The sequence below is a fragment of the Shewanella sp. Isolate13 genome (assembly GCF_022398325.1).
Classification (GTDB): Bacteria; Pseudomonadota; Gammaproteobacteria; order Enterobacterales; family Shewanellaceae; genus Shewanella.
This window is the reverse complement of record NZ_JAKEVD010000002.1, coordinates 115344-173014: the sequence shown is the minus strand read 5'-3', so window position 1 is coordinate 173014 and position 57671 is coordinate 115344. Positions and strand designations below refer to the sequence as shown.

Here is a 57671-nt window from a genome sequence, read left to right as displayed (position 1 = left end):
TACACCTGCCTGCAGCGGTCGCTAATCAAAAAATTGAAGTTCAGCACTATGAGGCCCAGACCTTAGTTAAAAGCGGTCAAATCCTCTCTCTCGACGTTACCCTTAGCAGCATCCAAGCCATGTGTAATGGCAAGCTCATTGACGCTCACTTATATCAGCAGCAGAGCCAATGGCGCTATGAGGTGCAAATACGTACCTCAAAGGGGCAACTTGTTGATCTCGTGCTCGATGCCAGCACAGGCCAACTGGCAAAACCCGTGCAGCTTCCAGCGAGTTGTAACGCCGAAAAAGTTTAATACTGATTGGTATTATATTGACTTACGAATCAAATCTGTTGCACTGAAGTGGCACTTTTGGGTTAACATGAACCAACTCTGTAAAACGCCTGTCACCCTGCAAGGCACCATTGAGAGCACTCTATGAAATTACTTCTTGTTGAAGATAACACCCTGCTAGTCGAAGAGTTAGTTAAACAGCTTAAGCAAGCTGGCTATGTTACTGATACCACCGATAAAGTCAGTGAAGCTGATTACTTAATCAAAGAAACCAACTATGACTGCGTCATTCTCGATATAGGCCTACCCGATGGTAACGGCTTAGAGCTACTAGAAAGCTGGCGTGAACAAGGTATACACACACCAGTCATCATGTTGACGGCGAGAAGCCAGTGGCATGAGAAAGTCGAAGGCTTTAACTCTGGTGCCGATGATTATCTCGGTAAGCCATTCCACACTCAGGAGCTGCTGGTTCGAATTCAGGCACTCATTCAACGGGCACACGGTAAGGCTAACACGCCGAATAAACAGTTGACCTATGCAGGTGTCGCCTTAGATGAAGGGCAACAGTCGGTGACTGTCGGTGAGCAAACCTTCGAACTGACCGCTATGGAATTTAGATTGCTCAAGATCTTCCTGATGTCACCAAAAAAGCTTTTATCCAAAGCTCAACTCACCGATAAGCTATATCAGTTTGACGATGAGAAAGAGAGTAATGTGGTTGAAGTTTATGTGACGCACCTGCGTAAGAAACTTGGCAAGACCGCCATTGAGACTCGCCGTGGCCAAGGGTATATCTTTCACGGTCTAGCTCAATGATCTCAATCCGTACCAAACTAAGCCTGTGGTTAACGGGCTTAGTGGTAATCGCCACCGCCGTGGGGATTATCTTTTTCGAGTCAATGCTGCGCCAAGCCTTCCACGACTCGATTATCGCCAGATTACAAGAAGACTTACAGCAGGTCCTCCTCGCCACCCACATCGAAGATGGCACCTTTAGCATCGATGAAACTCAGCTTTCTAGCTTCTACCGCCCAGTTTATTCAGGACGCTATTACCAACTCGACCTTCCTGAGCAAGAGTTAAGATCGCGATCGCTGTGGGATCAGCGCCTCGAAGTCGTCGACCTTGAAAAAGGTGAAACCCGAGCCTGGCAGACCAAAGGGCCGCAGAATCACGATATTCAGCTACTCTCTATCGGATTAAAGTCCGACACCTCAGGACTCAGCGCAACCCTTACCGTTGCGCAAGATCTCAGTATCGGTCGTAAGGTCTTCTCTGAGGTCTATGGCACTAAGCTCATCGTAAATTTGGCCATGTTACTGGCAATGATCACCGGTATTTTTTTGGTGCTGCGTCAGTCATTCAAGCCCGTGCACCAGATGAAAGATACTCTGGCAAAATTACGCGAGGGTGAGATCTCATCCTTTGACCTTAACTCTATCCCGCTTGAGTTGCAGCCGTTAGCCAAAAACTACAATGAGCTACTCGCCTATTCCAGTAAGCAGATAGAGCGTAGCCGTAATAATCTCGGTAACTTGAGTCACGGTCTAAAGACACCGCTAGCGGTGATGCAGCAGCAGGTCGAAGCCCTATATCTGAAAGAACCGGAGTCGGCCGAGGCATTACAGAAACAGCTCGATCTCGTGCACAAGATGATTGAAAGAAAACTCGCGGCCGCAAGGATAACTGGTGATATGCTTCCGGCGGCGCAGATGCAACTGCCAAAGGATATCGAAGATTTGGCCCAGACCTTAAATAAGGTTCATCGCACCAAGTCGATTCACTGCCGATTCGATATTCCAAGCAGTATCACCCGACTTCCTATGCACCGTGAAGACGGCATGGAGCTACTCGGTAATTTACTCGATAACGCTTTTAAATGGGCTAGGTCTGAAATTAGAGTCTGTATTAGCAACCATGAGCAACAGCTTAAGCTGAGCATCGAAGATGATGGCCCTGGGGTTGAAACCGAACAGTTGGCTCAACTGACTCATAGGGGTAAACGCCTAGATGAAGCGACCATGGGTCACGGCTTAGGTTTATCGATCGTGAAAGATATTGCCGAGCAATATAAGATTGAACTCAAGTTTGAACACAGTCAGAGCCTACCGGGTCTGAAAGTAACCCTGTTGTTCTGAGCTCACTCATGATCACTCAATAAAAAGCCGGACTCGAGTCCGGCTTTTTTGCATCTAAGTGTAAAAGTTAGCCCTTAACATTAGTGCTTTCGAAAATTTTGTCCGCAGAAGCTGCCACAAAGCCTGTATAAAGTTTTCCGTCCGCTTGGGGATAGCGCAAGGCGAATTCATAAAAACAGCTAGGAATGCTAATCACGGCGTCTGAGAAGCTAACAGGGACCTTATCTGCCATCGTCGATGATTGCTCGAGTAATACCTCTGGAGTTCCCTTCACTTCCCCACCCGAAGCATTCAATACAAAACCTGCAGCCTTTAAGGCATCGTTCACCTCAAAGATGGTGTCGTAACCCGGTAGATGATTAATCGATACCGTGAAGTGATTCGCTCGATAACCAAAAGCCGCCACCCAAGCAGCGTACTCACTCTCAGCCAATAGTGCCTCATAAGTCTTAGTGTCTAGCTCCCAATGGCGACCTGAGTACAAAAAATTGTCGGCCGTGGTCGCTGCCACATCCATCTGCTCAATTAAGCCATTAACGGTAGATTGCAGCTCTTCACTGAACTCTTCCACTAACAATTCAGAGATAAACACCTTTGGTTGAGTCGTATCAGGGTGTTCAAAATGCTTAGCGTTAAGCTTCTTAGCCTCAAATTTGTAATCACCGCAGGCAACATAACCGATAGATTCAAAGTGCGCAGCCAATACTTCAAGATTAACTTTAGCAATATTAAAGGTACGCAGCGCAATGTGATCGTTAATGATAGGCTCACCTTTAGACAGCAATTGATGAACTTTAGCTGCCGAAGGTGTCATCTCGATATAATCTTGCCAAAGCGCTTCAAACAGCGCATTTACATTCGTGTGCATTGTTAACTCCTTTAGGCCAGCGTGTTTATTATTTTATTAAAGTCACGCGGCTGTACACGTTTTAGGGATACGATTTACTTATAAACAAAAGGGAAGCGCCCCGAGCGCTTCCCTTTAATTTTTGTGCTTGAGATTAAATACTCAAACCTGGGCTCAATGTTGCTGGTAGGCTGACCGCATCGGCTTCAACCGAAGCAACTGGGTAGGCACAGTAATCGGCGGCGTAGAACGCGCTCGCTCTGTGGTTACCCGATGCGCCAACACCACCAAATGGCGCGGCACCCGATGCGCCTGTGATCTGCTTATTCCAGTTGACGATCCCCGCACGAATACGCGCAAGGAAATAGTCATAATCTTCACGACTATCGGCCAAAATACCCGCTGACAGACCATATCGGGTCGCGTTAGCTAGCCTGATCGCTTCATCGAAGTCACTGTAACGCACCACTTGCAGCAATGGACCAAAGTACTCCTCATCAGGCAGTTCGATGACGTCTGTCACATCGATAAGACCTGGAGAAACTAAGCCTGTGCCCGCTTCAAGGTGAGTGAGCTCAACTAATGAGGTACCACCTAGGTTCACAAGGTTACGCTGGGCTTCAACCATACCTTTAGCCGCAGCCTCTGAGATCATCGAGCCCATAAATGGCTGAGGCTGAGCGTTCCAAGGGCCAACCTTAATCTGCTTAACCGCTGCCACGAGTTGCTCTAGCAGTGCATCACCTGCCGCACCTTTTTCTACATAGAGTCGACGGGCACAGGTACAGCGCTGGCCAGCTGAAATATATGCTGACTGGATGATGTCGTGAACCGCTGCCTTAGTGTCGGCTACATCCTTGATGATCAGCGGGTTGTTACCGCCCATCTCCAACGCCAAAATCTTACCCGGATCGCCTGCATACTGTTGATGCAAAATATGACCCGTGCGTGAACTACCAGTAAAGAATAGGCCGTCAATCTGTGGATGAGCCGCAAGCGCCTTACCGGTTTCGACTTCGCCTTGAACTAGGTTAATCACACCTTTAGGAAGACCCGCCTTTTCCCATAGCTTAAGCATCAGCTCAGCAACTTTTGGCGTCAGCTCAGATGGCTTAAACACCACAGTGTTACCCGCAAGTAGTGCCGGCACTATGTGACCATTTGGCAAGTGCCCAGGGAAGTTATATGGGCCAAACACGGCAACAACGCCATGTGGCTTATGGCGCAGTACTGCGCGCCCAGCCGGCGTGTCGTTCTCTGTGGTACCTGTACGCTTGTTATAGGCAGCAACAGACAGGCCAATCTTACCTATCATGGCGCCTGCTTCGGTGGCGGTTTCCCACTGAGGCTTACCGGTTTCTTGCGCTATCACTTCCGCCATCTCGGCCTTGTTAGCCTCAAGCTGATCGCGGTAGGCTTCTACAATCGCTAGACGCGCGTCAAAGCCCATCATAAACCAGTCAAACTGGGCATTACGGGCGGCATCGACTGCGGCACCGACCTGCTCTGGCGTCGCGGTGTTGCTGTTCCAAATAACTTCTTGGTTGGCAGGGTTAATCGATGTCACCTCGTGACCTAAACCCGCAACCCACTTACCTTCAATAAATTGTGTCATGTTCTGTTCCTACATTGGCAATACGCGGATCTGCTCACCCTCTGAGACCAGTAGGCCTGCAGCCGTTTCGGCATCTAAGATCACGTTATCACTGTCTTCGGCTACAGCGAGATTAGCTGCTGCAGCGCGGTAATTGGCTAATTGAGTATTTGACGCGATATAGCTTGTAGCATCGCTGGGGGTCTCACCTATGCTGACAGTCAGCAAGCGACTCTCTCTTACGGAGCGAATATCATGCAACTGACACTCAACCGTAGGGCCGGCATCGAAAATATCGACATAACCACGGCATCTAAAGCCCTCCGCTTGTAAGAGGTTTAGGGCTGGACGGGTATTGGTATGAACCTCACCAATCACTTTTTGCGCCTCTTTAGGCAGGAGGCACACATAGACGGCATTCTTTGGCATCATTTCCGCCATAAATGCTTTTTGGCTCAAGCCTGAAAGGTAATCGGCCTGTACAAAATCGATACCGATGAAATGCTCTTGTAGCCAGCCATAGAAGGGAGAGTTACCCTCGGCATCGCTTTCACCACGCATCTCGGCAATCACGGTCTCGCCGAAGCGTTCTGCGTGTTGCGCTAGAAATAGGAATCGGCTTCTTGAAAGCATGCGACCGTTATTGTTTTTACGATAACTACTGCGCAAAAATAGGGTACAAAGCTCAGCTGCACCGGTGTAATCGTGGCAAAGGGTTAAGGTTTCTACCTCATTACGCACACCAATCTGCTCAGAGTAATACACCTCTGTACCCAGTCGATAGTGGTAAAAAGCATCTTCCATCCCCACTGCGGCTTCGAGTCCACAAGTGCCAACGACTTCGCCAGTCTCGGTGTCTTCAAGCACCATCAGATAACCTTCATCGAAAGGCTTATCGATCTGCTTAGTAAATGACGCTTCTACTCGAGCAATCTTGCTCCTTAGCAGATCGGCATTCACGGGTAGAGATGTGAATCCGTGTCCCGACTCCTCTGCAATTTGATACAGAGCATCGAAGTCAGTCGATCGAATTGGACGTATAACTAACATCTAGGAGTCTCCTCGCTGTCGCTCGCCGTTAATTGCCTGCCTTATCACTATATGACAAGCCCTGCTCAATAAACGTTCAAGCTATCCTACAGACAAAAAAAGGAGCGCTATTAGCAATAGCGCCCCGTTTGCCCTTTAGGCTTCGACAACTTTAGCGACTGCACGTTCGAAACGCGCTAGACCTTCGGCGATGTCAGCTTCAGGGATCACCAATGAAGGTGTAAAGCGTACAACGTTGGCACCAGCCACTAGGCTCATTACGCCTTCGTTGATCCCGGCAACCAAGAACTCTTTTGCACGACCCTGATATTTCTCGTTCATCACGGCACCAATCAATAAGCCCTGACCACGGATCTCAGTAAATACATCGTACTTGTTGTTGATCTTGGTTAGCCCCTCACGCAGCAACTGCTCACGTTGCTTAACGCCATTCAACACTTCAGGTGTATTCACAACATCTAGCACGGCATTACCGACCGCACATGCCAGTGGGTTACCACCGTAAGTTGAGCCATGAGTACCAATCTTTAGATGATCGGCAATCTCTTTTGTCGTTAGCATAGCCGCAATCGGGAAGCCGCCACCTAACGCTTTTGCCGTTGTCAGTACATCTGGTACTACATCACCACGCATGTATGCATACAGTTCACCCAGACGACCGACACCAGTTTGCACTTCATCGAAAACCAATAGGGCATTGTGCTTATCACATAGGGCACGAACCGCTTTTAGAAACTCAGGATCGGCATCGATAATGCCACCTTCCCCTTGAAGCGGCTCCATCATGATGGCGCATGTCTTATCAGATATAACCGCTTCTAGTGCGGCGATATCATTAAATGGTACGTGAGTGATGCTCTGAGGTTTTGGGCCGAATCCATCAGAGTACGCCGCTTGACCACCGACGCTCACGGTAAAGAAAGTACGGCCATGGAAGGCCTTATCGAATGCGATAATTTGATCTTTTTCAGCGCCAAACTTGTCCATTGCATAGCGACGAACCAACTTAAGGGCAGCCTCGTTCGCTTCGGCGCCCGAGTTAGCAAAGTAAACGCGATCGGCAAATGTGGCTTCAACAAGCTTAGTCGCCAGCTCCAGCGCGGGCTCGTTAGTCATGACATTCGACAGGTGCCAAAGCTTCTCGCCTTGAGTCTTTAGCGCGCTAACTAAAGCCGGATGACAATGACCTAAACAGTTAACCGCAATACCACCAGCAAAGTCGATATACTCTTTACCTTCTTGATCCCAAACTCGGCTACCTTCGCCACGAACAGGAATCACTGCAGAAGGCGCATAGTTAGGCACCATAACTTCGTCAAATTGGGCACGTGTAAGATTCATATTTGAGCTCATTCCTTCTCATCCTTCATAATTATCGACCTTTTAACTGGCCGTATTCCGCCCTGTGTCTTTATCTTGTGTAGGTGACACGGCGATTGTTTGTATAACTAGGAGGACATTATTAGCTAAAATGTGATCAAAATACCAGTTTTTAACAAGGTTCATGTGAGCAACATGGGTAAACACTGCATAAAGATTTGAGTTTTAGAATTAACAAAGCAGATATAGCGGGGCTTTAAGCATAAATAGTCATAAAAAAGTTACCTAGACCGCAATAACGCTAGTTATTCATAGATAGTGAATAACTAATATGTATTTTACTGCCAATTTAGTGACCTTTCCTGCGAATTATCATGGCTAGATTAAAGCGCTAAATGAAGCAAAAGCTGAGCATAATTACTGCATAACTCGGCTTAAAACCGTATAAAAATAACCAAGCTTAATGGTTGGTTATTAACATAAAAATATCAGATAGCAATACTTTACAGGTTAGAACAGTACCAATTTGCGAAAGTTTTGTGCATTTAGCCTCACCTGCTCTTGCTCGGTAACTCGATAATAGTCGAACATTAGTCTGCGTTCAGCAGCCGAGATATTGCCAGCCTCGTGTAGAAGGTAAACTTTAGCGAAACAACTGGCTCGCTCGATTAAGGCTGAGTCTTGATCCAACTCCGCATACTTCATGCTTGTATCGATAGCCTTATAGGTTTGTGTCAAACGGCTGTTGTCGAAATTAAGTAACCTAAGAAGCTGCCAGTTGAGCGAACGACTATGGCTCAACACCTGCTGATAGACATCATTTGCAGGAAACTCCGTTGCCATCACTGCGTCATATAGCTCTTTATCGCGACTCGCACTCGCCTCTCTGAGCCATTCTCCCCAAATATCATCGAAGGTATTCGCACACTGATTGATGACACAGGTAGCGCCTAATTGACTCATCAGACTGCAGCTATAAATAAAGGCTTTATCTTTTTCGTGAAGTTCGGCTAAGGCTAAGGCCGCTATCGAGGAGACGACACTGTAACGCCACAGCTTTCTGGTTAACCACAACATTTGTGGCTGACCGCTTGGCATCATGCGGCGAAGACAAAAATAGGGGATTAACATCTGTAAGTTTTCGATGCCAATATAGTTGAGCACCAGCTTAATATCGGTAACCTGAACATCAGAAGATTTTGGCCTACGGTGCCTAAAACTCGAGCCATTGACGATATTAGCTAGATCGCGCTCGAGCCAAGGTAAGGCGGCGACCAAGGGTCTGACTCGCGCTAAGTCGACATGTTTAGAATAGAGAAGCTCCAGCAGTAGAATCTGTTTCTCATCGAGCCGAGACTTAGCCAACACCTGCTCCGGCGATGAGAGTTGCTGTTCAATACTGGAGTTAACACTGGTGAGCAGTTGCTTCGACACGGCATCAAATACTAATTTGGCTTGATTTTGCTTCGCTAAACGAGCACGAATCGCCTCACGTTCAATTTCGAGCTTATTGGCATCATCTTCCATTTCAGCATCAAACTCATCGGCCATGGCAATTGACTTACCCTTACCAACGATCAGCTGTTTTTGCAGTCGATGCTCTATCTCTGTTACTTGTGCTGGCTTAACGCCTCCTGCGACCGAAATTGCCACTTAGCCACTATCTCCATCTATTAATACGCAACCAGTTTAACCACTTATCTATAATTATGCTAAAACTGATCTTAAAACTAACAAAAAGGACTCCACAGAGGAGTCCTTTTTAAATGCCATAATCAATAAGAGACTAACTATTTAAGCTCTTGCTCAAATAACTTATGAATGCGGCGGTATTCATCTAACCAGCTCGATGGCTGACGGAAGCCATGGGGCTCTACCGGATAAATAGCCGTTTCAAACATCGGCTTTTCAAGTTCTATCAAGCGTTGCACTAAGCGCACGCTATCTTGGAAGAACACGTTATCGTCAAGCACACCACTCATGATAAGCAGCGGCTTTTGCAGGCCTTGAGCATGCTCAATGGGCGAGCTACGCTCATAAGCGATTGGGTCGATATCTGGCGTATTCAAGATATTAGAGGTGTATGGCGCATTATAGTGAGCCCAATCCGTTACTGGGCGCAATGCCGCGCCAGCTTGGAACAGCTCAGGTTCGTTAAACAATGCCATAAAGGTTAGGAAGCCACCGTAAGAGCCACCGTAGGTCCCCACCTTACCGGCATCAACATTGACGTTAGTCGCCATCCAGTTTACGCCATCCTTGAGATCTTCTACTTCAGGCGTGCCCATTTGACGGTACACAGCGGTGCGCCAGTCACGGCCGTAGCCTTTAGAACCACGGTAATCCATATCCATCACCACATAGCCTTGTTGGGCCAGTAAGTTATGGAACATAAATTCTCTGAAGTAACCCGAGAATCCGTAATGGGCATTCTGCAGGTAGCCCGCACCATGGTTAAAGATCACTGCTGGATACTTGTCCGCACTGTTTTTGTCATAGCCTTGCGGCAGGTACACTCGGGCGTAAACCTCACCCGCACCGTGGGTCGATGGCACAGCCACAACCTCTGGAGCCTGCCATGGGTAGTCCTTAAAGGCGTCGCTGGTGTAATTAGTCAGCTGCTTAAGCTCGCCGCCAATTGGCTGCACAAACAGCTCTGCAGGCTGAATACGCGTCGATGCATCTAGCAGCAGCGCAGTGCCATCAGGACTTAAGGTATAGTCAAGCTGGCCTTGCCACTGAGTGAGCTGCTCATCTTTACCGGTTGCTATCTCAACGCGGTAGACGTTATCGATACCAGGGTGCGTCTTGTTAGCCTTGTAGTAAATAAACTGTGCTTTAGGGCCTAAGGTAATATCGCTAACCACGTAATTCCCCTTAGTTAGTGCCTTAGCTTTCTCGCCTTGCTGTTTCAGGTAAATATGTGAAAAACCCGTCTCTTCCGATAGGTAATATAGGCTGTCGCTATTTGGCAACCAACCATACTGGTTAAAGTTATAGTTCACCCAAGCATCATCATGTAAGCGGTGCTGAGTGGTTAAACTGCCTTTATCTAAGTTAACTGTGGCTATCCAACGATCTTTGTTATCCACGGCCTCTAGCATGACAGCGACCTTATCGCCTGAGTCTGTCCACTGAACCGCACTCTGTGACCAACCCCAGTCTTGCATTAACTGCAAGTTACGCGGTGCCTTTTCACTCTTGTAGCTCTCGCCTTTAGCTTTAGCGTTCTCACTCTTAACTGCAGCGAGTACATCCTCATCAAAACCTGTTAGGCCCTCGATGGTGATATCTTTCTTACTATGAGTCTCAAGATCCAGCAGCACTAAACGCTCACCCGGATTTTTATCTTCTGCAACGCGAGCGCGAGCTGGCACCGCATCGACATAACCGTCTTTACCAAGGTAATTCGGCATGATGTCGTGATCGCTGCGCCAGCTATATTCTTTATCCTTAAGCGCAACGATCACGTAGCGGCCATCGGGAGACAGGCTTAAGTCGGTAACGACCTCTTTATCGCCTAGATACCATGTCTTAGCGGACATTGTCGGATCGGCCTTGGCAAGCTCAGCCTTATAGTCTTGTTTAGACTTAGCATTTTCTTGCTGCATAGCCACATATTGAATAAGTCGATGTTGCTGCTTGGCGATATAACTCGATGGCTCTTGAACCCCTTTAGGTTCTGCCGCCATCTTGATGTTGGCGATCTCTTCGACTAAACCTGAGCCTTGGTGAATTTTAAAAATGTTATCGCCTTGCCAGTAGGCGATATCACCATTATTTAGAAAGCGCACACCATCGACTGCTGTGTTTTGGCGCGTTAACTGCTGCACTTTAGCTGTAGCAAGATCTTTAACGAACAGGTTACCTTGGTAGATATAAGCCTTGCGCGTCTTTTCATTGTTCAATACACCACGGCGCTGATCCGCAGTATGTAGCTGATTTAACGCTAACTCACTTGCGGCTGTCCCCCTGATATCTTGTTGGTAATAGGTTTTGGTCGGTGCGCCGTGGGCTTGTCTAGCGAAGTAAACGGACTGACCGTCATCACTCCAATAGGCACCTTTAGCGAACAGGCCCATCCAATCTGGATTAGCCATAACTTGCTTTAGGGTTAACGCTTGCTCGACTTGAGGGGGAGCCGATAAGTCTACTTGAGATATTGTTTGGTTCGTTGTTTGAGTTTGCTCTGGAGAAACTGTGGTTGCACCGCAACCCGCTAACACTGCCAGTGAAAGTGCACTCAAGCCGACATGACGAATGACGCTTTTCATATCCATCCCTATTATTATTGGTATTTTTGCGGACTTTTATACCACACTTTGGCAACGGACTTATCTGAAAAAGCGGTAAAATTTGTAACAGATGGTGGCGATTTAGCTGACTTTTATTATGTTTGCTAACAGTTCATCGGCTTGTTGTATCAGGATAGGGGCTCGGGTTGAGTATGAAACTGCACGCCATAGGTTTGCTTAATTGATATAGTCAGATCTTCTTTTTCAGCATGTAACAGTTCACTATTATTTAGCTGATTTTAATGAAGTTTTCCAACAGCTCGTGGCCTTGTTCCGTCAATATTGATTCAGGGTGAAACTGCACACCATAAATTTTCTTGGCAGGCATACTCATCGCCATGATCTCTCGGCCATGAACGGGATCGTCAAACCAAGCATCCATGACAAAACCTGTAGGAATCGCATCCACCAGCAAAGAGTGATAACGAGTAACGGTCAGCGGATTATTTAAGCCACGAAATAAACCACTATCAGTGTGGCTGATAGCACTGGTTTTACCATGCATGACTCGCTTGGCTCTAACCACATTAGCACCAAATACCTGCGCTATCGCCTGATGCCCAAGGCAAACCCCAAGGATCGGCAGCTTGCCAGCGAAGTGCTCAATAATCGACAGCGACAGCCCAGCCTCATTTGGCGTGCAGGGGCCAGGTGAGATCACCAAGTGGTTTGGCGCTAGAGACTCGATATCTTGAAGAGTGACCTCATCGTTGCGCTTAACCACAATCTCTTGCCCAAGCTGCTGGAAGTACTGCACCAGATTAAAAGTAAATGAGTCGTAATTGTCGATCATTAAGATCATAAAAGATCCAAGAACCTATATCGCTGTGTTTTACTGCTTCAAGCTTAGCCTGTGTTTCAGCTAAGTTTGATCACTAAAACCAAATGTGGATGATTTGGGCGCTGATGCTACCACAGCCATCACCTTGGATCACCTGAGTTTCTCTTCTAGCGGCACGATTGACTCTAAACGTTGCCCAAAAGCTGCGGCGAGGGTTTCAAATCCTGGAGTCTGTGCCAGCTTTCGATAACTGGCCTGCGCTTCTGGCCACTGCAACTCTAACCAGTAGCTTTGGCCAATTAACATCAGCGCCTGCCCCTGCAACTGGTTGCGTCGCTGACGAGCATGCTTAATCTCAGCCGCGGTGCCCAAAGGTAAGACTTGCTGACCCACATTACTCCAAGCTTTACGGGCATTGTCGCCTCGATTTAATGCCGCAAACAACTGGCCTTGTAGCAGATAGAAGTCATCAACCAAACCATTACCTTTAACGCTATCGATATTAACCCCTTCTAAAAAAGCTAACGCCTTATCATATCGTCCCGACAGCCAGGCATATTGGGCGCAGGCTAAAGCTTGTGAATCAAAGGCTTTTTTATCTGCGACTTGGTGAGCTGCATCATTATCGCTTAGTGAGGTACAGCTCGCCGCGAGATTATAGGCTTTAATCTGGCCAAATAGAGCGATGCTATCTAGTGGTCTGCCCTTGCTTTCATTTGCCCCTATCAACTGCGCCGCAATATCACTTGCCACCGCCGCCTCAAGCTTATGACCGAGTCCGAGTTCACTGCGAGTTAATACTTGCCAAGCTGTGCGGTTACCAGGGGCGAAAGCCAGCCACTGCAATGAACTACTTTTAGCCTCTTGCCACTGCTCCAACGCCAATTGGCTGTAACTAATAAGCGGCCACCAATGGAGCTTCACATCTGAGGATAACAAGAGATCGATCGCCGCTTGATATTGGGCCAACTGGTAATAGGCGTAGCCTTGCATGTAGCGCACCTGCGCCTCGATGGGCTTATCTAGCGTCGACAACTCCAGCCTTGATAGTGTCGCAATAGCAGCCTCATATCGCTCAACTTGAAGCAGTGATTGACCCAAGTTAATGACTATTTGACTCTGATTTGGATAAAGCTGATAGCCTCGCTCCCAGCAACTTAGCGACTTAGCTTCCGCGCCTGTATCGCTAAGGGTTTTACACACATACTGAAATACGATTTGGTGTGGCGCAGCCTGCTCAAGCAGTGGCAACATCAGCTTTAGCGCCGCACCAAAATCACTCTTCTCTAGTAGTGGGCTCGCTTTATTGAGCAGGTTTGACTCGTATCGATTTAAATCTCGCCCATGGCTATCAGTTAAATCTCGCCCATGGCTCAGAGCTGAGATAAGAGGTGAGATAAGCAAAAGCAGGACTGTCGATAATCTGAGAAAATTCATCGTTAACTCACCTTAAAGTTAATCGGTACATCAACAAACACCTTCACCGCTTCACCCGATAAAACAGCAGGCTTAAAACGCCATTTTCGCGCCGCCTCTATCGCCGATTGGTCAAACACTTGCTTAGGTTCAGCTTCTAACACCTGTGCCTGACTCACCACGCCATCGGCCTCAACGATAAGGCGTAAAAGCACTCGGCCGCCGCTCTTGAACTTACGACCAGCCACCGGGATCTTCGGCTGAATAAAGCGCAGTAACTCCGGCGCTTTATCAACATCTCTAATACCAGCTATCACAGGTGCAACGCTAGGTAGGCTCAAACCACTAAGTTTTGGAATGGCCAACACAGGCACTTGCAGGGGCAGATCGGCAACCGTAGGCATGATGGGTATGCTAGGCGATACTGGCGTTGCTACGCTTGCTGTCACAGGCTTACTCTGCACCTCTTTGGGTGTCGGCAATTTCGGCTTTTCAGCAGGAAGCAAAGGCAGTGCTAGCTCTTTTGCTTGCTGAGTCAAAAACGGTTTTGGTTGATTAGCATTAAGGCTGTTAGGCAGGTAATAACAGAGCAATATTGTCACGGCAATTGACAACATTAACCGCACAGAGGTTACCAACACTTGTTGAGCGCGCCTCCTATCCATTAGCGGATCTCTGACGCCACAGAACTAAAGCTTATGCCGGCCTGCTTGGCAATATCCAGCACCTTAATTGTGACCCCTGTTGGACAGTGGGTATCGGCAACCACCAACAACTTTGCCTTAGGGGTTTGACTGGCGATCTGCTGCAGCTTGCCGGGAAGGTAATAGATATCGATCTCTTTTGACTCAAAGTACACCCGCCCTGTGGTATCGAGTGTGACCACAATTGGGCTACCGTCGACACTGGTGGCTGTACTTGCTTGAGGCCGCTTGATCTCCACCGAGGATTGCTGGACAAAATTAGTCGACACAATGAAGAAAATCAACAAGATGAAAACCACATCGAGCATGGGCGTCATGTTGATCTCAGGATCTTTATCCTGCCTAAAGCGATCGCTAAGCATGTTTGTCTCCTGCTAACAGATCCGTGTCGACACGGTTTAGTTTTCGTTGCCAAAAAAATGCCAATACCGCGCCAGTCAACCCCACAAACAAACCGGTTTGAGTGGTGACCATCGCCATGGAGATCCCTGCTGAAATCACCGCTGGATCATGAAAACCATAGCTGGCTCCGGCGTCAAACATTGCAATCATGCCGCTAACCGTCCCGAGTAAACCTAGAAGCGGCGCAACCATGGCGAGTAACTTCACTCCTTGAAGATCCGCATATTGCTGTGCTTGTGCCTGCCTTAACGCTAACAAACTCAAGCGCTGATTAAGCCAGTCATGTTGAGTTGCCACGTTCATTAACTGCTGACTTAAGCCAGCCTCTTTGAATAATGCCCGGCTCACTAACCACAACATCCATAAACAACAGATGAATAACGGCCACATGACAATGCCGCCAAGCTCAATGAAGCCTAGAATGGCATGAGCAAATTGGCGCGCCGAAAACAGCATGTTATCGAGTGACATGCTCGCCTCCCCGCTCAAGATTCAGCGCCAGTAACAGCGCCGACTGCTGCTCCATATTCAAACTCAATGCTTGTGCACGGCGTTTAAGTGGGTAATGCAGTAATAGCAGAGGTAATGCCACCAGCAATCCGGCCTGCGTGGTGATTAGCGCCTTACTGATCCCTTGAGAGAGCAATTTGGGATCGCTATTACCAAACTCGGTCAACGACTGGAAAGTCTCAATCATGCCAGATACCGTACCGAGTAACCCCAGCATAGGTGCCATTGCTGCCAACAACGCGATAAAGCCGAGCCCGCGTTCAAACTGGGCCATCTGCTTTAGCATTAATTGTTTCAGCCGCTGATCCATCGCCTCAACGCCACTTCCCACAACGATTGCGTTAGCCAACACGCTAGCAGCAGGTACCCTTGGCATTTTTAAGAGATGCTGCTTGATCGCTTGTAGATCCGCTTTAGTCTCATCTCGCTCACTAAGCTGTGCCAACGGCCGCCAATAAAGCAGCATCACCGCGCGCCATAGCGCTATAGCGATGCCCAGCGCCGCTAAGATAAGGATTGGCCATAACACTTCACCGCCATCTTTTATCCACTCAGATAGGCTCTGCTTATCAGCAAGACTTGGCAGCATTCGCCCCTGGCTTAAATCCAGTGGCAGAAGTAGAGATTGACCTTCCAGCCATGCGGTTAACTGCTCGCTGATTGTTGAATCAACTGGCGAGATTGCAACGGGAAGCTCACCTGTTAAGGCGATATAACTCGGCATTTCAGTCGCTGACTTTTCGATATAACTCACCGCCATTAAGCCGCCAAATACCTTTAACGCTTGCTCGCTCACGCTGCCGTTGCCCGAGCCAATCGGCGCCCTGGCACTGAGTACCTTAGCCGTCATCTGCATATCATCGATAGCGTAGCCGACAAGCTCATTAAGCTGGGACAAGCTTGGAAAGCCAGTACTCGCCTTGGCAAGCGTTAAGCTAATCTGCCGTTGAGGCGCAGCAAACTGCGTAGGACTCTGCAGCCATTGCTGCGATAGACTACTCAACGCCTTTTGATAGGCTCCCTGCACTAGTTTCATATCATCAACCGCAAGCTGATAGTCTTGGCTGAGGCTTTGCTTTTGCTGAGCTAACTCAATCAACTGCTGATTTAACAGCTCAAGCTGGGTGCGTTTGTCATTTAAGCGCTTAGCCAGCTGCTGTTGATTAGTTTTAACCTCATCAATCTCTTGCTTTAAGTCACTGCTCCAACGCAAGTTCTGTTGCGCTATCTCAGATGCTCGCAGCTCAATTTGTTGCTCAAGCGCTTGATACTCCGCAGTCTCTTTTACAGTCGGTTCTTGTGTAAAAGCCAATGGCGATACACTTAACAATAAGACTAAAATTGCTGATCTCATTATCTTTGCGCTCCCAATGGCAGGTTAACAATCTGGGCAACCTGCTTATTCGATGTGATTGCCATGGCTAATCGAATATCGCCCTGCTCGTTAGCCGCTAAAGGCTGCCATTTTCGAGACTGGCTATCAAACCAACCAAGCTTTTGCTCATCGGGCGTCATATAGAACCAAGATAGGCGACCTAAACGCAGCAGGTTCACTTGTACAGGCTGCTCATCGATAACGATGATCTCCTGAGTTATCTGCTGGCCATAACCGTAAGCGACCTCGATACTAATAACATCAAGCAAGCGCCGAAAACGTTCGGCCAATGGCAACTCACTGCTATCCATCGCACTACGTAGAAACGCTAGACGTCGCTTACGCTCCTCATAATCGAAAGGCAAGTCAGCGCTGATCTGACGCTCCAGCATGGCATACCAGATCTCCAACTGCGGCTCTAGTTCCTGCTTAAGTGCACTAATCGTCGCGATATCTTGCTGCAAAAGTTTGACCTCTGCCTGTAGTGAGGCCAGATACCTTTGCTGTTTTTGCAATTGGTATTCGGTCCAATAGAGCTCACCGAGATCTTGCTGCTGCTGTGACAGGGATTGCGCTTTTTGCTGTTGCCATGCTGCGGCCTCTTCACCTAGCTGCACCGACTGCTCAACAGGCTGTTTTATCTGCTCCAGCCATTGCTCTGCTAAATGGTTCAGCGCCTTGTCGCCTCTAGCCTCTGATGCATTAACGGCCAAAGACAGCGCACAACAAATAGCCAACAAACTGTAATGAATACGACCCATCATCGACGGCCCCCTTTGTTAATTGAGCGGCGCCAAAACACCAGTCCTTGCAGCAATAAACTCACTAATAGCAGGCCATAACAGACAAAAAAATAATTCACTAGCGGGTTATGTACCGCGAGCACCTTAACCTGCACCCCACGCGCCTCTTCTTGATGTGGCACTCTAAAATCTGTCACTGTGATATACAGGTCCCTCCATCTAAAGGGCCGCATAAACCCTGCATCACCACTGATTTTTTGCTCACCATCTTGAACAATAAAATAGGCGGAGTTTATACGAGGATCGAACTGCTCCACACTGCGGCGAGTGATCCGCCCAGCCGGACTAAAGCCTGTTTCATCTTCAGTGATCAGGCTGACATCATCGCGATAGTCGACGCTAACTAACTTAATCTGGTAACGACCACTATTGAAACGCTCGCCCTGATGTAGCACCGCGCTATCGTGACCGTGGATAAATACCAGATCAACGCCATGGAAGATGAAAACCAGTAAGGTCAGGATATGAATGGGCAGCATCATGATCCGCGGGCTACGCCAACGCTTATGACGCCAGATAGGCAATAGATCGCGCCAAGAACATAAGGCGGTGTTTAACCCTAGCAGCAACATCAAGCCAAATAGACCCGCTAACCAGAACCCTACCATGGGCGCAGCTATTAAGCTTTGTAGCCACTGGGACATAGGTAGATCGTTTAACGCCCTTAACACTTGACGATAGAGCTCATACTCACTCAGGCCTACGCCTATGGCGAACCATAGCGACAGGAGCATTAGCAACACGAAGGCGAGGCGCATCGAAAATAACCAGTTCATTCTCATGACAAGCGATACCCCAACATCAATACGCAGATAAAGCCCAATACCGCCGCCTTACCCATGCCCAGTGCTCTAGCATTAGCAAACCAGGCCTTAGGTAAGTGAAATACCAGAATGAATAACAGGTAAGTTAACGCCGAAAAGAAGAAGTGACCGCTCCAACTCCAGCTGCGGCCCCAGCCAATAAATGCCCAGTAACTGCCTGCGATCTCACCACCAAGAAATGCGGTACCCGCCAGCAAACTGAGTAGGTGACTATGACTCTCTAAATGAGTGTCACGCCAAACCCCATGAAATAAATAACCAAGGCTGGCTGCAATCGCCAAACCGAGCGCGATAGGCCGAGATAGGAAAAATAGCTGCGCCCATAAGGATGTAAGCATAGCGCTATCACCCGTTGGTGGCTCCAGTGTTTGGCTATATCCAAGTAGCAACAGCGCAACAAAAGTGACTGCCCATACATAGTTGGCTTGTAAACGCGTTTTTATCGAGAAACCACACAAACAAACTAAACTGACGATAGCGGTAACCACTAGGTAGGTCATCACACTGCTTGATGGAAACAGCAGGCTATCGGCGTTTATTAGGCTCAATGTCATGACAGCGAGAGCTAACAGCACAATGTTTGCCAAACGGGCAGCGAGTGAGCTTTGCTCAAGCTCTTTAGACTGCTTCAAACTTAAGTCACTCATGTAATCGATTCACCTACTCTCATACCTATTTTTTCGACGCTGATAAACTGCATCAGTTTTTGTGGCAAACTAAGATCTTCAACATCGATGATTTCAGGCTTGTTTAACGACCAATGACGACATACTTGCTCAATTAAGCTTGGGCGAACCACCCAGATATGACGGCTATTAGCCACCGCAAGCAGTGGGGCTATCTGCATGCCAAATCCTTGCCCCCCTAGTTCCATCGGTCCGATCTCATCCACAATACAGATATCGCCTTGCTGGAAATTATTGTGGTCGAGCGCTTGCTTACCCAGCGCTATCCCCTCTTGGGTAAAGCTGAAGCGGGTGCCAGTCTTCTTATCTAATACACCGGTACGATGACCGAATAGACAGCGCTCATCCGTAGCAATATCAACGATGTCGCTACTGAAACGCCGCCCCTCCTTCATCACCCCGGGACAGAGCATTCCCTTGAGCGGGATATGCTTTTGCTGGCACTGCTCGATAAACCGAGCCAAAGCCGTGGTTTTGCCACTGCCGCTTTCGCCGGTAATGATGAGTACATTACTCTGACTTAATCCCAATACATTCTGTGGCATAAAAAACTCCTGCGAGGCGACTTGGTAACTAGCTGTGGCCAAGCCATAGAGGCGACTGATGTTCTTGCTGGTCATAACTGCTGCGCGCTCGCCATAATCCAACACCTTGCCATGCTCCAATAGCAGCACCTTGTCGGCATACAGCTGGGCTAGGTTGGGATCGTGTAAGATGGCAATGACCGCAGTATTGGAATCGATGCAGCTACGCTTAACCTGAGATAAAATTTGAAACTTATTACGATAGTCGAGATGATTGGTTGGCTCATCGAGTAGCAGTAACTGCTCACTCTGAAACAGCGCTCTAGCCAGTAACACCAGTTGACGTTCACCACCAGAGAGGCGGTTATAATCCGCCTTGGCCAAGCCCCCGACATCAAGCAGCTGCATCACTCTTTTAGCATCATGAATGTCTTGTTCAGAGGGAGACTCAAAGGTCGATAGAAAAGGGGTACGCCCCATCACCACCATCTCTAACGCAGTAAAAGCAAAGGCTGTTTCTTGTTGCTGTGGCACCAGCGCCATCTGCTGCGCAATTTCGGCGCGGCTCATCTTGTCTAGCGCCGAGGAATTAAGATACACAGTCCCCTGACTAGGCTGGTTTAGTCCACATAAGCAGTTCATCAAGGTGGTTTTACCCGCACCATTAGCCCCTAAAATCGCTAGAAACTCTCCTGCTTTTAGCTCAAAGCTAACCCCTTCTAATAAGCACTTATCGTCAACGTAATAACTAATGTCCGTAACCGATAGCATTAGTAAGCCCCTCCTTGACGAAAGCGAAACAGTAGGAAGGCAAACAGAGGCGCGCCCACTAAAGAGGTAACTATGCCAATGGGGATCTCCATGCTAAAGCTCGCGCGAGCCACGCTATCGGCTAGCAGTAAAAACATGGCGCCCACGGCTGTGGAGATAGGAATAAGGCGCATATTATTGGCTCCAGTGAAGGTACGAACCATGTGCGGCACAACAAGGCCAATCCAGGCGACAGAGCCAACAGTTGCCACGCAGGAAGCCACGATAAAGGAGCTAATCACAATCAACACGATGCGCAGCCTTGCAGGCTCAACCCCTAAGCTACGGCTTTGATGGTCGCCTAAACACAGAACATTAAGGCGGTAACGCAATGTGTGAATAAGCCCATAACCAAGGGAAACAGGGATAATAAGCTGCGCCACCGTGCTCCAGCTGCTCACAGAAAGCGAGCCCATCAGCCAAAATACGATGGCGGGTAACTCACCATAGGGATCGGCTAAGGCTTTTAGCATGGTCAGGGCGGCACCAAATATCGAACCGACGATAATGCCTGTCATAATCATCAACAGCAGGCTGTTACTGCCAAAACGTCTGGCCATAAACATGGCGGCGCAAGCGGCTGATAAGCCACAGACAAATGCCAGCAGCTGCACCATAAGCCAACTACTCCCCGGCATAATGAGTCCCATCGCCGCACCAAACATACAGCCCGATGCCACCCCTAAAATATCTGGAGACACGAGTGGATTACGAAATACCCCTTGGTAAACGGCGCCAGAAACCGCCAGCCCTGCGCCGACGATCAAGGCGGTGAGTAAACGAGGAAAACGAATAAGCAAAATAACGCGCTCTTCTTGAGTCAGATCATCGGGAACCTGGCCTGTAATTATCAAGCTACTCAGCACTGACGGTAGCTTTTGAATTGCACTGAACAGATCCGCTGGATTGACAGAGAAGCGACCAGCACAAAGACCGACAAGAGCGATGACGATGGCGATTCCAATCCATTGTATCGGCTGTAGCGCATACCCTTTCACTAGTGACATCGGCTTATCTCATGCAGTGGCGACAGGCAAGCATCTCCAAAGGCAACTTGATAGTAGTGGGCAATTTCAGCATCGAGATCGATATTATTAAATCGCTCAGGGTAGGCATTCGCCGCAATATAAAGCGCACCAGCCATCGCCATCGGTGATGGCATATCCCAGAAGCTGCCTTTAGGTATTTTGATTTGCGGTAGCTCAGCAATTTGCGCCATCAGTGACTTTTTAAGTTGCTCATCTACTTTGGTTGAGTCATTAGATTCACGCACTAGCAACTGTGGCTGCCACAGCAATAGTTGTTCAGCATTCACCTTAGGGTAAAAACCCGGTACCCCCATGGCGACATTATTAACGCCTGCCACAGCCATTAATTGATGCTGAAACATCTGCTCACTGGCGGTGCGGTATAGATCTGAGCTATTGGCATAATAGGCACGCAGGCGCTGCTCATCATTCAAACCGGAAAGTCCTGTTTGAATGATTTTGGCTAAACGCTGGTTTTCAGCCGCAATCTTATCGGCTTTATCTTGGGTGCCCGTCGCCTTAGCCAGCAACTCGAGTACCGCTTTAGCATCTTCCAGGCTCTCCGGCTGGATCACTAAGCTAGCAATACCTAACGAGGTTAAGCGGTCTGCGAGTCGATAGCCGTCTTTCTTACCAAACACTAAGACTAAATCAGGCTTAAGCGCGACAATGGTCTCTAAACTGGTACCAGCCGAACGACTACCTATTACTAAGGGATCGCGATGCGCGAGAAGTTTGTTGATAAAGGGAGAGTGCTTGGTGCTACCGCCGATGCCAACGAGTTGATCGGCAAGCCCTAGACTTAAGGAGAATAGGTTTGCCGGAGTGAAGGTTGTCACGATCCGCTTGGCAGGCTGTTGCAGCACCACCTCGCGGCCTTGTTGATCGACCAAGTGTATCGGCGATGCCGATACACTTGAAAGACTACAAAGGAGAATGACAACAGCACTAAATAGTCTGCTCAACATTCCCATTCCTTAGAAGCGGTACTTTACGCCCACTTCATAGGAGCGGCCTTCGTTTGGCTGGCCATATCCTTCGTAGTGTGATTCATCGAGTAAGTTATTAAGATTAACGTAAGCTGAAAGCTGCGGTGTAATCGACTTCTTAATACCCATATCGATCGTTAAGGTATCTGACTCCCACTCATCAGAGCGCTCATCAATCAGAATATCGGTACGGTAACGAACGCGCAGATTGCTGTCGATGTCTAACCAAGGTTGATACCAGTTAACAATCGCAGTCACCGAATCCTTCGGAATATCACGGAAGTAATCAGAATCGCGACCATCTGTGGTATTACGCGCATGGGTGTAAGTGTAATCTAGAGATAAACTGATATTCTCAGTCAACTGACTTAGAGTAGTGATCTCGATACCATAAAACTCTGAGCTACCCACGTTTTGATAGACTTCAAGGTCCCAATCTGGATCCGTTGGATCTGGCACATAAGTAGAGACAATCTTATCGCTCACATCGTGGTAGAACAGACCGATATCGATACTGTTTAACAATTGATGGCTAAAATCATTCTTCCAACCTAAGGTATAGCTGGTATTGCGTTCTGGTTTAATATCATGACGCGCGCCAGTATCGTCATACATCTCAGTAAAGGTTGCGAAACGAGTCTTTTGCGCAATAGAGCCATAGACTAAGCCAGCGCTATCGAAGGTATAGCTCATACCTAACATAGGATCTAGGGTATCCGAACCATCTTCACCCGATGCCGCATCGTTGCCACGATCTTCAACAACAGTTTGTTTATGCCATGCAATACCCGCAACTACATTTAGTGCACCAAATGTCATGGTGTCTTCGGCTGCGAGACTAATGGTATCCAGTTGAGAGCGCTCATAACCATGGGAACGGTCAGGATCTACATAGGCAACATTCTTCTTCTTATGAACATCATTCTTAAAGTTTACAGACAGGCTTAAACTGTTCCAATCAGCTAATGCCATATCGGTAAATAGCGCACCACCGGCGGTATAGTCGCTGAAGCTACTAGTCGCTAATTTTACCTCTTTTTCTGGATTGCTATAGGAGTCATAGCTGTCGTTATGCATATGGTAGTAGCCTAATGCACGAACGGTGAGCCAATCATTCACTCGATGTAAACCGCTTAAATCCATCCCCGTATCTTTGTATTCAGAGATATCTGCAAAGCTACTAAAGTCACTAAATACCTTATTATTACGGGTGTTATAGGGCAGCTCACGGTCTGAATCTAAACTAAATACACTAGCAAATAGTTCAGTGCTTTCGTTAGCGTAACCACCACGAACCCAAATGTTAGTCGACTCATAAGCTGAGTTTTCACGCTTGCCGCCATCTTCAACGATCATCTGCTTTGGTAAGTCGCCATATCTGTCTCTCACATCAGACAATACAGGTTCGAAGTCATTAGACATACGCATCGCATCACGACCACGGTGATCGACGGATGCAAACAGACTAAAGCCATCTTTACCTAAGCTAAGTGAACCAGACTGGTAATTCTGTCCCATCTGACCGAAAGATGCTTGTAGATCACCACTCACCCCCTCTTGGCCTTTCTTGGTAATAATGTTGACGACACCACCCATACCATTGGGACCATAAAGCACCGAAGAAGCACCTTTAACTACATCGATTTTGGCAATAATGTTGGCGGGAATTTGATTAAGGTCTAACTGGCCATAATTGGTTTCATAATAAGGCACGCCATCAAGCAGAATAAGCACCTTATCTTGTTCAAACCCCTGAATAGTCAGGAACTTCTCCCCCTTACTTGACTGAGCGACATGTACGCCAGGTACATAGTCCAGTGCATCGGCAACCGTTTTGGCGCCAATGAGTTCAATCTGCTCAGCAGTCATGGTGTTATTAATTGCGATATCTCTAACGCCTGTTTGCTCTGAAACAACAATCTCACCGAGAGAGAACACATCATTTTTATCACTGGCTACCGCATGCTGGCATGCCAACAAACTACTGATGATAACTGCGATTTTAGTATTTCTTGTTTTGATCACCGAAGACTCCGAACTGCTCGTTGTAGGGGATTACAGCCTTTAAACCATTAAAGAACCTGCTTCACCGAAAATTCGCGCGTATCTTATTCTTAATCTTCAAGTACAACCATTAACAAAACCTAACTCTAGACACCCATCACCCAATAAAAAACCAATAACAACACAACACCATATAATTACAAGCAACAAAGGACAAATAGTCTCAACGAGACAAATTGACAAGATATTATGTCTACTCAGAATAAAATGAATCAGCAACAAGCTGTTTTGATTAGCTAATATAGCGAAGGCTGAACTTGCTTTTGAAGCAAGCCGTTTTACTGGGGGAGCTAGAAAATTAAGGAAGGAGACTAACCACGTATCTTGAGTCGTGATTCATATCTAAATTCACAATTAACGATTGATAACCACTACAGCTTGTACAGCAAATGGCCTAAATAGAAATTAGCCACAAAAAAGCCAGTCTAGGGACTGGCTTTCATCACGTTGAAACTGACTTTACTGCTTATTTAACCAAGGTTAAATGACCGCGTCGTTTTGGCTCTTTAGCCTCAACTTTCTCGGCCTCAGGTTCGCTGGTTTCAGCAACAGGCTCTTTCAGTACCACCGAAAGCCCAGACTCCTCTTCAGGATCACAATCTAATTGATACGCTTCTTCCATTTCGAAGACCGTACCCGCACCATTTTCTCTGGCGTAGATCGCAACAATCGAAGCCATAGGCAATAGTACCTGCTGAGGAACACCGCCAAAACGCGCACTGAACTCAATAAACTCATTAGTGATCTGCAGGCCACCCACAGCACTTTCGGTAATATTAAGCACAATCTGGCCGTCTTTAACATATTGCTGTGGTACTTGTGTGCCAGGCACATAAGCATCGACAACAACGTGGGGCGTTAACTGGTTATCCATCAACCAGTCGTAATAAGCCCGCAGCAAGTATGGACGATTTGGGGTTAGCTCTTTCATTAGATACCCATGCGCATTTCGCGCTCAGTCTCAGTCAAAGAAGCTTTAAATGATTCACGATCAAATAAACGTGTCATGTAAGCTTTGATATCTTTAGCTGTACGGCTATCAAGTTCGATGCCTAGTACAGGTAGACGCCACAATAGTGGGCCAAGATAGCAATCTGCTAGACCAAACTCTTCGCTCATGAAGTAAGGCACTTCACCGAAAATAGGGGCAATAGCAGTTAGACCTTCTTGAAGCTCTTTACGAGCAGCATCGGCACGGTCGCCTTTTCTGATACGCTCTACAAGTGCGTACCAGTCTTCTTCGATGCGGTGCATCCAAAGACGAGTTTGACCACGTGAAACCGGATAAACAGGCATTAGTGGAGGATGAGGGAAACGCTCATCTAAGTATTCCATAATGATGCGAGAGTTATAAAGTACTAGCTCTCTGTCTACCAAAGTTGGCACTGTGTTGTACGGGTTAAGCTCGATCAAGTCTTCAGGGATCTCATTTGGATCAACCTGCAGTACATCAACCGTTACACCTTTTTCAGCAAGCACGATACGTACTTGATGGCTATATAGGTCGTCTGCACCTGAATACAGGGTCATGATTGAGCGTTTGTTGGCAGCAACAGCCATTGATACCCTCCGGGATTCACAAATCAAAAGCAAAAAATGCAAACACAAACGAGGAGCAATGCTCCCCGTTTACAATTTGCGGATAATACATTCTAACCTTTATTTGGGGTTAGTGTACATCTTTCCAGTACTCTTTCTTTAAGAGGTAGGCCACAATAAAGAAAATAAATAGGAAGCCCATCACCCACCAACCTAAGCGTTCACGCTCAAGCTTGATAGGATCGCCAGAGTAAACCAAGAACCCCGTGATATCTCGAACCACTTGATCATACTCTTCTGCAGATAGCGTTCCGCCAGTTGCTACTAGCGTTCCATCTTCTTGTTTTACAGGAAGACCTTGAAGACCTTCAAGCACATGCGGCATACCTACCGAAGGGAAAATCGTATTGTTCACACCAAATGGACGGCTTTCATCTTTATAAAAACCGTGAAGGTATGAATAGATCCAATCTTCACCACGTACACGGGCAACAAGTGTCAAGTCAGGAGGCGATGCGCCAAACCATTTTGCAGCATCTGCATCTGGAATAGCATTTTCCATCAACTCACCAATCTTGGTGCCTTCAGGTACGTACTTAGCGCGCATCTCGTCAAGCGGAATGCCTAAGTCTGTTGCAACGCGCTCATAACGTTGATACTGAGTACTATGACAGCCTGCACAGTTATTTTGGAATAGATCCAAGCCACGCTGTAGAGACTCTTGGTCATTCAGGTCAATATTTGCCTTTTCTAGAGGTGCTCCGCCCCCGGCTGCGATAGCCAGAGTTGGCACCAATGCAACTAATGCAATCAGTAATTTTTTCATTAGTGTGTCAACCTCTCTGGTACCGGCTTAGTCTTTTCATTCTTACTGTAAATCCATAGGAATAAGAAGAAACCAAAGTAAGTTAGAGTGAAGATACGAGCAACAATTGTCAGTGCAGGCGTTGCCGGTACCGCACCTAAGTAACCAAGTACTAGGAACGAAATAGCAAACTGACTGATGTTCACCTTATGAATCATGCTGCGGTAGCGGATTGACTTAACCTTACAACGGTCTAACCATGGCAATACAAACAGTACTGCGATAGCTAAGCCCATGCCGATAACTCCCATTAACTTGTCTGGGATAGCGCGTAAAATTGCGTAGAAAGGTGTGAAGTACCAAACTGGTGCAATATGCTCAGGTGTCTTCATTGGGTTAGCCGCTTCAAAGTTTGGCTTTTCAAGGAAGTAACCACCGCCTTCAGGCATAAAGAACAATACATAACAGAAGACAATCAAGAAGCCAGCAACGCCCATGATATCTTTCACTGTGTAGTACGGGTGGAATGGAATGCCATCTTTTGGCCAGCCATTCTCATCTTTGTTCTTCTTAATTTCGATGCCATCTGGGTTGTTAGAGCCCACTTCATGCAGTGCGATTAGATGTAAGAATACTAAAACCACAAGTACAAGCGGCAGTGCAATAACGTGCAATGCGAAGAAGCGGTTTAGAGTCGCCCCCGACACCACGAAGTCACCACGGATCCACAGTGTTAGGTCATCACCGATAACAGGGATAGCGCCGAACAGGGAGATAATTACCTGCGCGCCCCAGTAAGACATCTGTCCCCAAGGTAGCAAGTAGCCCATAAATGCTTCAGCCATCAGCACGAGGAAGATGAGCATACCGAATAGCCATAATAGCTCTCTAGGCTTCTGGTACGAACCGTAGATTAGACCACGGAACATATGAAGATAGATCACCACAAAGAAAGCTGAGGCCCCGGTGGAGTGCATATACCGCAGCAACCAACCGTACTCTACATCACGCATGATGTATTCAATAGAAGCAAACGCGCCTTCTGCTGTTGGCACGTAGTTCATTGTTAACCAGATACCTGTAAGCAACTGGTTTACCAGTACTAACATGGCTAGCGAGCCAAAGAAGTACCAGAAGTTAAAATTGGTTGGTGTCGCATACTGACCCACGTGACGATTGTACGTAGCGGTCATAGGAATGCGTTCGTCAATCCAACTGACAATATTCTTAACCATTACGCAACTCCTTTATCAACACCAATAAGCACGGTGTTATCATCAATATATTGATGTGGAGGGATAACTAGGTTCAATGGTGCTGGTACACCTTGGAATACGCGGCCAGCCATATCAAACTTAGAACCGTGACAAGGACAGAAGAAGCCTGATGCTACTCCTTCTACCTGCTCACCAAATGTATCTGGTAGGTAAGTTGGAGAGCAACCTAGATGAGTACATAGGCCTACGGCTATGAAGAACTCAGCCTTAATTGAACGCTCAGGATTCTGTGCATATGCAGGCTGCTGAGGCTCAATAGAGTCTGGATCGCGAAGTTGAGCATCGATTGCTGGTAGACCATCAATGATCTCCTGCGTACGACGAACAACCCATACAGGCTTACCACGCCATTCAACTCGAATAAGTTGACCTGGCTCTACTTTACTAATATTTACTTCTACCGGCGCACCTGCTGCTTTAGCTTTGGCACTCGGATTCCATGACTTTATAAACGGAACCGCTACAGCAGCGGCACCTGCACCACCAACTACGGCGGTGGCTGCGGTCAGGAATCTGCGACGTCCGGTATCGACTGGCGCATTGCTCATCCACTTGTCTCCAGAGAGTGTTGGAATTTTTGTTTTATCTATCTTTTTCAAAGCTGATTTAAACCGAAATTTAAACCCGAATTTGAGACGCAGCCCATTATAGCCAAAAACTTGAAGCAGATCATAGTTAAAACACTCAACTTAGTTAACTATGTTGGTTTTAGTGCTACTTCTGCATAAAAAGTACGCATCAGAACCAACAAAAACGGCCATTTTCGTTAGCAGAACATCCTAATTGGTTTCATTCATATTCTTCTAAATTAGTGACTTAGCTTGCGTGAATTTACTTTTCGTAGGCTATAACACGATACTTGACGGAATAGGTAGGAATTAGCGACCGCGTATAAATAGTGAGTAAAAGGCATAAAAAAGGCCTAACTCACTGTTAGGCCTCTTTATTAACTTTTAGGAACGACTACTTTCCTGAAGAACTCTTCATATATCTAAAGAATTCACTGTCTGGCTCAAGCACCATAACGTCTTTATCACCAGAGAAACTCGCTTTATATGCATCTAAACTACGCATAAAGCTGAAGAACTCAGGATCTTTAGTGTATGCATCGGCGTAAATCTTTGCCGCCTCTGCGTCACCTTCACCACGTGTAGTCAAAGCTTTACGCTCTGCTTCTGCAGTTTGAATGGTCACACTCGCATCAGTCTTAGCACGGATAATTTCCGCTTGCTCTTGACCCTGTGCACGATGCTCTTTAGCAACAGCTTGACGCTCTGCACGCATACGTTGGTAAATACTGGTACTGACGTTCGCAGGTAAGTTAATCTGCTTAACTCGCACATCGACAACTTCAACACCTAAGTCTTCAGCGCTCTCTGCTGCGTTTTTAAGTGCATCAGATTGCAGCTCATCACGGCTACCAGAAACAATCTCTTTAATTGTGCGACGGCCAAACTCGGTACGAAGGTCGTTGTTGATCTTACGCTGTAGTAAGGTTTCGGCATTCGCCTTAATACCACCGTTGGTAGAAAGGTAATAACGCTCGAAATCTTTAATACGCCACTTCACGTATGAATCGACCATCAAGTCTTTTTTCTCAGATGTCACGAAGCGGTCGGCTGCGCCATCTAAAGTTTGTACTCGAGCATCCATAAACTTAATTTTATCAAGCATAGGGATCTTCAAGTGTAGACCAGGGCTATAGACACGCGTCACGCCATCGTCTTTAAGTACCTTTCCGAATCGAGAAACGATGGCACGTTCACCTTCATTCACAACCAAAAGTGAAGACAATGAAATCGCAATAAGCACCGCTACGATTATCGCTGTAAATCTACCCATCACTTAGTTCCTCCCCAACGAACGTTCACCTCTAGATGGGCGACCATCGAGAGGAATGCTGCTGTTAGTGTGAGTTGTACTATTAACTGACATAACAGGCTTTGCCGGTTTAGTATTAGTGCTGGCAGACTTATGCGCTTGGCTATTCTGCATCAACTTGTCTAATGGTAAATACATCAAGTTACCACTATTCTTAGCATCGATAAGAACTTTGTTAGTGCCACTCATGACATCTTGCATCGTATCGAAATACATACGTTCACGTGTCACTTCTGGTGCTTCTTGATACTCTGGTAGTAACTGCTCAAAACGAGCCACTTTACCTTTCGCTTCAAGAATCACTCTTTGCTTATAAGCAATCGCTTGTTGATCCATGCGCTGAACAGTACCACGAACCTTAGGCTCTAACTGACGTGAGTAGGCTTCAGCTTCACGAATAAAGCGTTGCTCATCCTCTTGTGCTGCAATCGCGTCATCGAAGGCATCTTTAACCTCTTCTGGTGGACGAGCAGGTAAGAAGTTCACGTCAACAACCGTAATACCAAGTTTATACGGCTTGATAATACGCTCGATCTCGTCCCATGTATCACGACGGATCTTATCTCGACCTGTGGTCAAAATATCATCCATGGTGTTGTGACCGATCACATAGCGCAGTGCACTATCTGTCGCTTCACGTAAACTGGCATCGGCATCGACTACGCTATAGAGGTAATCTTTAGCGTTACTCACTCGATATTGAACATCAAGCTGAACCAATACTACGTTCTCATCCGCTGTTAACATACTTCCTGATGCAGGAATTGAACGGACTGTCTGCACGTTTACTGGTGTCACTTCATCGATAAAAGTGGCTTTCCACTGAAGGCCTGGATCGACTTCTCCGACATATTCGCCAAAACGAAGGGCAACGCCTTTCTCAGCCTCTTTAACCGTATAGAAACCCGAAAGTCCCCACACAACTATGGCAATAACCAAAACAATGATTAAGCTTGCACCACTAATGCTGCCGCCAGAACCATTGCCTTTGCCACCGAAGCGCTTAGAAAGGTTACGAAAAACTTCATCTAAATCTGGTGGTCCTTTATCATTACCACCCTTATTTCCCCAAGGGTCTTGTCCCTTGTTACCGGGCTCGTTCCAAGCCATTTAGTACTCCATAAGTGTATGAAATAAACGAGATTACTAAAATACTTAATTATGTGCCGACAGGATCGACGACAAAAGTTTCAATTTCACCCAGGCTCTGTTTTACCAGTCGGCGCCAATCGGCCTCCAATAAGCGAACAGAGATCATACAGTTCCCCAGATCGTCATACTCTTTCTGCTGTATTACATCCAGTTTATAAAACTGACCAAGATAATGCCCAGCCGAAGCCGGAATTTTCAATGTTAGCTCTAGAACCGCCTTACCAACAAGTTGGTTTATCGCTTCCTCAACTAATTCCAAGCCTTTGTTTTGCTGAGCAGAAACCCAGACTCTAATCGGTGTCCCCTCATCATCGTAGTCGATGCGAGGCGTTACCTCATCCAATAGATCGATTTTATTACAAACGATCAATTGTGGAATATCTATGGCATCGATCTCCTTAAGCACGTTTTGTACCTGCTCAAAGTTATCTCCCATGTTTTCATCTGCACTGTCGACAACATGCAGAAGTAGATCTGCTTGTCGTGTTTCTTGCAGTGTTGCCTTAAAAGCCGCAACTAAGTCATGGGGTAGATGCCTAATAAATCCTACGGTATCTGCCAGAATAACCGCACCATCACGCAATTCTAGCTTGCGTAATGTCGGATCCAATGTCGCAAACAGTTGATCCGCAGCGTATACATCAGATGTCGTTAATGCATTAAATAGCGTCGACTTGCCGGCGTTGGTGTAACCCACCAAAGACACCGTAGACATATCACTTCGCTGCCTTGCTCTACGACTCTGATCACGCTGTTTATCAACTTTTGCTAGACGACGGTTAATCGTGCTGATCCGTCCCCTCAATAGACGCCTATCGGTTTCTAATTGAGTTTCGCCGGGTCCACGAAGACCAATACCGCCTTTTTGACGTTCTAAATGCGTCCACCCTCTGATCAGGCGAGTCGACATGTGGCGCAATTGCGCTAGCTCCACCTGTAACTTACCTTCGAACGTTCTTGCCCTTTGAGCAAAAATATCCAAGATCAAAGTTGTTCTGTCGAGCACACGGCACTCGCACAACTGCTCAAGGTTACGTTCTTGAGCTGGACTTAATGCATGATTAAAAATCACCACATTGGCATCAGTTGCCGCAACCATCGCAGCCAATTCTTCTGCCTTACCCGAACCGACAAAAAACTTGCGGTCAGGTGAACGACGACTACCAGAGATCACACCGATTGACTGAGCACCAGCCGATTCAACTAAAAGCTTCAGCTCGTCTAAATCTTCTCGGTTATTTTCGTCAGTAAAGTCGATATGGACAAGTACCGCTTTCTCTCCCGCCTCATAACGATCAAACAAAAAGCAATCTCCCTAATAACAAATTACTTATCGTCGCCATCGTCATGCTGAGCGTTATAGCCAGCTTGAGCATTTGTCGCTTGGTGGTTACTCACGTTAAATGGACGCGAAGGTACCACGGTAGAAATGGCATGCTTGTAAACCATTTGGCTTACTGTATTTTTAAGCAAAATAACAAACTGATCGAAAGACTCAACTTGTCCTTGAAGCTTAATGCCGTTAACAAGATAAATAGATACTGGAACGCGCTCACGACGCAATGCGTTCAAAAACGGGTCTTGTAAAGATTGCCCCTTTGCCATTTTCTAATTTCCTTTTTAATTAAAATTAATAGTTATTCTAATACGATAAAACTTTATCTTTGGTTTTAGTATTATACAGCAGCAGCTAATAAGCTAGCGACTATGTCGCATTACTGTTGCAAGATTACTTTCGGCACCACTTTCGAGCCAAATCAAATCAGGCCATCCGCGCAACCATGTTAATTGACGTTTAGCCAATTGCCTAGTAGCAACAATAGCTTTTTCGACCATAGTATCATAGTCAATTTCACCATCTAGGTACTGCCAACACTGCCTATATCCTACACAACGCATGGATGGCAGGTCTAAATGTAAGTCACCTCGAGCCTTTAAACGCTCGACTTCATCAGTAAACCCTAGTGTTAACATGGTTTTAAATCGAGTTTCTATAGCCTTATGTAACACCTTTCTGTCGCTTGGCGCAATCGCAAATTGCACTGCTTCGTAAGGGAATGCATCAGACTTCGTCTTTGTAAGCTCTGTTAAAGATTGGCCGCTAATTCGATAAACCTCTAATGCTCTAGCCAGACGCTGTGGATCATTTGGGTGAATTCGCTCCGCAGAAACAGGGTCAACTTCTCTCAATTGATCATGCAGAGCCTGCCAGCCTTGGGATTCAGCCTCGGCTGCAATCTGTTCTCGAATTGCCTCATCGGCAGCAGGAAGCGGTGATAAGCCCTCTAACAAAGCTTTGAAATACATCATAGTGCCCCCGACGAGCAGGGGCGTCTTACCACGACTCAATATATCTTCAATCTGAGCCAAGGCGTCACGTCTAAAATCAGCCGCAGAATAACTCTGTGCTGGATCGATAATATCGATAAGACGGTGGGGGGCCGCTGCTTGCTCCGCAGCATCAGGCTTAGCGGTGCCGATATCCATCTCTTTGTAGATCAACGCAGAATCCACAGAGATAATCTCACAGTCATACTGCTTAACAAGCTCAATCGCTAATGCGGTTTTACCTGAGGCCGTTGGCCCCATTAAGGTAATAATTTTCTGTGATTTTTTATCGGTCACTCTGGTTTTCTTTTATCCATTGCTCCCAAGGTAAGTCCTGGGATTGATTATAAAGCTCGCCCTGTACATCATCAGGCAACGTATTTAGGGCAAACCATGCCTCACTTGCGGAGGTAAATCGGTTTGCAGCCTGCTCGGCTAGCCACTTTATGACGGCAGCATCGCTTGGTAACTCTAATCGGATCCACTGTAATAACTCAGGGATTATAACCGCCAATTGGCTGTCTCTTAGATATGGGGGCACTTTCTTAATAATCAACTGCCCAAGACGAATAGATAGCTCAATTCCTAACTTTCGTAATAGTTGATCGCGATTTTCAATGATCTCAGCCCAATCATCATCGACGGCAACGGCGACAGGCATCAATAGAGGCTGACCAATTAACCCCTGCGCGAACTTAGCGCTAATTTCCGCTTTTTGTACGGCTTTAGCGACCACAGCGATATCCAGTAAAGATATTTTGTCCTCTTTAACCAGCACCCAATACATGCCTGCAATGACTGGCGGCATATTCGCGCCACCATGACTTGCTCTGCCCATACCCACTTGAGCATTTTCTGTTCGCAAAGGCATACTGGAATTCTGAGGCACAGCTGTATCTGTATTTAAGAGTTCGCCGTAAGCTCGAATACTACTCAGTGAAGGCGAACTCGCTTGAGCGCCTCTAGAGGTTGATTTTAATTCACTTCGATAACTGTTACTGCCAGTAGAATAATCCACTTGTCGAGAAGGTACGTTAGGCTCTCTCAAATCAAAATGGGTCGATGGCTTACTCGCACTCTCTCCCGAGTACTGAGCGGCAACGGCGCCCCTTGTAGGACTCGCCTGCCAACTTGTCGCAGGTTGCTCTTCCGATTCGGCAGCAATGGGAAGTTGTACCGATTGGGTCATCGCCGACTGTAGTGCCTGCAAAATATAGTCGTGCACATAACGACTCTGGTGAAAACGTACCTCATGCTTAGCTGGATGGACATTCACATCCACTTGATGGGGATCCAGTTCTAGCATAAGAACATAGCCTGGAGAGACCCCCTCAGCATACTGGGCAAATGCTTGGCGAACCGCGTGATTGACCAGTCTGTCTTTGACTAGACGGCCATTAACATAAAAATACTGCGTCTCACTGTATCCACTAGCAGCATGGGGTGACTGTAAGTAGCCACTCAAGCTTAAATCATTGTGCTTACACTCGATTCTCAAGCAAGTCTCAGCAAACGCTTTGCCACAAATTTGTCCAAGGCGTTGGAGATATTGTGTCTCAGTATTCGCTGGACGGTAATTGCGTACCGTCTTGCCATTATGCTTAAGGGTGAAATAGATATCACGTCTAGCCAAGGCAATACGCTTGAGCCACTCATCGATATGGGTGAACTCTGTCTTATCACTCTTTAAGAATCGGCGTCTTGCGGGAGTATTAAAAAACAGATCGACCGCTTCAACGGTTGAGCCTATAGGGTGAGCGGCTGGCAACACTTTAACAGCCATCTCTGTACCTTCGGCTTGGGCCTGCCAGGCCTCAGTCTGCCCAGCTGTGCGAGAGGTTAAAGTCAGCCTAGACACAGAGCTAATACTCGCCAAGGCTTCGCCACGAAAACCGAAACTTAAAATGGCTTCTAAGTCATCGAGAGATTTAAGCTTAGAGGTCGCATGCCTAGACAGAGCTAGGCTCAAATCTTCTTTTGGGATCCCTGAGCCATTATCGCGGATACGAATCAGTTTAGCACCGCCCTTTTCGATCTCGATATCGACACGAGTAGCGCCAGCGTCAAGACTATTCTCAACCAGCTCTTTAATCACAGATGCGGGGCGTTCAACCACCTCGCCGGCTGCGATCTGGTTAGCTAATTGTGGCGGTAACTTTTCTATTGCCATGATTTACTCTTAACAACCTTAAGCTCTTGGGATTTTCAGTTTTTGGCCAATTCGAATGCTATTTGAAGTAAGGTTATTGGCCTTCTTTAAACTGCTTATTGAGATCTGATAACGATGCGCAATAACAGATAGCGATTCACCGCTGCGAACCTTATGCTCAACACTGCTCTTGCTTGCCAACATAGAGTTCACTGGAGGGTTAGCTTCAAAATACTTCACAACGCCTTTATGAATCGCTTTAGCGACATTATTTTGATGATCCCGTTGTGATAATAGACGCTCTTCTCTCGGATTAGAGATAAAACCCGTTTCAACTAAAATCGAGGGAATATCTGGCGACTTTAATACCGCAAAACTTGCCGATTCAGGTTTATGCTTATGTAGCTTTGTCACTCGTCCAAGGTTGGAAAGTACATCTCCGGCAATGTTATGACTGATCGCCATTGAGCGATCCATCGACATATCTAGCAAGGTCATCGCCAGATACTGTTCATTGTCAGTGTTTTGAATAATCTCACCCGCTCCGCCCAGTAACTCTGAGTGCTTCTCTTTTTGTTCTAGCCAACGACCAATCTCACTGTTAGCACGGCGCATAGATAAAACCCATACTGACGCACCTTGAGGCTGAGGCGAGGTAAAAGCATCAGCATGAATAGAGATTAGAAGGTCGGCTTTACTGTTGCGGGCAATTTCAGATCGCTTATTCAGATTAACGAAGTAATCACCTGTGCGCGTCATTACCGCACGCATACCAGGTGTTGCATTAATTTTTGCCTCAACTTTCTTAGATATCTCTAAAACAAGCCTTTTCTCATATATACCCGTTGGCCCTATTGAGCCAGGATCTTCACCGCCATGACCCGCATCAATTGCGATGACCACATCTCTCAACTGGTTTTTCGGCTTACTAACAGGTGTTTTTTTCGCCGTTGAACCATCGCTATCTAAATCAACCACCAAACGATTACCGTATGGGGCTGTTGGAGGCAATGCAAATAGGCTAGCTTTAATCGGCTTTGCCAGATCGATAACAATACGTAAGGTTCCTTTCTCCGGCGGTTTACTCTTACGTACCTTTTTGACCAGCTTGCTGTTGTTTTTGATCTTATTGAGATCGACGTTATTAGATGCTTTTTTTAAGTCAACGACCAAGCGATAAGGATTCGTCAGCGTAAAATAGCTGTAATCTGGAGACTGACTTAAATCGAATACGATACGAGTTGACTCTGGCGCAGCCCAAATTCTTACGCTTTCGAGTTTATTCGCACTCTGCGCAAAAAATGAAGCACCGAAAGTAACAAAAAGTAGAAATAACCTAAATATATTACTGTTTATTATCATTATTATTTATGGCCGCCAGTATTTTCTCACCTTTCGAAGAAAGTGCCTGTAACTCAATCTGCCGCCCAGTATTAACATAATTAATATGGATATGTATATCAGCAGGAGGTAATAAACCATGACCACGATCAGGCCACTCTACGATACAGAGGCTGCGCTCAGTAAAGTAATCGCGTATCCCCATGAACTCTAACTCTTCAGGATCATACAAACGATATAGATCGAAATGATACACATCTAAGCCATCTAACTCATAGGGCTCGACTAAAGTATATGTAGGACTCTTAACCGCGCCTTGGTGCCCAAGACTTTGGATAAGCCCACGACTAAAGGTCGTTTTTCCAGCCCCTAAATCACCACTTAAATAAACCGTTAATGGCGGGCTAATGAGTCCTGCTAACTCAGTCCCTAACTTAACGGTTTCTTGCTCATCACTTAAATTTAATGTAATTGCTTGCATACTCATTACGAATCGAAAAGTGTCCTAGTAATTCCCAGCGTAGAATGCAGTACTTTAACCTAATCACCTAGCTTTCTAAACTAGATTTCATTAACTAACTGGCGAATGTAGGGCATCAAATCACTGGCTAACATACCACGTTCGCCCGATTTAGCGGCTAAGTCTGCCGCTTGTCCGTGGATCACAACCCCTAAACAGGCCGCTTCCATACTCGTGTGCCCTTGCGCCATCAGCCCACCAATCACCCCAGCAAGTACATCGCCACAACCGCCACTGGCTAACCCTGGATTACCAACAGGCGCAACCGTTAAGTTATCACCATCAAAAATTAAGGTACCAGCGCCCTTAAGTACAATAATTCCGCCATATTCCTGATGCAGTTGCCTTACAGCCTTAAACCTATCTTGTTCAACCTCTTCAATACTCACTCCAAGTAGCCTAGCCGCTTCACCCGGATGAGGAGTTAAGACCCAGTCTTTGCGCCTCATCGGCATTCCCTTCAACTGATTGAGGCCATCGGCATCAATCACACAGGCTTTATCGCTAAGATCGACAGCTTTAAGTAAGTTATAACCCCAATCACCTGTTCCTAAGCCAGGCCCGATAACCAGAGCCGATGCCCACCCCAGTTTCAAATAGACTTCCATATCGACTAACTCACAGCCCCAAAACATCAATTCAGGACGAGTCGCGCTAACAATAAGTTGATGCTCAGGCCTTGATACGACAGTGACTAAGCCTGCCCCACTCCTTAAGCAACCTTCAGCAGCGAGCCTGACGGCTCCTGCCATACCATAATCACCACCGACGATAGAAACCTTGCCACAATCCCCTTTATGGGCATCTCGCTTACGAGGAACAAATGCCTTTACACACTGACTACTGACAATCTGAGTAGCACTTGGTTCAGGTAAAAAGTCTGTTAACCCCAGCTCTGCTATCAAGAGTTCACCACAATGGTGACGAGCCTTCCCGGTCAATAAACCTTGTTTAACAGCACCGAAGGTCAAGGTAACATCGGCCTCTATCGCTGTAGTGGTATAGCTGCCAGTATCAGGGTTCAGACCAGAAGGGACATCGAGGCTAAGTATCCAAGCGCGGCTATGATTAACAGCATCAATAACATTAGTGAGTTCCGCACTTAACTCACCTGTAATTCCGGTTCCCAATAAGCCATCGACAATTACCTCTGCCTCGGCAATCTGGGACGGACAAAACTCTACGACCTCGCCTCCAGATTCTAAGAATCGGCAAATAGCACTTTTAAGCTCATCACTCGGTGTACTGGGCGTACTGGCTTGCAATGTAACGTCAAAACCCGCTTCTAATAACAGTGAGGCGGTAACATAAGCGTCTGCGCCATTGTTTCCGTGTCCCGCTAAGACTAAAACTTCGTTAGTGTTTGCTTGTCTTTCACTTAATAGTTGAAACGCGGCAGCCCCCGCTCTTTCTACCAATTGATACAAGCTGACACCGCCACTTTCTACAGCTGACAATTCTGCGGCTCTAATCTGCTGGGTCTGAAACAGAGATGTCGGAATTAAGTTTGCTTGGCGCATATCACGGTTCCTGAAGATTGGGGGAATAATTAATGTAGTAGCTTAAAGGCAAAGGCTTAAGTGCAAATGAAAGCTAACCCTCAATAGATAACCTAAGTTTGATCTACCACAATTATAGCGGCTCGTTTGATTTGCATTGCAGTCAAAAAAGGCACCTCTCGGTGCCTTAATGACGAATACCTGCAGGCTTAGATATCGTCCATACGAATACTGCTGTGGACCAATCGTTGCTGCTGGATCTTTTTAACTCTAACGAGATCTTCCAGTGCCCCCTTAGTTTCTGCTGTAGCAGAGGAGCTAGCGGTTTTCTCTAACAGATCGATTAAGCTGTTATCGAGCTTAAGATGCAGCTCCAGCACATCGTCCTCATTCATGCTCCCTGGCAGAGTAAGCTTCTGGCATTGGCCAATAAAGTCTTCAAAAACAATATCTTTATACCAGGTATCTAAGACTTTTTTAGGCGCATCATCGATATAATTCTCTAACTTTTCAGCAGTATTACGCTCATGCTGCTGAAAGTACTCTAACATCAACTTTACTCTTGAAGAGTCTGCTTGTGAGTGTAAACGGCTATAGAGTTGCGCCATCTCTATGCGGCATGTCGCCACATAATCTAAAAGTTCACGGAGTTGTTGAATACGCATTTTTGAGCTCCTTAGTCCGCCACCATCAATGTGACACGTCCAAATTTTAGTCAGTTTTAATTATGGTATGAAAAAACGACTTAATATTTGAACGCAGTCAAACTTTAGAAAAAGCAAATCAGCCTACTTTAGAGAAAATCAAAGAAATAAGCGCTCGATCACGCAAAAACATCCGATACAAGATCACGACATTGAAAATGAGCACCAACAAAAATTGGCTCCAAATTCACACAAGCAGGTATGACTAAGAAGATGGAATGACCTGTAATTTAAACAAAGCTAGGCTTGGCTTATGGCACCTACGAGGCACAAAGGGACTAATGCCGCATATGCATCCAAAGCTTTGATTTATTTAATTTAGAGTTTTTCAGGACTTTATATAGGAGAAGATTGGAGCGACTTTGGGTTTAAACAAGAGTGATTTAAACAAGAGTAGGTTCGAACCAGCTCTTTATGCAAACAGGTCTATACCTTGGAAAAAAGGTATCAACATTTCTACGAGCGCAACTGAGCTAATGCCGCATATGCATCCAAAGCTTTGATTTATTTAATTTTGAGTTTTTCAGGACTTTATATAGGGGAAGATTGGAGCGACATATCGGGTTCGAACCGATGACCTATACCTTGGCAAGGTATCGCTCTACCAACTGAGCTAATGTCGCATAAATCTTGAAATTGGAGCGACATATCGGGTTCGAACCGATGACCTATACCTTGGCAAGGTATCGCTCTACCAACTGAGCTAATGTCGCATAAATCTTGAAATTGGAGCGACATATCGGGTTCGAACCGATGACCTATACCTTGGCAAGGTATCGCTCTACCAACTGAGCTAATGTCGCATAAAACTTTACTTGATTGAAACGACACATCGGATTCGAAACAAAAACCGATGACTCATACCTTGGTAAGGTATCGCCCTTTTGCTCTTATAAAGAGTCAACTGAGCTAATGTCGCATAAATCTTATTACTTACCGGACTTGGTGTTCCCATAAGCTTTAAATTGGAGCGACATATCGGGTTCGAACCGATGACCTATACCTTGGCAAGGTATCGCTCTACCAACTGAGCTAATGTCGCATTTTAATTTTAAATTGGAGCGACATATCGGGTTCGAACCGATGACCTATACCTTGGCAAGGTATCGCTCTACCAACTGAGCTAATGTCGCATTTCAATTTAAAATTTGGAGCGACATATCGGGTTCGAACCGATGACCTATACCTTGGCAAGGTATCGCTCTACCAACTGAGCTAATGTCGCATTTCAACTTTCATCTATAGCCGCTAAGTTTGGTGCTTAGCGAAAAGTTGAGGCCGCATTATATGAAAATTTCCCTACTCTGCAACCCTTTCTTTCAAATAATCTGACTGATTGGTTAAATTCTAAATACTTTAGTTCGATAAAACTGCAATTCAGCGATAGACTCTTCGATATCTTGTAATGCTTGGTGAGTGTTCTTCTTGCTAAAGCCTTCCATTGCCGATGGCTCCCAGCGACGAACAAGCTCTTTAATTGTACTCACATCGATATTTCGATAGTGGAAGTAATCTTCAAGTGCTGGCATATAACGATTTAAGAAACGGCGGTCTTGACCAATACTATTACCACACATAGGTGAAACACCCGCTGGCACATATTGCGATAAAAAGGCAATTGTCTGCTCGATCGCTTGCGCTTCATTTACCGTACTGGCTCTCACGCGGTCAACAAGACCAGACTCGCCGTGATGTTTCTGGTTCCAGTCATCCATTAAAGCGAGCTGTTCATCTGATTGATGAATAGCAAAAACAGGCCCTTGCGCAATAATGTTGAGCTCTTTATCTGTCACTATCGTGGCAATTTCAATAATTCTGTCAACGTCAGGCTCAAGTCCTGTCATTTCCAAATCGACCCAAATCAGATTGTTTTCATCTATAGCCATAACGCGACCTGTTATTCCTGTTAGCCTAAATTCAGGCTTTTTTATTCTAGACCGTGTATCATACTGGTTTTTTAAGCAACACAAAATCACCTTTATCATTGAAGACTAATACGTGAGTAAAAAGAAACCGCTAAGCCATGGTCAATTACGCAGAATGCGGACCAACCAAAAAAAGAAATTACAGAGCCGCGATGCGGGCGAGACGACTGACTTACAAGACAGTACGTTAGGCCCTGAACAGCAAGGCACCATTATTTCTCGCTTCGGCCAACACGCTGACGTCGAGACAGACTCAGGCCACCTTGCTCGCTGTAATATTCGTCGCAATATTAAAAGTCTGGTTACTGGAGACAAGGTTCTCGTACGCCTAGCACTGACCAGCGAGTCTGGAGCAAGTCGTATCGAAGGTGTCGTTGAGGCTGTGCATCCTAGACATTCTCAGCTTTCACGCCCAGATCTTTATGACGGGGTGAAAATCATCGCCGCCAATATCGATCAGATTTTAATTGTGACCTCGGTAAAGCCGGCATTCACTACCCAGATTATTGACCGTTATCTTGTCGCTGCCGAAGATACAGGTATCGAGCCTGTTATCATCTTGAATAAAGTTGATTTGATTACGCCAGAAGAAGCCCCTGAGATCGATGCGGCTCTCAAACGCTATGAGGCGATCGGCTACCGAGTCTATCGGGTCAGCAGCAAAACAGGTGAAGGTGTCGAGCAACTTCATGCACTGATGGATAACAAGGTAAACGTATTTGTGGGTCAGTCTGGTGTAGGTAAGTCATCGATGATCAATGCAATGATGCCAGACGCAGAACTGCTTACTGGCGATATATCCGAAAACTCAGGGCTAGGTCAGCACACCACCACCACAGCAAAACTGCTACACATTTCAACCGGTGGAGATTTAATTGACTCCCCTGGTGTGCGAGAATTTGCGTTATGGCATCTGCCCGCAGAGCGGGTGGGATGGTGCTTCGTTGAGTTTAGAGATTATTTAGGGACATGTAAGTTTAGAGACTGCAAACACTTAAATGATCCTGGCTGCTCTATTACAGAAGCCTTTAAAGCAGGTGAAATCACCGAAGACAGATACAATAATTACCACCGTATTATTGCTAGTCTCGATGAGCAAAGACACGCTCGCCATTTTAGAGCGGGTCCTGACGAGTAATCACAACGTATTAATTAAGCACATAAATCCAAATCAGCGAATAACTAAGATAAATATGTTTTCCTACGATAATTTATGTCGTACAACAGCTCGCTGGTTTTATAAAATATAGATAAGGTTTCACCTTAGGTGAAAAGATTAAAGGATATTGAAATTGGATAAGATCAAAATTGCCCTGCAGTACATAATGCCAAAGCACCTGCTTTCTCGTCTGGTGGGGAAACTTGCTGCAGCCGAGATGGGCTCAGTAACGACAGCCGCTATTAACTGGTTTATCAAGCAATACAAGATTGATATGAGCGAAGCAGCAGAGCCTGAAGCTAAAGCTTACCCAACCTTCAACGAGTTCTTTACCCGTGCGTTAAAACCGGGAATTCGTCCAATTTGTGAAGACAATGATTACATTGTCCACCCTGTTGACGGCGCAGTGAGTCAACTTGGCCCGATTAAAGAAGGCCGAATTTTCCAAGCTAAGGGACATGATTATTCTTCACTTGCATTGCTAGGCGATCAAGCTGAAGATGCTAAGCGCTTTGAAGGCGGTGACTTTGCCACCATTTATCTGGCTCCTAAAGATTATCACCGCATTCATATGCCAATTAAAGGCACTCTGTCTAAGATGACATATGTACCAGGTGAACTTTTCTCTGTTAACCCGTTAACCGCCGAAAATGTTCCTGGACTATTTGCCCGCAATGAACGTGTTGTCGCTATTTTTGAGACCGAAATAGGTCCAATGGCAATGGTATTGGTTGGCGCAACAATCGTGGCAAGTATCGAAACCGTTTGGGCTGGCACAGTAACGCCACCTACAGGTAAGAAAGTATTCACTTGGGACTACCCGACCGAAGGCCCGAACGCTGTAACCCTTGAGAAAGGCGCCGAGATGGGGCGATTCAAGCTAGGTAGCACAGTCGTAATGCTTTTCGCCAAAGACGCACTCGATGAATTTGCCGATGGAGTAGAAGCAAAGAGCGTGACTCGTATGGGTCAAGCCTTTGCGAAAATCGAAGACTAGTCTTTAAGGTATGCATGGACAATAAAAAGACAGGGCTGTTAGAACTACACTTCGCGGTATTACTTTTCGGTGGTACCGCTTTATTTTCAAAGCTTATTCCTCTTAGTGCGCTCGATATCACTCTGTTGCGCTGCCTCGTAGCAGCCACAGTGCTAGCGTTAATCGTCAAACTCAGCAAACAACGACTGTCATTAAACGCCAAGAAAGACTACTTCATCGCTATAGGCCTTGGCATCATCGTCAGCCTACACTGGGTCACCTACTTTGCCTCAATGCAACTCTCATCGGTTGCCATCGGCATGATCGCCTTCTTTACCTACCCTGTGATGACGGTTTTAGTCGAACCCATAGTCACCAAGACAAGGCTCAAACTGGCCGATGTCATCAGTGGTATCGTGGTGCTCATTGGCGTGTCACTGCTTATCCCTGAGGCAAGTCTAGGTAATGATGTCACCTTAGGGATTGCTATTGGCATCTTATCCGCCGCGCTTTTTACCGCTCGCAACCTACTGCATAAACGCTATTTCACTGCTTACAGTGGCAAACAAGCCATGTTCTATCAGACCTCGGTTGCCGTGTTCTTTTTGGTTCCTTGGCTAAACGTAGAGCTAAGTAGCATCGAGCAAAATGTATGGTGGTTGATTATTTTACTGGGAGTGGTTTTTACCGCAGCCCCCCATGCCCTATTTACGTCTGCACTAAGGCTTCTAAGCGCAAAAACGGTTGGCCTAGTCTCCTGCCTGCAACCTTTTTATGGTGCCATGTTAGCTTTGTTGTTACTCAATGAAGAGCTAGCGCTTAAAACTGTCGTAGGTGGAACCTTAGTGGTTGCTACCGCACTGTTTGAAACTCAGCAGAACCATAAGTCAAACCGTGTAAAAAAGAGTGCTTAGAGCGATTTATTTATCAAGCTAACTTGGCTAATATGAACATGTCCTTTTTTGCCTTATTCATACTCTTATCATGCATCGTTTTTTTCTGCTTCTGCTGTGCCTATTCGCCTTATCGGCTAATGCTAACTCACCACTTCAAATTGATAAGCGTCTAGGGCTCTCGCCTACCAACAGCGAATCGACACCACAAGAGCAGCTCGGGCTACTCGAGGACAAGATCCATGACTTAGTCCTAACAGAAAACAGTGCCCGCGAACTACTCAATAACTATGCGAAACATAAGCAAAACTTACTAAGCCAAATTGAAGATGCGCAGCAGGCACCTCGCGACTTAGATCTGCAAGATATCAACCAGCAGGCTTCACTCGCCTATCTGCGCCTATCGGAACTCAAAGACGTTGAAATAAGCTTAGGACAAAAAATAAATGCGCTAATCAAGTCCCATAACGAGTTGCCCGATGCACTCGTTAATGCTCGTGAAGCATTACAGAAACATAAAAAAATTCGCATTGGTGAAGAGCAAACCATTAATAATCAGCTCTTAATGGCTCAAGGACGCCTCTACGAGCAAGAGGTCAAAACACTCGAAGCGCTATTGGCCAGCAGCCAAAAGGAGATCGATTTAAATCAGCTGCAGCTCAAGCTAGTACGAGAGCAATTGGCTCAACAAGAGCTACTTATTGAACGCCTAAACCAAGAGATTGTATTGCAAAGACAGGCGCGCACCGAAGCGGCCATTGCTGGTAGCTTGCTGCCCGATGACAAACAGCATGATCCTATCGCCCAAGAGCTTAGCGACAATAACTTAATTTATGGTGAAAACTTGAAAGAGTTGAACCATAAAATCAGCCTTACGCTTACACAGCAGGAGCAAGCGGAAGCCCAATATCAAGCACAAGCCAAACAGCTGACCACGATCCAACAGCAAATAGGCTGGATTAAGCTAAACTCAGCCTTTGGTGAACGCTTCTTGCAAATGCTACAGGCACTGCCTAAGCCCCCAAATCAAGATCCGGTGCAGAGCGAGATTGCCAATACTCGACTCGCCCGCTACCAGATTGAGCAGGCACAAACCCTTAATAGCCAGCAAGTCACCTCTATTGGTGCAGATAACTCTTTGCAAGCAAAACTGCTCTCTTCTCAAGGCATGTTGCTGCAGCAACTACTGCAAAGTTACGACCAGTACCTGAGTGAATTGGCCGATCTAAGGGTCAGTTATGAGCAACTAAACCAGCAATACTTAACACTTAAGAGTACACTGAACGAACACCTTTTCTGGGTACCTAACGCAAACAGCATTGGCAGCTTATGGATCACCGATCTGCACCAGAGCATTCAATGGATGCTACAACAAGCTCCTTGGAGCCAAATGCAGAGCTCATTCGATGAACAGGGCAACCTGTGGTCATGGTGGCTAATACTGTTTGTGCTCAGCATCATAGCTCAAGACATTTTGACCCCGAAGTTTAAATCGGCGATGCGTCGTGAACTGCCTTTCGTCGGCAATGTGACTCAAGATAAGTTTATCTATACATTCCATGTACTTATAAACTCGTTAGGCTACAGCTTGCTTAAACCGCTACCTATAGTGTTAGCTGGCGGGATCTTCTACCTATCGAGTCATAACTTCGTCTCCGCCATCGGTATGGGGATCATGGCGCTGGGTCTGCTCTATCAACTTTATCGCTTCATCTACCTACTGGCATTGGACAGAGGCTTATTGATTAATCACTTTAAATCGCCAAGAAGCATTGTTCGCTCAGGGCAGGAGCGATTTAGACAGTTCACCATTATGGCAACCCCTTTCTTAGCGATCATGGCCTTTACCGAGGTGATTGACACCTCTTTAGTTCGCAACAGTCTCGGCCGTGGTGCATTTATTATCTTCTGTTTGATGCTGTTTTGGTTTTACAAAGATATGCTAAGCCTATCTAACAAAGAAGATACTGCCGATCACAGTAAGAATAAGAAGCTACTGCAAAAGCTGTTGTGGGCCATGCTAATTTTCATGCCACTCGCCTGCGCCGTGTTGGCTTTCCAAGGCTACTACTACACCGCATTCCAGATGTTCCTGCAACTGCAGTTATCATTGATATTCGGTTTAGGTTTCTTGCTGCTCTTCAACCTAATCAAACGTTGGATGTTAATTGAACGTCGCCGTATCGCCTTCGAGCGAGCCAAGGCCAAGCGTGCAGAAGTGCTGGCACAGCGTGAGAAAGGCGAAGTAAGCGTCAACGAGCAAGCCGACACCTACGAAGAGCCAATAGTCGATCTAGAGACAATTTCGAGCCAGTCATTAGGCTTAGTACGTTCACTATTATTGCTGGCCTTCTTAGCCAGCATCGTTGGCCTATGGACTCAAACCCACACCGCACTGTTTTCACTGCTTGACGGGGTCACCCTGTGGTCGAGCAACACCACAGTTAACGGTATCGAACAGCAGATCCCAATCACCCTTAAGTCGTTGCTGCTATCGTTGATCATCGTTGGTTTCTCCATGATGATAGCGACTAACCTGCCCGGTCTTATCGAACTGACGATTCTACAGAGGCTAGATCTCAGCCAAGGTACAGGCTTTGCCTTAACCACTGTTAGCCGTTACTTAGTGGTGATGTTTGGTGTACTTGCAGGCTTCTCCACCTTAGGTATGGAATGGTCTAAGCTGCAGTGGCTGGTTGCCGCCCTCTCAGTTGGTTTAGGTTTCGGCCTACAAGAGATCTTCGCTAACTTTATCTCTGGTCTGATTATTCTTTTTGAGAAACCAGTGCGTATTGGCGATACGGTAACCATCCGCGATCTCACCGGCACCGTGAGTAAAATCCAAATTCGCGCGACGACTATTATCGACTGGGATAGAAAAGAGATCATCGTGCCCAACAAGGCATTTATTACCGAGCAGCTGATCAACTGGTCCTTATCAGATCCAATCACACGAGTGATCATCTATGTGTCGGTGGCGCGCGACTCCGATCCAGCACGAGTAGAGGCGGCGCTTTATCAAGCGGTGCAAGAGTGTGACGATGCGCTACTCTCACCCGAACCTGAAGTCTGGTTTGCTGGTTTTGGCCAACATACTCAAGATTTCGAAGTACGTGCTTATGCCAAAGATATGGGCACCCGTTGGCCGCTTAAGCACAAGCTACATAAACAGATCAGTAAAAAACTACGTGAGAACGATCTAGAGCTGGCTTACCCGCAGCTTGAGGTGCATCTATCTTCTAATCAGAGTAAAGACGTACAGAGCTTATTAAGAAGCTAAATTGACGGCGATTGAGGCCCCATTATGATGATATTTGCCCACAGAGGTGCCAGTGGTTACCTAGCAGAAAATAGCCTTGCAGCCTTTAAAAAGGCTGTTGAGCTAGGCGCCAAGGCGGTTGAACTCGATATTCACCTCGTAGAGGATGAGCTATACGTCTTTCACGACAGACGCCTTGAGCCAAAAAGCTCTGGAGTGGGTCTTATTGAAGAGTACACCAAGCAAGCGTTAGGCAAGATCCGTATAGATGGCGAGCCCATACCGACATTGACTCAAGTGTTAAGCCTACTAAAGCCACACAACACCTTAGTCAATATCGAGCTTAAGGGGCTCGGCTGCCTCGAGGCCTTTATCGCGCTTTACCCTAAGCTTATCGGTGAGCTTGAGTATGATGCGAGTAAACTACTGGTCTCCTCGTTTAATCACCCCTTCTTGGCATCGTTTAAGCGACAATACCCGAATGCAACCGTAGCCCCGCTCATCGAAGGGGTGCCACTTGAGCTTGCTAAGGTGGTCAGTCAACTCGATGCCTACTCAATCCACCTTGGTTTAAGCTTTACCACCCAAGAGATGGTTAACGATGCCCATAAACGAGGTGCTAAGGTCTATGTGTACACAGTCGATAACCTTGAGGATCTCGACATGCTCAAGCAGATGGGCGTCGACGGGATATTCACAAATTACCCAGACCGAGCCATCGCTCACCTCAACCCAAGTTAAGCAATATAAGAGCACTTTCGTCAGCCACTAAACAGCACAAGTTGCCCAAACCAAAGAAAACAATCTACACTGAAATTAATGACTTAAACTTGTCTGTTGCGCTGCGCCCAACTGCCTATGGCAAAGAAAATCGCAACAACCAGCAGGAATAGCCAATGGGATGGGATCTTTGCCATATTTTGCGCTAGAACAGGGCTTAAATGGATAATGATCAGTCCATAACCAAACGCGTTTACGATAACAAAAATCAGCGTGCGTAATAGAAAGGAGCGTCCCGCAAGATAGCGACGCAAGAACCGATTGATATCGGCGCCAAAAACCACAAGACAACAGGCTATAATTGCCGTTGAAACTTCAGCTAGCCAAGGGTAGATAAAAGACCCAAGATAGTTAAAGAATTCAATAGCCTTAGATATTAGATTAGACATTGGCCAAGCAAGTTAAAACCGAGGTCAATGTAGGATATAGGGAGTTAGTATGGGACACAAGCTACTATTACTCACCAGAGAAAATGAGCGATATCGTCAACTTTTAAATTCGTGCCACCTGCCCGATACCGAGATATTAGACGATGATCCTCAAGGCATTTTCAATGCCGATATCTGGTTAGCCGAGCCTAAATTGGCCGCGCCACTGCTGCCCCATGCCGCAAACCTAAAGTGGATGCAGTCCACTTTTGCGGGGGTCGATGCCCTAGTCAAACCAAGACAACGTAAAGACTATGAGCTTACCAATGTAAGAGGTATTTTTGGACCTCTGATGAGTGAATACCTGTTTGGTTACCTGCTGGCTTACCAAAGAGAGCACAGAAAATACCGCACTCAGCAAGATCAAAAGATTTGGTTACCGGGTAGCTTTAAAACATTGCAAGGGCAAACCCTATTACTATTAGGGACAGGGTCGATTGCCAAGCATATCGCCCAAACAGCCAAACACTTCGGTATGCATGTCATAGGCATTAACCGCGGCGCTAAGCCCACTAAAGGCTTCGATGAGGTCGACACCCTAGCTAATCTTACTCGCTATCTACCACAAGCCGATGCCGTTGCCAGTATTTTACCTAGCACGCCCGATACCCAAGGCGCCCTCAACAAACACACCCTGTCGTTATTAAAAGAGGAGGTGGTGCTATTCAATCTTGGACGAGGCGATGTACTCGATTTAGATGCCCTCTATCAACAGCTGATAGCCCACCCAGAGCAGCAGGCCATTTTAGATGTATTTAACCAAGAGCCGTTGCCAGAAGAGCATCCTATCTGGTCTCTAGACAATGTGGTTATTACGCCGCATATTGCCGCGCCAAGTTTTCCTGAACAGGTGGTAGAGATTTTTGCCGAGAACTTCCATAAGTGGATTAAAGGCGAAAAACTGTCCCATAGAGTACACTTCGAGCGTGGTTACTAACGGCTAGCGAGATGGTCGACAAAATATGGCTTAACGACCAATTCGGCAGAAGGTGTGAACTAGGCACGGTTTTTAATAACAGCCTTAGACGTAATGGCCAATAACTATACTCAGGAGTTATTAGCATTGAGAATCATTTTCATCTATACTTCGGGCCATGTTCGATTTAGAGATGATATTTAATGTACGTTTGTCTTTGCCACGCAATCACCGATACACAGATTAAGGAAGCCGTTAGCCAAGGTGATATGTCGTTAGCCGACGTAAAGAAACGCCTAGGTGTAGCTAACCAATGTGGAAAGTGTGCCAAGATGGCGACTCAGATCATCCAAAATCAAGTCGACATAGAGCCGAACTATTACGAAGTGGCTTAACTTCCCCTATCGTTCCAATAAAAAATGCAGCCTTTAGGCTGCATTTTTAGTTTTCAACTGACTGTAATTTAGTCTTGTACGAGCTTAAATAACAGGCTCACCGTCACCAAGTTCGACACTATCGACGCGCTGCAGGCCACGAGGTAGCTTAGCACCACGGCGGCCACGCTCACCACGGTAATGCTCTAAGTCACTCGGCTTTAGGGTTAGCTTACGCTTACCCGCCCATAGGGTGACAGAGGTATCTTCTGGGATCACATTCAGATGTAATAACAGCTCTTCACGATTCTTCGCGCGCTCACCAGGAATACCAATGATCTTATTACCTTTACCCTTCGACAACTGCGGTAGTGCATCGAGAGAGAACAGCAGCATTCGACCTTCATTGGTAATCGCTAAGATCGACTGAGATTTTGCCTTATCCACCTTCTGTGGCAACAGCACTTTGGCATTAGCAGGCAAACTCAGCAGGGCTTTACCCGCCTTATTACGCGATACCATGTCCTTATTCGCACAGATAAAGCCGTAGCCGGCATCGGAAGCTAATAGATAGCACTGCTCCTCATCGGACAACAGCAAGTGCTCCATCGTCGCTCCAGGCGCTAAATTAAAGCGTGTGGTGATAGGCTCACCCTGAGAACGCGCCGATGGCAAGGTATGAGTCTCTGTGGCGAATGCCCGGCCCGAAGTGTCGATAAACACACTCGGTTGATTACTGCGGCCTTGAGCGGAACGTAAGAAGCTATCGCCTGCCTTATAGGAGAGACTCTGACCATCAACGTCATGGCCTTTGGCGCAGCGCACCCAGCCTTTCTCAGACAGCACGACGGTGACTGACTCCGCAGGTACTAACTCCTGCTCTGTTAACGCTTTTGACTCGCTGCGCTCAACCAGTGGTGAGCGGCGATCGTCGCCATAGTCTTCACCATCTTTAATCAACTCTTTCTTGATCAAGGTCTTCATGCGGCGTTCAGAACTTAGCAATAACTGCAGCTTATCGCGCTCAGCTTCTAACTCGCTTTGCTCAGCTTTAATCTTAAACTCTTCAAGCTTGGCTAAATGACGTAACTTTAAATCTAAAATCGCATCAGCTTGCTTATCCGAAAGGTTGAAGCGAGAGATTAGCTCCGCCTTGGGATCATCGTTATAACGAATGATCTCGATCACTTCATCGATATTCAAAAATGCAATCATCAATGCATCTAGAATATGTAATCTGGATAGGACCTTATCTAAGCGATACTCTAAACGGCGCTTGACCGTGGTCATTCTGAACTCGAGCCACTCAGTCAATAATTCACGCAGACCTTTAACCTGCGGGCGGCCATTTAGACCTAGAACGTTTAGGTTTACTCGGTAGCTCTTTTCTAGATCTGTGGTGGCAAATAGGTGCGCCATCATCTGGTCGCAATCGACACGATTTGAACGCGGTACGATCACGATACGCACCGGGTTTTCATGATCTGACTCGTCACGCAAGTCCGTTACCATAGGTAACTTCTTCGCCTGCATCTGGCTGGCAATCTGCTCTAAAATCTTACCGCCACTGGCTTGATGCGGCAGTGCAGTAATGACCACTTCGCCATTCTCAACGGTATAAACCGCACGGGTCTTAATCGAGCCTCGCCCCGTCTGATAGATCTTTGCGATATCAGCTTTAGACGTAATAATCTCGGCTTCTGTCGGGTAATCAGGACCAGGAACAAACTCCATCAGACGGGGTAAGTCCGCCTTAGGGTTATCGAGTAGCTCAACACAGGCGCCCACCAGCTCTTTGGCATTATGAGGCGGCACATCGGTTGCCATACCGACGGCAATACCGGTAATACCGTTGAGTAAAATGTGTGGCAGGCGTGCAGGCAGGACTAACGGCTCTTTCATGGTGCCGTCGAAGTTGACGCCCCAATCTACGGTTCCTTGCCCTAGCTCGCTAAGTAGCACTTCTGAAAACTTAGACAATCTCGCTTCGGTGTAACGCATGGCAGCGAAAGACTTAGGATCGTCAGGGGCACCCCAGTTACCTTGACCATCAACCAGCGGATAACGGTATGAGAATGGCTGCGCCATCAATACCATGGCTTCATAACAGGCGCTGTCACCGTGGGGGTGATATTTACCTAACACGTCACCGACGGTACGCGCCGATTTCTTATGTTTTGATTGAGCCGATAAGCCTAACTCACTCATGGCATAGACAATACGTCGTTGAACCGGCTTGAGTCCATCGCCAATGTGCGGCAATGCACGATCCATGATGACATACATGGAGTAGTTCAGATATGCCTCTTCCGTGAAGCGGCGTAGAGGCATCTGCTCTACGCCATCAAGGCTTAAATCTATCGCATCACTCATTAATCATTATCCTGTGACTGATTTTTTGCTGACTCTTTATAGAACAAGCGATATACGTTGCCCTTTAGATCATCAGAAATATACATGGCACCATCGGGTGCCGTGACCAATGCATATGGTCTAGCGACGGGAAACTCTCCGTCTAGAAAACTCACTACCGTACTTCTTTTAGCAACTTGGCCATCTTTAATCTCTAACATCACGACTTGATAGCCGACCTTACTCGAGCGGTTCCAAGAGCCATTTTCGGCAACAAACATCTGGTTATGGAAGCGTTCAGGAAATTGTGTACCACGGTAAAAGTGCAATCCTTTCGCCCCTACATGAGCCGGTAGCTCATAGGTCGGCGACACCACTTTCAAGTTTTTAGGTTTATCGTAAGCAGGCTCGATAACGTCGGTGGCATGAATATAGGGAAATCCAAAATGGCTGCCTTTACGCTCGACCTTATTGATCTCATCTGGCGGCAGGTTATCGCCCATCCAATCACGCCCCAGATCGGCAAACCACAACTGATTATCTTCAATCGCCCAGTCGAAGGCCAACACCTTACGCACACCACTGACGATCTGCTCACTGTCACCAGTTTCAACATCGATCGCAATGATGCTGCTATATGGCGCCTCGGTTTCACACACATTACAAGGCGCACCAATGGCTACATATAACAGCCCATCTGGGCCAAACTGCATTGCGCGGCGACTCTTCTTGCTATTTCCCGGTAGTCGGTCATAAACCTCTTTTGGGCGTCCCGGCCGACGCAGGCGCGATTCTATCTGGTTGAAGCGTAAAATACGCTCCTCTTCTGCGACGTATAAGGCTCCATTATGAAATGCTATCGCCTCAGGGTAATCCAGCCCCTTAGCAATCACATAGCGCTTGTCCACTCGACCATCACTATCGGCATCCACCAAGGCGGTAATCGTACCGTCCCGATAGGAGCCGACAAATAACGTGCCATTATCTCCGACGGCGAGCTGTTTAGCATCGCCGAGATCGGAAGCATATAAGGTTAAGCCAAAGCCTTTCGACACTGTGATCATCATAGGGTCGGCAGCAACAGCGTTAAAGCTAAGTATAAAGTGGGCGCAAAGCAGCGATACCCCAACGGCTAATCGATTTCGATACTTTTCAAACGTCATTATTATTCTTTTGTCTGATGATAATCTTACATTACCGACTAGAGCTGGGCGAGATCACCCTTAGTCTCTAACCAAGTCTTTCTGTCTCCAGAACGTTTCTTGGCTAAAAGCATATCCATAATCGCCATTGTATCCTCGGCATCATCTATGGTTAATTGCACTAATCGACGCGTATTTGGGTCCATAGTGGTTTCACGCAATTGCAGTGGATTCATCTCACCCAATCCCTTGAATCGTGTAACTTGGACTTTTCCTTTCCTTTTTTCAGCGGTGATTCTGTCAAGAATACCGTCTTTTTCAGCCTCATCGAGGGCATAAAATACATCTTTACCAATATCGACACGGAACAGCGGTGGCATAGCCACATAGATATGCCCCTGCTCCACCAGCACTCGGTAATGCTTCATAAACAGCGCACATAACAAAGTCGCGATATGCAGACCATCCGAGTCCGCATCGGCGAGAATACAGATCTTGCCGTATCTAAGCTCTGAAATATCCGCACTATCGGGATCACACCCAATAGCAACCGAGATATCATGTACCTCTTGTGATGCTAATACCTGAGAAGCATCTACTTCCCAAGTATTCAAAATCTTACCACGCAGCGGCATAATCGCTTGGAATTCACGATCACGTGCTTGCTTAGCACTACCGCCCGCAGAGTCACCCTCCACAAGGAACAGTTCGCCTCGCATCGGATCTTGGCCACTGCAGTCAGTCAACTTGCCAGGCAAGGCTGGGCCCGAAGTAATACGCTTACGCGCCACCTTCTTTGCCGCCTTTAAGCGCTTCTGTGCATTGTTGATGCACATGTCGGCCAGCGCCTCGGCCTGCTCGGTATTGGTGTTCAGCCAAAGACTGAATGCATCACGGACGATGCCCGATACAAAAGCCGCACACTGCCTGCTAGAAAGCTTCTCTTTGGTCTGGCCCGCAAACTGCGGATCTTGCATCTTGATCGATAAAATAAAGGTGCTGCGATCCCAGATATCTTCAGGGGTCAACTTAATGCCACGCGGCATCAAGTTTCTGAACTCACAGAACTCACGCATGGACTCTAATAAGCCCTGTCTAAAGCCGTTAACATGGGTACCACCAAGCGGTGTTGGAATTAGGTTAACGTAACTTTCGTTAAGGTATTCGCCACCTTCTGGTAGCCAAGTAATGGCCCAGTCCGCCGCCTCTAAATTACCGGCAAAGCTACCGACAAATGGCACTTCAGGCAGTGTTTGCACACCATTAACCGATGACTTTAGGTAATCTTCTAAGCCACTTTCATAAAACCACTCTTGGGTTTCATTGGTCTGCTTATTAACAAATTTAATCCGTAGCCCAGGACAAAGTACCGCCTTGGCTTTAAGTAAATAGCTCAGCTTGGAAATCGAGAAGTTGCCCGAGTCGAAATAGCTAGCATCTGGCCAGAAATGGACGCTAGTACCGGTATTACGGCGACCACAGGTACCTGTTACATGTAGGTCTTCGACTTTCTCGCCATGCTCGAAAGCCATCTGATAGACTTCGGCATTTCGCCTTACAGTAATTTCGACTCGGCTCGAGAGTGCGTTTACAACTGAGATCCCCACACCGTGGAGGCCACCTGAGAACTGGTAGTTTTTATTGGAGAACTTACCACCCGCGTGTAGCTTAGTCAGGATAAGCTCGACACCAGGGATCCCCTCTTCGGGATGAATATCGACAGGCATACCACGGCCATCATCGATAACCTCTAATGAGTTGTCGGCGTGCAAAATAACGTCGATACGACTAGCGTGCCCCGCCAATGCCTCATCGACACTATTGTCTATGACTTCCTGTCCTAAGTGGTTTGGACGCGAGGTATCGGTATACATACCGGGGCGACGTTTTACAGGGTCGAGTCCGTTAAGGACTTCAATAGCATCTGAGGTGTATTGGTTTGTCATGGCACACATATTATTTTGTTATTCAGGCCATGTTGCGGCCCTACGGGTCTATTTGTCAAGAAAACAGATATTCACAGATAGAAGCAAGTTGGCCCTCATAGCCAATAAAGCTATGGTCACCACCGGGTTCTATTAAGAGCTTACAACAGTGATATTTCTGCACGGCCTGTTTATAGTCGAGCACTTCATCGCCGGTCTGTAACAATACATAAAAGCGATCGGGATTGATTATTGCGGGCGTATTGTAACGCGCCACATCCTGTTTATGTTCAGCAACAACTTGGTAGGTTTCATCCGTATAGGGATTGTACTGAGTGCCAATGAATTCATCAAACAGTTCGAAAGGTTTTACCGCAGGATTGATTAAAACTGCGCGTCCACCGTACGTTTCCGCCAAATAACTTGCGAAATATCCACCTAACGATGAACCAATATAAGTAAGGGGTTGCCCCTGCTCTTTGGCCTTCTCAACGATATCAATCAACAGCGCCATCGCTTCTAGTGGTTCGCTGGGCAATTGTGGTTGCAAAAAAGGTAAGTCAGGATAGTTTTGCTTGATAAATCGTGCTGTCACTAACCCTTTATCAGAAAGGGGGGAACTATTAAATCCATGTATATATAGCAGCATACTTCCTCACACTGCGGTCTGTCTTATCTAGTAACCGCCTGCTTCTTTGTCGGGTGAAAATGTTTCACCTGGCACACGGTAAACATTAGTCAGAATGCTACCATCAGACTTAAGTTCCAGCAAACGATAGCCTGGCTGCTGTGCGTCTAGGGCAAAATAGGGAGACTTAGGTTTAAACTGAATACAGGTGGACGGCGTTGCCATCAAGTGCAGCTGCCCATGGGGACCTGCGTGCTCAGTATCGATAGTCTGATGAACGTGTCCCCAGAGTAATCCCTTCACTTGCGGGTATTGAGCGACGCTTTCAATAAAGTCCTCACCATTATCCATGCAGTGCTGATCGAGCCAATTACAACCCGTAAGAATCGGGTTATGGTGCATCACCAGTAGTATATAGCGATCGGGCTCGGCTTTTATCGCACTATCGATAAGCTCAAACTCCTCAGCAGACATATGTCCGCCTGGCCGCCCTCTTACCGTCGAGTCCAGCATAAGGATCTGCCAGTTCCCCGCCAAAATTCGCTTTTGACCAAACACCTTAGGTCCTTGCATATGCAAACTCATGATACGAGGATCGTCATGGTTTCCCGGCAGGTAGTGACAAGGTAAGCCTACAGGAGCTATCGCTTCGACAAAGCTATGGTATGACTCGTTAGAGTAGTCTTGGCTAATATCACCCGTTGCGAGCATGAAGTGTGCGGGGTAATTAACTGCAGAGATGGTGTTAAGCACAGCCCCTAAACTTTGAGCCGTATTGACTCCTAGTAGTTGGGCTTCGGGATCAGCAAACAGGTGAGGATCTGTGACTTGCACGATTCTCACACTCTCGGTTTCAGAAATTGAATAAGAGATAGCTGTCTTTAGCAAATTAATTACCCAATGATCAGATCAACTGACAAATTTAGTTAAGTTATCTATCTTCAATAACTCTTCTAGAAAAGCATTGACTTGGTACTTTTCATCCCGATGATGCATATGCATATTTGGATAATCATACACTGGTCGTAATTGGTAAATCTGTTGACTAGTTAACACTTCTGCTAATTTAGCATCATGGTAGATGCGCACCGAGACTTTTGGTGTAGTTAACCATTCGTTGCTACCTACACAGCGTGAAATCTGCACTAACTGAGTATATCTAGTGTTTTCTAACAGGCAGACATCTAATTGACCAAACTCCCCTCTAACCCGCCACTGTTTACCTTCGCTAGGTTCCAGAGTGAGCCAACGTTGAATATGCATATAATTGCGCCCACACAG

Annotated in this window: 52 protein-coding genes and 7 tRNA genes (2 of these 59 cut by a window edge); 10 read left to right on the top strand and 49 right to left on the bottom strand. The window is 46.7% G+C overall.

The annotated features are described in order from the left end of the window. The 3 genes from L1D44_RS01985 to L1D44_RS01975 all read left to right on the top strand — a co-directional run. A protein-coding gene (locus L1D44_RS01985) for a hypothetical protein (protein WP_239888679.1) crosses the window boundary here: on the top strand, positions 1 to 296 show its 3' portion. Its footprint begins 13 nt before the window's first position; the window shows 296 of its 309 coding nt (coding positions 14-309); the start codon falls outside the window, past its left edge; its stop codon occupies positions 294 to 296. 123 nt (positions 297 to 419) lie between these two features. Next, on the top strand, positions 420 to 1094 hold the full coding sequence (locus tag L1D44_RS01980; protein ID WP_202720981.1) for a response regulator transcription factor: 675 nt from the start codon (positions 420 to 422) through the stop codon (positions 1092 to 1094). Further along, the gene (locus L1D44_RS01975) at positions 1091 to 2416 is read left to right on the top strand and encodes an ATP-binding protein (protein ID WP_239888601.1); all 1326 of its coding nucleotides are present in this window, start codon (positions 1091 to 1093) and stop codon (positions 2414 to 2416) included. The genes L1D44_RS01980 and L1D44_RS01975 overlap by 4 nt, the downstream gene beginning before the upstream one ends. 67 nt (positions 2417 to 2483) lie before the next feature. Here L1D44_RS01975 and L1D44_RS01970 read toward each other — a convergent pair whose 3' ends face one another. The 42 genes from L1D44_RS01970 to orn all read right to left on the bottom strand — a co-directional run bounded on the left by L1D44_RS01970 (position 2484) and on the right by orn (position 41519). Then, positions 2484 to 3284, bottom strand: coding sequence for a DUF1338 domain-containing protein (locus L1D44_RS01970; RefSeq protein ID WP_239888600.1), 801 nt, complete (start codon positions 3282 to 3284; stop codon positions 2484 to 2486). Between the two features lie 133 nt (positions 3285 to 3417). Next, on the bottom strand, positions 3418 to 4878 hold the full coding sequence (gene astD, locus L1D44_RS01965; protein ID WP_239888599.1) for a succinylglutamate-semialdehyde dehydrogenase: 1461 nt from the start codon (positions 4876 to 4878) through the stop codon (positions 3418 to 3420). Between the two features lie 9 nt (positions 4879 to 4887). Next, on the bottom strand, positions 4888 to 5907 hold the full coding sequence (gene astA, locus L1D44_RS01960) for an arginine N-succinyltransferase (protein WP_239888598.1): 1020 nt from the start codon (positions 5905 to 5907) through the stop codon (positions 4888 to 4890). Positions 5908 to 6042: 135 nt separating this feature from the next. Further along, positions 6043 to 7260 (bottom strand): aspartate aminotransferase family protein, encoded by a 1218-nt coding sequence (locus L1D44_RS01955; RefSeq protein WP_239888597.1) that lies wholly within the window; start codon positions 7258 to 7260, stop codon positions 6043 to 6045. 477 nt (positions 7261 to 7737) lie between these two features. After that, positions 7738 to 8880 carry an HDOD domain-containing protein gene (locus L1D44_RS01950; protein WP_239888596.1) on the bottom strand — a complete coding sequence of 381 codons (1143 nt, stop codon included), beginning with the start codon at positions 8878 to 8880 and terminating at the stop codon, positions 7738 to 7740. A 137-nt stretch (positions 8881 to 9017) separates the two neighbouring features. Beyond that, a complete protein-coding gene (locus tag L1D44_RS01945) occupies positions 9018 to 11501 on the bottom strand; it encodes a prolyl oligopeptidase family serine peptidase (protein ID WP_239888595.1) in 2484 nt (827 codons plus the stop codon). Between the two features lie 250 nt (positions 11502 to 11751). Continuing rightward, positions 11752 to 12324 carry an aminodeoxychorismate/anthranilate synthase component II gene (locus tag L1D44_RS01940; RefSeq protein WP_239888594.1) on the bottom strand — a complete coding sequence of 191 codons (573 nt, stop codon included), beginning with the start codon at positions 12322 to 12324 and terminating at the stop codon, positions 11752 to 11754. 129 nt (positions 12325 to 12453) lie between these two features. Further along, positions 12454 to 13740 carry a tetratricopeptide repeat protein gene (locus L1D44_RS01935; protein WP_239888593.1) on the bottom strand — a complete coding sequence of 429 codons (1287 nt, stop codon included), beginning with the start codon at positions 13738 to 13740 and terminating at the stop codon, positions 12454 to 12456. Positions 13741 to 13742: 2 nt separating this feature from the next. Then, positions 13743 to 14384 (bottom strand): TonB family protein, encoded by a 642-nt coding sequence (locus L1D44_RS01930; protein ID WP_239888592.1) that lies wholly within the window; start codon positions 14382 to 14384, stop codon positions 13743 to 13745. Further along, positions 14384 to 14785 carry a biopolymer transporter ExbD gene (locus L1D44_RS01925; protein ID WP_220768667.1) on the bottom strand — a complete coding sequence of 134 codons (402 nt, stop codon included), beginning with the start codon at positions 14783 to 14785 and terminating at the stop codon, positions 14384 to 14386. Before L1D44_RS01925 ends, L1D44_RS01930 begins: the two co-directional genes overlap by 1 nt. Continuing rightward, entirely contained in the window at positions 14778 to 15296 is a 519-nt protein-coding gene (locus tag L1D44_RS01920; protein ID WP_239888591.1) for a MotA/TolQ/ExbB proton channel family protein, read from the bottom strand. The genes L1D44_RS01925 and L1D44_RS01920 overlap by 8 nt, the downstream gene beginning before the upstream one ends. Further along, complete coding sequence (locus tag L1D44_RS01915; protein WP_239888590.1) at positions 15283 to 16689, bottom strand: MotA/TolQ/ExbB proton channel family protein; 1407 nt, start codon at positions 16687 to 16689, stop codon at positions 15283 to 15285. Before L1D44_RS01915 ends, L1D44_RS01920 begins: the two co-directional genes overlap by 14 nt. Continuing rightward, positions 16689 to 17474, bottom strand: coding sequence for a DUF3450 domain-containing protein (locus L1D44_RS01910; protein WP_239888589.1), 786 nt, complete (start codon positions 17472 to 17474; stop codon positions 16689 to 16691). The genes L1D44_RS01915 and L1D44_RS01910 overlap by 1 nt, the downstream gene beginning before the upstream one ends. Then, positions 17471 to 18289, bottom strand: a complete 819-nt coding sequence (locus tag L1D44_RS01905) for a hypothetical protein (RefSeq protein WP_239888588.1) — start codon at positions 18287 to 18289, stop codon at positions 17471 to 17473. The genes L1D44_RS01910 and L1D44_RS01905 overlap by 4 nt, the downstream gene beginning before the upstream one ends. A gap of 2 nt (positions 18290 to 18291) precedes the next feature. Continuing rightward, entirely contained in the window at positions 18292 to 18984 is a 693-nt protein-coding gene (locus tag L1D44_RS01900) for a hypothetical protein (RefSeq protein WP_239888587.1), read from the bottom strand. After that, positions 18981 to 20318, bottom strand: coding sequence for an ATP-binding cassette domain-containing protein (locus L1D44_RS01895; protein ID WP_239888586.1), 1338 nt, complete (start codon positions 20316 to 20318; stop codon positions 18981 to 18983). The genes L1D44_RS01900 and L1D44_RS01895 overlap by 4 nt, the downstream gene beginning before the upstream one ends. Then, positions 20318 to 21364 carry an iron ABC transporter permease gene (locus L1D44_RS01890; protein ID WP_239888585.1) on the bottom strand — a complete coding sequence of 349 codons (1047 nt, stop codon included), beginning with the start codon at positions 21362 to 21364 and terminating at the stop codon, positions 20318 to 20320. The genes L1D44_RS01895 and L1D44_RS01890 overlap by 1 nt, the downstream gene beginning before the upstream one ends. Continuing rightward, complete coding sequence (locus tag L1D44_RS01885; RefSeq protein ID WP_239888584.1) at positions 21355 to 22353, bottom strand: ABC transporter substrate-binding protein; 999 nt, start codon at positions 22351 to 22353, stop codon at positions 21355 to 21357. Before L1D44_RS01885 ends, L1D44_RS01890 begins: the two co-directional genes overlap by 10 nt. Before the next feature lie 9 nt (positions 22354 to 22362). After that, entirely contained in the window at positions 22363 to 24399 is a 2037-nt protein-coding gene (locus L1D44_RS01880) for a TonB-dependent receptor (protein WP_239888583.1), read from the bottom strand. A gap of 505 nt (positions 24400 to 24904) precedes the next feature. After that, positions 24905 to 25369: a ClpXP protease specificity-enhancing factor gene (locus L1D44_RS01875; protein ID WP_239888582.1), complete on the bottom strand. Its 465-nt coding sequence runs from the start codon at positions 25367 to 25369 to the stop codon at positions 24905 to 24907. Further along, the gene (sspA, locus tag L1D44_RS01870) at positions 25369 to 25998 is read right to left on the bottom strand and encodes a stringent starvation protein SspA (RefSeq protein WP_012156731.1); all 630 of its coding nucleotides are present in this window, start codon (positions 25996 to 25998) and stop codon (positions 25369 to 25371) included. The genes L1D44_RS01875 and sspA overlap by 1 nt, the downstream gene beginning before the upstream one ends. A gap of 109 nt (positions 25999 to 26107) precedes the next feature. Beyond that, positions 26108 to 26803: a cytochrome c1 gene (locus L1D44_RS01865; protein WP_239888581.1), complete on the bottom strand. Its 696-nt coding sequence runs from the start codon at positions 26801 to 26803 to the stop codon at positions 26108 to 26110. Then, complete coding sequence (locus tag L1D44_RS01860; protein ID WP_220770483.1) at positions 26803 to 28017, bottom strand: cytochrome bc complex cytochrome b subunit; 1215 nt, start codon at positions 28015 to 28017, stop codon at positions 26803 to 26805. Before L1D44_RS01860 ends, L1D44_RS01865 begins: the two co-directional genes overlap by 1 nt. Continuing rightward, positions 28017 to 28607 (bottom strand): ubiquinol-cytochrome c reductase iron-sulfur subunit, encoded by a 591-nt coding sequence (gene petA, locus L1D44_RS01855; protein ID WP_220770482.1) that lies wholly within the window; start codon positions 28605 to 28607, stop codon positions 28017 to 28019. The genes L1D44_RS01860 and petA overlap by 1 nt, the downstream gene beginning before the upstream one ends. Positions 28608 to 29022: 415 nt before the next feature. Then, the gene (hflC, locus tag L1D44_RS01850; RefSeq protein WP_220770481.1) at positions 29023 to 29901 is read right to left on the bottom strand and encodes a protease modulator HflC; all 879 of its coding nucleotides are present in this window, start codon (positions 29899 to 29901) and stop codon (positions 29023 to 29025) included. 3 nt (positions 29902 to 29904) lie between these two features. Beyond that, positions 29905 to 31050, bottom strand: a complete 1146-nt coding sequence (hflK, locus tag L1D44_RS01845) for an FtsH protease activity modulator HflK (protein WP_239888580.1) — start codon at positions 31048 to 31050, stop codon at positions 29905 to 29907. A gap of 49 nt (positions 31051 to 31099) precedes the next feature. Next, complete coding sequence (gene hflX / locus L1D44_RS01840; protein WP_239888579.1) at positions 31100 to 32395, bottom strand: ribosome rescue GTPase HflX; 1296 nt, start codon at positions 32393 to 32395, stop codon at positions 31100 to 31102. A gap of 23 nt (positions 32396 to 32418) precedes the next feature. Continuing rightward, positions 32419 to 32697 carry an RNA chaperone Hfq gene (hfq, locus tag L1D44_RS01835; protein ID WP_028766005.1) on the bottom strand — a complete coding sequence of 93 codons (279 nt, stop codon included), beginning with the start codon at positions 32695 to 32697 and terminating at the stop codon, positions 32419 to 32421. Between the two features lie 93 nt (positions 32698 to 32790). Further along, entirely contained in the window at positions 32791 to 33681 is an 891-nt protein-coding gene (miaA, locus tag L1D44_RS01830) for a tRNA (adenosine(37)-N6)-dimethylallyltransferase MiaA (protein ID WP_239888678.1), read from the bottom strand. 25 nt (positions 33682 to 33706) lie between these two features. After that, complete coding sequence (gene mutL / locus L1D44_RS01825; RefSeq protein WP_239888578.1) at positions 33707 to 35590, bottom strand: DNA mismatch repair endonuclease MutL; 1884 nt, start codon at positions 35588 to 35590, stop codon at positions 33707 to 33709. A gap of 18 nt (positions 35591 to 35608) precedes the next feature. Further along, positions 35609 to 36931 (bottom strand): N-acetylmuramoyl-L-alanine amidase, encoded by a 1323-nt coding sequence (locus L1D44_RS01820; RefSeq protein WP_239888577.1) that lies wholly within the window; start codon positions 36929 to 36931, stop codon positions 35609 to 35611. After that, positions 36915 to 37391: a tRNA (adenosine(37)-N6)-threonylcarbamoyltransferase complex ATPase subunit type 1 TsaE gene (gene tsaE / locus L1D44_RS01815; RefSeq protein WP_239888677.1), complete on the bottom strand. Its 477-nt coding sequence runs from the start codon at positions 37389 to 37391 to the stop codon at positions 36915 to 36917. Before tsaE ends, L1D44_RS01820 begins: the two co-directional genes overlap by 17 nt. A gap of 80 nt (positions 37392 to 37471) precedes the next feature. Further along, positions 37472 to 38950 carry an NAD(P)H-hydrate dehydratase gene (locus tag L1D44_RS01810; RefSeq protein WP_239888576.1) on the bottom strand — a complete coding sequence of 493 codons (1479 nt, stop codon included), beginning with the start codon at positions 38948 to 38950 and terminating at the stop codon, positions 37472 to 37474. A gap of 188 nt (positions 38951 to 39138) precedes the next feature. Then, positions 39139 to 39594 (bottom strand): hypothetical protein, encoded by a 456-nt coding sequence (locus L1D44_RS01805; RefSeq protein ID WP_239888575.1) that lies wholly within the window; start codon positions 39592 to 39594, stop codon positions 39139 to 39141. 586 nt (positions 39595 to 40180) lie between these two features. Continuing rightward, positions 40181 to 40256, bottom strand: a tRNA-Gly gene (locus L1D44_RS01800). 14 nt (positions 40257 to 40270) lie between these two features. Continuing rightward, positions 40271 to 40346, bottom strand: a tRNA-Gly gene (locus L1D44_RS01795). Between the two features lie 14 nt (positions 40347 to 40360). Then, a tRNA-Gly gene (locus L1D44_RS01790) sits at positions 40361 to 40436 on the bottom strand. A 20-nt stretch (positions 40437 to 40456) separates the two neighbouring features. After that, positions 40457 to 40552, bottom strand: a tRNA-Gly gene (locus L1D44_RS01785). Positions 40553 to 40599: 47 nt separating this feature from the next. Then, a tRNA-Gly gene (locus L1D44_RS01780) sits at positions 40600 to 40675 on the bottom strand. A gap of 15 nt (positions 40676 to 40690) precedes the next feature. Continuing rightward, positions 40691 to 40766: transfer RNA gene (locus L1D44_RS01775), tRNA-Gly, on the bottom strand. Between the two features lie 16 nt (positions 40767 to 40782). Continuing rightward, positions 40783 to 40858, bottom strand: a tRNA-Gly gene (locus L1D44_RS01770). Between the two features lie 115 nt (positions 40859 to 40973). Continuing rightward, positions 40974 to 41519: an oligoribonuclease gene (orn, locus tag L1D44_RS01765; RefSeq protein ID WP_239888574.1), complete on the bottom strand. Its 546-nt coding sequence runs from the start codon at positions 41517 to 41519 to the stop codon at positions 40974 to 40976. A 112-nt stretch (positions 41520 to 41631) separates the two neighbouring features. On the opposite strand from orn, the gene rsgA reads away from it, so the two are divergent. From rsgA to L1D44_RS01740, 5 genes are all read left to right on the top strand, one after another. Beyond that, on the top strand, positions 41632 to 42696 hold the full coding sequence (rsgA, locus tag L1D44_RS01760) for a small ribosomal subunit biogenesis GTPase RsgA (RefSeq protein WP_239888573.1): 1065 nt from the start codon (positions 41632 to 41634) through the stop codon (positions 42694 to 42696). Positions 42697 to 42850: 154 nt separating this feature from the next. Next, complete coding sequence (gene asd, locus L1D44_RS01755) at positions 42851 to 43714, top strand: archaetidylserine decarboxylase (RefSeq protein WP_220770472.1); 864 nt, start codon at positions 42851 to 42853, stop codon at positions 43712 to 43714. 14 nt (positions 43715 to 43728) lie between these two features. Further along, positions 43729 to 44607 carry a DMT family transporter gene (locus L1D44_RS01750; RefSeq protein WP_239888572.1) on the top strand — a complete coding sequence of 293 codons (879 nt, stop codon included), beginning with the start codon at positions 43729 to 43731 and terminating at the stop codon, positions 44605 to 44607. Positions 44608 to 44677: 70 nt separating this feature from the next. Then, the gene (locus tag L1D44_RS01745; protein WP_239888571.1) at positions 44678 to 47866 is read left to right on the top strand and encodes a mechanosensitive ion channel domain-containing protein; all 3189 of its coding nucleotides are present in this window, start codon (positions 44678 to 44680) and stop codon (positions 47864 to 47866) included. A gap of 24 nt (positions 47867 to 47890) precedes the next feature. After that, positions 47891 to 48586 carry a glycerophosphodiester phosphodiesterase family protein gene (locus L1D44_RS01740; RefSeq protein ID WP_239888570.1) on the top strand — a complete coding sequence of 232 codons (696 nt, stop codon included), beginning with the start codon at positions 47891 to 47893 and terminating at the stop codon, positions 48584 to 48586. 83 nt (positions 48587 to 48669) lie between these two features. Here the strand turns inward: L1D44_RS01740 and L1D44_RS01735 are convergent, their stop codons facing one another. Then, positions 48670 to 49014 carry a DUF3392 domain-containing protein gene (locus L1D44_RS01735; protein WP_220770468.1) on the bottom strand — a complete coding sequence of 115 codons (345 nt, stop codon included), beginning with the start codon at positions 49012 to 49014 and terminating at the stop codon, positions 48670 to 48672. Between the two features lie 49 nt (positions 49015 to 49063). Here L1D44_RS01735 and L1D44_RS01730 point away from each other — a divergent pair, with 49 nt between their 5' ends. Then, complete coding sequence (locus tag L1D44_RS01730) at positions 49064 to 49990, top strand: D-2-hydroxyacid dehydrogenase (RefSeq protein WP_220770467.1); 927 nt, start codon at positions 49064 to 49066, stop codon at positions 49988 to 49990. A 182-nt stretch (positions 49991 to 50172) separates the two neighbouring features. Further along, positions 50173 to 50364, top strand: coding sequence for a bacterioferritin-associated ferredoxin (locus L1D44_RS01725; protein ID WP_202721028.1), 192 nt, complete (start codon positions 50173 to 50175; stop codon positions 50362 to 50364). Between the two features lie 84 nt (positions 50365 to 50448). Here L1D44_RS01725 and parC read toward each other — a convergent pair whose 3' ends face one another. The 6 genes from parC to L1D44_RS01695 all read right to left on the bottom strand — a co-directional run. Beyond that, positions 50449 to 52716, bottom strand: a complete 2268-nt coding sequence (gene parC / locus L1D44_RS01720) for a DNA topoisomerase IV subunit A (protein WP_239888569.1) — start codon at positions 52714 to 52716, stop codon at positions 50449 to 50451. Then, complete coding sequence (locus L1D44_RS01715) at positions 52716 to 53762, bottom strand: PQQ-dependent sugar dehydrogenase (RefSeq protein ID WP_239888676.1); 1047 nt, start codon at positions 53760 to 53762, stop codon at positions 52716 to 52718. Before L1D44_RS01715 ends, parC begins: the two co-directional genes overlap by 1 nt. A gap of 134 nt (positions 53763 to 53896) precedes the next feature. Next, positions 53897 to 55783, bottom strand: coding sequence for a DNA topoisomerase IV subunit B (gene parE, locus L1D44_RS01710; protein WP_239888568.1), 1887 nt, complete (start codon positions 55781 to 55783; stop codon positions 53897 to 53899). 55 nt (positions 55784 to 55838) lie between these two features. Beyond that, the gene (locus L1D44_RS01705) at positions 55839 to 56411 is read right to left on the bottom strand and encodes a YqiA/YcfP family alpha/beta fold hydrolase (protein ID WP_239888567.1); all 573 of its coding nucleotides are present in this window, start codon (positions 56409 to 56411) and stop codon (positions 55839 to 55841) included. Positions 56412 to 56438: 27 nt separating this feature from the next. Further along, complete coding sequence (gene cpdA / locus L1D44_RS01700) at positions 56439 to 57278, bottom strand: 3',5'-cyclic-AMP phosphodiesterase (protein WP_239888566.1); 840 nt, start codon at positions 57276 to 57278, stop codon at positions 56439 to 56441. Positions 57279 to 57299: 21 nt separating this feature from the next. Continuing rightward, positions 57300 to 57671, bottom strand: partial view of a DUF1249 domain-containing protein gene (locus L1D44_RS01695; RefSeq protein ID WP_239888565.1) — the 3' portion only. It continues 63 nt past the right edge of the window; the window shows 372 of its 435 coding nt (coding positions 64-435); the start codon falls outside the window, past its right edge; the stop codon is at positions 57300 to 57302.

Coding starts and splice junctions, on each gene's coding strand:
- L1D44_RS01930 (WP_239888592.1), bottom strand. CDS start 14,384: ATGGATAGGAGGCGCGCTCAACAAGTGTTGGTAACCTCTGTGCGGTTA.
- L1D44_RS01945 (WP_239888595.1), bottom strand. CDS start 11,501: ATGAAAAGCGTCATTCGTCATGTCGGCTTGAGTGCACTTTCACTGGCA.
- L1D44_RS01810 (WP_239888576.1), bottom strand. CDS start 38,950: ATGCGCCAAGCAAACTTAATTCCGACATCTCTGTTTCAGACCCAGCAG.
- L1D44_RS01970 (WP_239888600.1), bottom strand. CDS start 3,284: ATGCACACGAATGTAAATGCGCTGTTTGAAGCGCTTTGGCAAGATTAT.
- petA (WP_220770482.1), bottom strand. CDS start 28,607: ATGAGCAATGCGCCAGTCGATACCGGACGTCGCAGATTCCTGACCGCA.
- L1D44_RS01975 (WP_239888601.1), top strand. CDS start 1,091: ATGATCTCAATCCGTACCAAACTAAGCCTGTGGTTAACGGGCTTAGTG.
- parE (WP_239888568.1), bottom strand. CDS start 55,783: ATGACAAACCAATACACCTCAGATGCTATTGAAGTCCTTAACGGACTC.
- L1D44_RS01705 (WP_239888567.1), bottom strand. CDS start 56,411: ATGCTGCTATATATACATGGATTTAATAGTTCCCCCCTTTCTGATAAA.
- L1D44_RS01940 (WP_239888594.1), bottom strand. CDS start 12,324: ATGATCTTAATGATCGACAATTACGACTCATTTACTTTTAATCTGGTG.
- L1D44_RS01885 (WP_239888584.1), bottom strand. CDS start 22,353: ATGTTGAGCAGACTATTTAGTGCTGTTGTCATTCTCCTTTGTAGTCTT.
- L1D44_RS01915 (WP_239888590.1), bottom strand. CDS start 16,689: ATGAGATCAGCAATTTTAGTCTTATTGTTAAGTGTATCGCCATTGGCT.
- astD (WP_239888599.1), bottom strand. CDS start 4,878: ATGACACAATTTATTGAAGGTAAGTGGGTTGCGGGTTTAGGTCACGAG.
- hflK (WP_239888580.1), bottom strand. CDS start 31,050: ATGGCTTGGAACGAGCCCGGTAACAAGGGACAAGACCCTTGGGGAAAT.
- miaA (WP_239888678.1), bottom strand. CDS start 33,681: ATGGGGCCAACGGCCTCAGGTAAAACCGCATTAGCGATTGAGCTTGTT.
- orn (WP_239888574.1), bottom strand. CDS start 41,519: ATGGCTATAGATGAAAACAATCTGATTTGGGTCGATTTGGAAATGACA.
- L1D44_RS01865 (WP_239888581.1), bottom strand. CDS start 26,803: ATGAAAAAATTACTGATTGCATTAGTTGCATTGGTGCCAACTCTGGCT.
- L1D44_RS01860 (WP_220770483.1), bottom strand. CDS start 28,017: ATGGTTAAGAATATTGTCAGTTGGATTGACGAACGCATTCCTATGACC.
- tsaE (WP_239888677.1), bottom strand. CDS start 37,391: ATGCAAGCAATTACATTAAATTTAAGTGATGAGCAAGAAACCGTTAAG.
- L1D44_RS01910 (WP_239888589.1), bottom strand. CDS start 17,474: ATGATGGGTCGTATTCATTACAGTTTGTTGGCTATTTGTTGTGCGCTG.
- L1D44_RS01905 (WP_239888588.1), bottom strand. CDS start 18,289: ATGAACTGGTTATTTTCGATGCGCCTCGCCTTCGTGTTGCTAATGCTC.
- L1D44_RS01750 (WP_239888572.1), top strand. CDS start 43,729: ATGGACAATAAAAAGACAGGGCTGTTAGAACTACACTTCGCGGTATTA.
- hflC (WP_220770481.1), bottom strand. CDS start 29,901: ATGGGTAGATTTACAGCGATAATCGTAGCGGTGCTTATTGCGATTTCA.
- L1D44_RS01895 (WP_239888586.1), bottom strand. CDS start 20,318: ATGCTATCGGTTACGGACATTAGTTATTACGTTGACGATAAGTGCTTA.
- parC (WP_239888569.1), bottom strand. CDS start 52,716: ATGAGTGATGCGATAGATTTAAGCCTTGATGGCGTAGAGCAGATGCCT.
- L1D44_RS01745 (WP_239888571.1), top strand. CDS start 44,678: ATGCATCGTTTTTTTCTGCTTCTGCTGTGCCTATTCGCCTTATCGGCT.
- L1D44_RS01805 (WP_239888575.1), bottom strand. CDS start 39,594: ATGCGTATTCAACAACTCCGTGAACTTTTAGATTATGTGGCGACATGC.
- L1D44_RS01955 (WP_239888597.1), bottom strand. CDS start 7,260: ATGAGCTCAAATATGAATCTTACACGTGCCCAATTTGACGAAGTTATG.
- L1D44_RS01900 (WP_239888587.1), bottom strand. CDS start 18,984: ATGAGTGACTTAAGTTTGAAGCAGTCTAAAGAGCTTGAGCAAAGCTCA.
- L1D44_RS01920 (WP_239888591.1), bottom strand. CDS start 15,296: ATGTCACTCGATAACATGCTGTTTTCGGCGCGCCAATTTGCTCATGCC.
- sspA (WP_012156731.1), bottom strand. CDS start 25,998: ATGGCTGTTGCTGCCAACAAACGCTCAATCATGACCCTGTATTCAGGT.
- L1D44_RS01890 (WP_239888585.1), bottom strand. CDS start 21,364: ATGTCACTAGTGAAAGGGTATGCGCTACAGCCGATACAATGGATTGGA.
- L1D44_RS01725 (WP_202721028.1), top strand. CDS start 50,173: ATGTACGTTTGTCTTTGCCACGCAATCACCGATACACAGATTAAGGAA.
- L1D44_RS01820 (WP_239888577.1), bottom strand. CDS start 36,931: ATGATAATAAACAGTAATATATTTAGGTTATTTCTACTTTTTGTTACT.
- L1D44_RS01735 (WP_220770468.1), bottom strand. CDS start 49,014: ATGTCTAATCTAATATCTAAGGCTATTGAATTCTTTAACTATCTTGGG.
- astA (WP_239888598.1), bottom strand. CDS start 5,907: ATGTTAGTTATACGTCCAATTCGATCGACTGACTTCGATGCTCTGTAT.
- L1D44_RS01925 (WP_220768667.1), bottom strand. CDS start 14,785: ATGCTTAGCGATCGCTTTAGGCAGGATAAAGATCCTGAGATCAACATG.
- L1D44_RS01715 (WP_239888676.1), bottom strand. CDS start 53,762: ATGATGATCACAGTGTCGAAAGGCTTTGGCTTAACCTTATATGCTTCC.
- mutL (WP_239888578.1), bottom strand. CDS start 35,590: ATGGCAATAGAAAAGTTACCGCCACAATTAGCTAACCAGATCGCAGCC.
- L1D44_RS01980 (WP_202720981.1), top strand. CDS start 420: ATGAAATTACTTCTTGTTGAAGATAACACCCTGCTAGTCGAAGAGTTA.
- L1D44_RS01875 (WP_239888582.1), bottom strand. CDS start 25,369: ATGAAAGAGCTAACCCCAAATCGTCCATACTTGCTGCGGGCTTATTAC.
- L1D44_RS01740 (WP_239888570.1), top strand. CDS start 47,891: ATGATGATATTTGCCCACAGAGGTGCCAGTGGTTACCTAGCAGAAAAT.
- L1D44_RS01935 (WP_239888593.1), bottom strand. CDS start 13,740: ATGAATTTTCTCAGATTATCGACAGTCCTGCTTTTGCTTATCTCACCT.
- L1D44_RS01730 (WP_220770467.1), top strand. CDS start 49,064: ATGGGACACAAGCTACTATTACTCACCAGAGAAAATGAGCGATATCGT.
- hfq (WP_028766005.1), bottom strand. CDS start 32,697: ATGGCAAAGGGGCAATCTTTACAAGACCCGTTTTTGAACGCATTGCGT.